The 57,671-nt window shown below is 40.0% G+C and carries 39 protein-coding genes (2 of these 39 only partly in view); 24 read left to right on the top strand and 15 right to left on the bottom strand.

Features of this window, described 5'->3' with window-relative positions:
* Positions 1-1,566, top strand: the 3' portion of a protein-coding gene (locus UABAM_RS11475) for a DUF3352 domain-containing protein (protein WP_151968145.1). 1,254 nt of this gene lie to the left of the window's left edge; only the last 1,566 of its 2,820 coding nucleotides appear in the window; the start codon falls outside the window, past its left edge; it ends in the stop codon at positions 1,564-1,566.
* A 308-nt stretch (positions 1,567-1,874) separates the two neighbouring features.
* On the top strand, positions 1,875-2,219 hold the full coding sequence (locus tag UABAM_RS11470; RefSeq protein WP_151968144.1) for a hypothetical protein: 345 nt from the start codon (positions 1,875-1,877) through the stop codon (positions 2,217-2,219).
* On the opposite strand, the gene UABAM_RS11465 is transcribed toward UABAM_RS11470, so the two are convergent.
* The 5 genes from UABAM_RS11465 to UABAM_RS11445 form a co-directional block, all read right to left on the bottom strand.
* Positions 2,212-2,871, bottom strand: coding sequence for a transmembrane-type terpene cyclase (locus UABAM_RS11465; protein WP_151968143.1), 660 nt, complete (start codon positions 2,869-2,871; stop codon positions 2,212-2,214). The genes UABAM_RS11470 and UABAM_RS11465 overlap by 8 nt on opposite strands.
* Positions 2,872-2,903: 32 nt before the next feature.
* On the bottom strand, positions 2,904-4,073 hold the full coding sequence (locus tag UABAM_RS11460) for an oxygenase MpaB family protein (RefSeq protein ID WP_173013256.1): 1,170 nt from the start codon (positions 4,071-4,073) through the stop codon (positions 2,904-2,906).
* Positions 4,054-8,580 carry an AAA family ATPase gene (locus UABAM_RS11455; protein WP_151968141.1) on the bottom strand — a complete coding sequence of 1,509 codons (4,527 nt, stop codon included), beginning with the start codon at positions 8,578-8,580 and terminating at the stop codon, positions 4,054-4,056. The genes UABAM_RS11460 and UABAM_RS11455 overlap by 20 nt, the downstream gene beginning before the upstream one ends.
* 79 nt (positions 8,581-8,659) lie before the next feature.
* Positions 8,660-9,196 carry an RNA polymerase sigma factor gene (locus tag UABAM_RS11450; protein WP_151968140.1) on the bottom strand — a complete coding sequence of 179 codons (537 nt, stop codon included), beginning with the start codon at positions 9,194-9,196 and terminating at the stop codon, positions 8,660-8,662.
* Positions 9,197-9,273: 77 nt separating this feature from the next.
* Complete coding sequence (locus UABAM_RS11445) at positions 9,274-10,050, bottom strand: hypothetical protein (protein ID WP_151968139.1); 777 nt, start codon at positions 10,048-10,050, stop codon at positions 9,274-9,276.
* 149 nt (positions 10,051-10,199) lie between these two features.
* Here UABAM_RS11445 and UABAM_RS11440 point away from each other — a divergent pair, with 149 nt between their 5' ends.
* Both UABAM_RS11440 and UABAM_RS11435 read left to right on the top strand, forming a co-directional pair.
* Complete coding sequence (locus UABAM_RS11440) at positions 10,200-10,592, top strand: response regulator (protein ID WP_173013255.1); 393 nt, start codon at positions 10,200-10,202, stop codon at positions 10,590-10,592.
* A gap of 268 nt (positions 10,593-10,860) precedes the next feature.
* Complete coding sequence (locus UABAM_RS11435) at positions 10,861-12,366, top strand: serine/threonine protein kinase (RefSeq protein WP_151968137.1); 1,506 nt, start codon at positions 10,861-10,863, stop codon at positions 12,364-12,366.
* 1 nt (position 12,367) lies between these two features.
* Here the strand turns inward: UABAM_RS11435 and UABAM_RS11430 are convergent, their stop codons facing one another.
* Complete coding sequence (locus UABAM_RS11430) at positions 12,368-14,626, bottom strand: serine/threonine protein kinase (RefSeq protein ID WP_151968136.1); 2,259 nt, start codon at positions 14,624-14,626, stop codon at positions 12,368-12,370.
* A 54-nt stretch (positions 14,627-14,680) separates the two neighbouring features.
* The gene (locus tag UABAM_RS11425) at positions 14,681-16,756 is read right to left on the bottom strand and encodes a TIGR03790 family protein (protein ID WP_151968135.1); all 2,076 of its coding nucleotides are present in this window, start codon (positions 16,754-16,756) and stop codon (positions 14,681-14,683) included.
* A 177-nt stretch (positions 16,757-16,933) separates the two neighbouring features.
* On the opposite strand from UABAM_RS11425, the gene UABAM_RS11420 reads away from it, so the two are divergent.
* Both UABAM_RS11420 and UABAM_RS11415 read left to right on the top strand, forming a co-directional pair.
* The gene (locus UABAM_RS11420) at positions 16,934-18,640 is read left to right on the top strand and encodes a hypothetical protein (RefSeq protein ID WP_151968134.1); all 1,707 of its coding nucleotides are present in this window, start codon (positions 16,934-16,936) and stop codon (positions 18,638-18,640) included.
* 10 nt (positions 18,641-18,650) lie between these two features.
* Positions 18,651-24,704, top strand: coding sequence for a C2 domain-containing protein (locus tag UABAM_RS11415; protein WP_151968133.1), 6,054 nt, complete (start codon positions 18,651-18,653; stop codon positions 24,702-24,704).
* Positions 24,705-24,907: 203 nt separating this feature from the next.
* Here the strand turns inward: UABAM_RS11415 and UABAM_RS11410 are convergent, their stop codons facing one another.
* Entirely contained in the window at positions 24,908-26,140 is a 1,233-nt protein-coding gene (locus UABAM_RS11410) for a hypothetical protein (RefSeq protein WP_151968132.1), read from the bottom strand.
* Positions 26,141-26,280: 140 nt separating this feature from the next.
* Here UABAM_RS11410 and UABAM_RS11405 point away from each other — a divergent pair, with 140 nt between their 5' ends.
* From UABAM_RS11405 to UABAM_RS11340, 15 genes are all read left to right on the top strand, one after another.
* Complete coding sequence (locus UABAM_RS11405; RefSeq protein WP_151968131.1) at positions 26,281-26,766, top strand: prepilin-type N-terminal cleavage/methylation domain-containing protein; 486 nt, start codon at positions 26,281-26,283, stop codon at positions 26,764-26,766.
* Positions 26,767-26,776: 10 nt separating this feature from the next.
* Entirely contained in the window at positions 26,777-27,625 is an 849-nt protein-coding gene (locus UABAM_RS11400) for a PulJ/GspJ family protein (protein ID WP_151968130.1), read from the top strand.
* A 21-nt stretch (positions 27,626-27,646) separates the two neighbouring features.
* Positions 27,647-29,791 carry a type IV pilus modification PilV family protein gene (locus tag UABAM_RS11395; protein ID WP_151968129.1) on the top strand — a complete coding sequence of 715 codons (2,145 nt, stop codon included), beginning with the start codon at positions 27,647-27,649 and terminating at the stop codon, positions 29,789-29,791.
* Between the two features lie 263 nt (positions 29,792-30,054).
* Complete coding sequence (locus UABAM_RS11390; protein WP_151968128.1) at positions 30,055-30,492, top strand: hypothetical protein; 438 nt, start codon at positions 30,055-30,057, stop codon at positions 30,490-30,492.
* Between the two features lie 90 nt (positions 30,493-30,582).
* The gene (locus tag UABAM_RS11385) at positions 30,583-30,870 is read left to right on the top strand and encodes a hypothetical protein (protein WP_151968127.1); all 288 of its coding nucleotides are present in this window, start codon (positions 30,583-30,585) and stop codon (positions 30,868-30,870) included.
* Between the two features lie 102 nt (positions 30,871-30,972).
* Complete coding sequence (locus tag UABAM_RS11380; protein WP_173013254.1) at positions 30,973-34,944, top strand: DEAD/DEAH box helicase; 3,972 nt, start codon at positions 30,973-30,975, stop codon at positions 34,942-34,944.
* A 20-nt stretch (positions 34,945-34,964) separates the two neighbouring features.
* Entirely contained in the window at positions 34,965-35,096 is a 132-nt protein-coding gene (locus UABAM_RS33940; RefSeq protein ID WP_261343983.1) for a hypothetical protein, read from the top strand.
* Between the two features lie 111 nt (positions 35,097-35,207).
* Positions 35,208-35,381 carry a lysine biosynthesis protein LysW gene (gene lysW, locus UABAM_RS11375; RefSeq protein ID WP_151968125.1) on the top strand — a complete coding sequence of 58 codons (174 nt, stop codon included), beginning with the start codon at positions 35,208-35,210 and terminating at the stop codon, positions 35,379-35,381.
* Positions 35,382-35,383: 2 nt separating this feature from the next.
* The gene (gene lysX, locus UABAM_RS11370) at positions 35,384-36,238 is read left to right on the top strand and encodes a lysine biosynthesis protein LysX (protein ID WP_151968124.1); all 855 of its coding nucleotides are present in this window, start codon (positions 35,384-35,386) and stop codon (positions 36,236-36,238) included.
* 13 nt (positions 36,239-36,251) lie between these two features.
* Positions 36,252-37,280, top strand: a complete 1,029-nt coding sequence (argC, locus tag UABAM_RS11365) for an N-acetyl-gamma-glutamyl-phosphate reductase (RefSeq protein ID WP_151968123.1) — start codon at positions 36,252-36,254, stop codon at positions 37,278-37,280.
* 12 nt (positions 37,281-37,292) lie between these two features.
* Positions 37,293-38,099, top strand: a complete 807-nt coding sequence (locus UABAM_RS11360) for a [LysW]-aminoadipate kinase (protein ID WP_151968122.1) — start codon at positions 37,293-37,295, stop codon at positions 38,097-38,099.
* Between the two features lie 390 nt (positions 38,100-38,489).
* Positions 38,490-39,674, top strand: a complete 1,185-nt coding sequence (locus tag UABAM_RS11355) for an aspartate aminotransferase family protein (protein ID WP_151968121.1) — start codon at positions 38,490-38,492, stop codon at positions 39,672-39,674.
* On the top strand, positions 39,664-40,734 hold the full coding sequence (trpS, locus tag UABAM_RS11350; RefSeq protein ID WP_151968120.1) for a tryptophan--tRNA ligase: 1,071 nt from the start codon (positions 39,664-39,666) through the stop codon (positions 40,732-40,734). The genes UABAM_RS11355 and trpS overlap by 11 nt, the downstream gene beginning before the upstream one ends.
* A gap of 4 nt (positions 40,735-40,738) precedes the next feature.
* On the top strand, positions 40,739-41,818 hold the full coding sequence (locus UABAM_RS11345; RefSeq protein ID WP_151968119.1) for a [LysW]-lysine hydrolase: 1,080 nt from the start codon (positions 40,739-40,741) through the stop codon (positions 41,816-41,818).
* 1 nt (position 41,819) lies between these two features.
* Positions 41,820-45,689: a protein kinase domain-containing protein gene (locus UABAM_RS11340; RefSeq protein ID WP_151968118.1), complete on the top strand. Its 3,870-nt coding sequence runs from the start codon at positions 41,820-41,822 to the stop codon at positions 45,687-45,689.
* Positions 45,690-45,773: 84 nt separating this feature from the next.
* Here the strand turns inward: UABAM_RS11340 and UABAM_RS11335 are convergent, their stop codons facing one another.
* Positions 45,774-46,424, bottom strand: a complete 651-nt coding sequence (locus UABAM_RS11335) for a hypothetical protein (protein ID WP_151968117.1) — start codon at positions 46,422-46,424, stop codon at positions 45,774-45,776.
* A gap of 165 nt (positions 46,425-46,589) precedes the next feature.
* Here UABAM_RS11335 and UABAM_RS11330 point away from each other — a divergent pair, with 165 nt between their 5' ends.
* Positions 46,590-47,288: an NTP transferase domain-containing protein gene (locus UABAM_RS11330; RefSeq protein WP_151968116.1), complete on the top strand. Its 699-nt coding sequence runs from the start codon at positions 46,590-46,592 to the stop codon at positions 47,286-47,288.
* Positions 47,289-47,335: 47 nt separating this feature from the next.
* Here UABAM_RS11330 and UABAM_RS11325 read toward each other — a convergent pair whose 3' ends face one another.
* Genes UABAM_RS11325 through UABAM_RS11310 form a run of 4 tightly spaced genes read right to left on the bottom strand, consistent with a single transcriptional unit; the run spans position 47,336 to position 51,988 of the window.
* Entirely contained in the window at positions 47,336-47,719 is a 384-nt protein-coding gene (locus UABAM_RS11325) for a RidA family protein (protein ID WP_151968115.1), read from the bottom strand.
* Between the two features lie 8 nt (positions 47,720-47,727).
* Positions 47,728-50,265: a serine/threonine-protein kinase gene (locus UABAM_RS11320; protein ID WP_151968114.1), complete on the bottom strand. Its 2,538-nt coding sequence runs from the start codon at positions 50,263-50,265 to the stop codon at positions 47,728-47,730.
* Complete coding sequence (locus tag UABAM_RS11315; protein WP_151968113.1) at positions 50,249-51,043, bottom strand: ceramidase domain-containing protein; 795 nt, start codon at positions 51,041-51,043, stop codon at positions 50,249-50,251. The genes UABAM_RS11320 and UABAM_RS11315 overlap by 17 nt, the downstream gene beginning before the upstream one ends.
* Before the next feature lie 12 nt (positions 51,044-51,055).
* Positions 51,056-51,988 carry a TIR domain-containing protein gene (locus tag UABAM_RS11310; RefSeq protein WP_151968112.1) on the bottom strand — a complete coding sequence of 311 codons (933 nt, stop codon included), beginning with the start codon at positions 51,986-51,988 and terminating at the stop codon, positions 51,056-51,058.
* Positions 51,989-52,176: 188 nt separating this feature from the next.
* On the opposite strand from UABAM_RS11310, the gene UABAM_RS11305 reads away from it, so the two are divergent.
* Positions 52,177-53,787 (top strand): leucine-rich repeat domain-containing protein, encoded by a 1,611-nt coding sequence (locus UABAM_RS11305; RefSeq protein ID WP_173013252.1) that lies wholly within the window; start codon positions 52,177-52,179, stop codon positions 53,785-53,787.
* Positions 53,787-54,554, top strand: coding sequence for a leucine-rich repeat domain-containing protein (locus tag UABAM_RS11300; protein WP_151968110.1), 768 nt, complete (start codon positions 53,787-53,789; stop codon positions 54,552-54,554). The genes UABAM_RS11305 and UABAM_RS11300 overlap by 1 nt, the downstream gene beginning before the upstream one ends.
* 183 nt (positions 54,555-54,737) lie before the next feature.
* On the opposite strand, the gene UABAM_RS11295 is transcribed toward UABAM_RS11300, so the two are convergent.
* Complete coding sequence (locus UABAM_RS11295) at positions 54,738-56,750, bottom strand: M3 family metallopeptidase (RefSeq protein ID WP_151968109.1); 2,013 nt, start codon at positions 56,748-56,750, stop codon at positions 54,738-54,740.
* Positions 56,747-57,671 carry the 3' portion of an aromatic ring-hydroxylating oxygenase subunit alpha gene (locus UABAM_RS11290; protein ID WP_151968108.1) on the bottom strand. Its footprint extends 191 nt past the window's final position, so the window shows 925 of its 1,116 coding nt (coding positions 192-1,116); its start codon lies beyond the right edge, outside the window — the gene reads right to left on this strand; the stop codon is at positions 56,747-56,749. The genes UABAM_RS11295 and UABAM_RS11290 overlap by 4 nt, the downstream gene beginning before the upstream one ends.

The raw sequence follows: 57,671 nt of genomic DNA, 5'->3' as shown, positions 1-57,671 counted from the left end.
CGCAATAAGAAAAAAATACTAGACTGTATTGAACGGCTCTTACGTTCATATGGCTATAAATTAGCATCCAAGAAATACGAAGAACGCCTTATTTTCTATATGGAGAAACAGGATTCTCCTTATTTTCATGATGGAATAAATAAGATTTTTCGTACCGTATTTGGCAATTTTGCATTTTTTATCGATGGGAAGTACTTGGTTTGTAGTCGCTTTCCACAAAATCTAATGGATGTTATTGACCATGTGCAAAACAAACGTCCTAGTTTTGATTTTGCATCGATTTGCAAATTGCCGTGTAGTTTTGTGTATCATGTTGACTGGAAACAAGTGATCCCTCCTGTATACAGCACCTTGCTATCTGTGCCGCATTTTTGGGAAAAATCACTGCGGGTACAAACGTCTGAGTTACCGCGTGCGAGTACTTTTTTGAAATACTGCGACAGCGATGTCATTTCCATGCACAATCAACACGGTGTCATCCACGGAAAAATACACAGTAATTTTGGTATGGAGACATATTTATTTGCCGCAGGTTTTTTATTTTTGATCGATGAAATGTGGTCATCGGGTTTAAATAAACTCGCTGATGAGTCTATGTACTATTTGAGGAACAACAAGAAGACGCATGAGTTGTTAAACCGCAAGCGTTATTACGAAGCACTGCAATTGTGGAAAAGGTCTTTTCGTTTTGAATATTTTTCACGCATCGCAAAAAAACAACGCGACGAAATCAATGCTTTGTACAATAAAGCGCAGTCCCAACTTTACACGAAGTTACGAAATCATTTCCACAATCCATATTTGCAATCATGGCAAAGTGCAGGTGATTGGCAATTTGTAGATGGTGTACTGCAAACACATAATGAAAATGCCTACGCTCCGACTAGTTTGTACACAGGACAGAGCGACATGAGCGACTATGTTCTCTCTTTTGAAGTAAAAGGAATCAGTGAACGTATGGATGTCGGATTTCATTGCGGTAGTAATACGAGTGTTTTCAGCAGTAATATCGGACATACAGTGAGTATTCCCGAAATCAAGGCCTTCAATAACAGGTGGGTTCCGTGGAAATTCAAAGTACACAAAAATCGCATTACCTATTGGCAGGGAATTAAGCATCATGTGGTTTCTACTTCGCGGTCCTTTGGGAAAATTCGCTTTTCTTTACCACAAGATGGCAAAGTACAAATACGCAACATCAAATTACACGTTGCAGAAAAACCGCTGAAAAAAGAGGTAAAGAAGCCAGTTGTGGTTGTAGAATGCTACGATACTGTCGATCCGTTAGCGAAAGGGCAAATAGGTATGTACGGAATTACACTTACCAATAAAGGTTCAGGAGCGGCGGAAAACCTAACGATTACCACCAATATGTCTTCTCATGTTCGTTTAGCAAAAGATGCGCTGTCAAATATCGCCGCGTTTACTTTGCAGAAAGGTGAATCTGTAACATACAAATTTCCGGTAATCGCAGTGAAGGCAGGAAGTGGTGTTTTTGAGGCGTTTGTCCACTACAAGGGGCAACCGACGAAAATACTTTTGAAGGAGTATACTTACGTTCGGTGATTTTCGCTGGTATGCGATGCCCTCACCATCGAATAAGTAGTTACAGCTGCGCTGTAAGCTAATATTCTTATACCTCTCCCACAGGGAGAGGTGTAATGCTTCTCTTTTGTAAAAAACAAAATTCGCTTGAGTTGCGAGACAAGAGTATAGCGTTACTATTTTTATACAGCTATAGTCGTGTATGCGACAGCACAAAAGAAAACAAATGGAGCAACTTAAGACGCGTTACGCCTCTCCCTGTGGGAGAGGCATGAGAATTAAGGTTTTAGCTTCGCTAAAACCTTAAATTCGATGGTGAGGGCACCAATGTGAAAACGAATCTATTTAGCGAAGCTAAAACCAAAATCCACAATGGTGAGGGCACCAATGTGAAAACGAATCTATTTAGCGAAGCTAAAACCAAAATCCATAATGGTGAGGGCACCAATGTGAAAACGAATCTATTTAGCGAAGCTAAAACCAAAATCCACAATGGTGAGGGCACCAATGTGAAAACGAATCTATTTAGCGAAGCTAAAACCAAAATCCACAATGGTGAGGGCACCAATGTGAAAACGAATCTATTTAGCGAAGCTAAAACCTTAAATTCGATGGTGAGGGCACCCATACAAAAACGAATCTATTTAGCGAAGAAAACCGAAATCCCTAGCTAGTAGGAAGTTCCTTACGCTTTTTTATAAACAAATAAATATAGATAATATCTAAGATAAATACCAGTATTCCCATGAAATGTAAGTAGGAGTTTGTCGGGAAATGTATGATCATAAAAATGGTATTTAGTCCGGTACCGATCATTTTGAGCCACGCGACGGCTAAAGAAAAACCTTTGAGGCTATCAATACGCAAGATAAGCGAAATATAGCACCCGGAGATAAATACATTGACAGTATATGCCGAAATCGCTCCGATAACAAGCTCATAGCCTGTTTGTTTTATTGTGTATGTGGCGATCGCCCATGCCAGTGTAAGAAAAATACACATTGGCTTAAACCACTGTTTCATCTCTGGTGAAGAAACTTGTTTATCGCCATAGCGTAGTAAGTTAGAGAAAATATATATGTCTAGGAAGAACCACGCACGGTAAGCATAAACACATACAAGTCCCATGTTGGTGCGAAAAATAAACGACCACACAAATTCCCAACCAAAATTTCCACACCCGGCGAGAAATGGCATTTCTACTACTTTGTGACGTCTGATGTTTTTGATAATAATGGCATAGGCAATTACCCATAAAAAACAACCGGTAATAAACAATGTTAGTTCTAAATATGTGTAGTCTACTGTGTTAAACCACATGTCCATATTGAAATCCTTTCTATGACACTGTTGGGGCATTACCCCATATCAATCCAAGCTTTAAGATCTTCGGGAACGGTAAATGTAACACTGTGTCCAAACTCGACGTTGATCATTCTTTGGAACAGCATCATTCCCAGTGAATGCTGGTTACCAAATAAAATATGGCGTGTAAAGCGTAGAGGTGAAAAAACAATATGCAATACCGATGGTAAACGCACTAGAACGTTTTCGATGATCTTGCCTCCTGCAAAAAGTGGTAATGCGAGGTTTTTACAAGCTTTTTGTCCCATGAGTTTTTCCATGTAAATACGCGGGAGAGATTTTACTCCGAAAATGTTTAGGTACCACGGAACGAGATCCTCCAACATGGCTAAGTTTGCGGCTGCCAGAGAGACTCCATGAGGATTTTGTTCTGCATCTACGTAGTGACGTTCCTGGTACATGGCATAAAACTGTGCTGCATCTTCTACGCTGTCGGGTACATACTCAAAGCTGTGTGGTTTGTCGGGGGGATGAATGCCCATCATTACCGCAAACACTCTCCATGTATAGAAGTAGTCTTCTTCTTTTTCTTTGCCGATCTTGTACCCCATTTTACGCAAGCCCATAAGCAGTAAATATGAGAAAGCGATAATCGTTCCTAACATATCTTCGTGATTGATAAATTCGCCATATTTTTCGCGATAATCGGGAAGATACTGTGGGCAAATATGGCGTATGCCTGCATGTAGTAAACGCAATTTCTGTGCATCGATAATGGCTTTTCCCCCCGGTTCAAAACCTGAAGACGAATTGACGTTCACTAACATCTGCAAAACGGCAAGTAGACGGTGGTATGGATGGCGCTCTAAATTTCCTGAAAGATGTAGTATGTTGGCAAGATTGGGGGCCTGATAACCTTCCGGTAAACTTTTGGTTAAAAGTGCAAGTGCTCCAGCAAAAGCATAGTCAATAAAAACCGCTTCTCCACGCTTGATTCTCTCATGGTCGACATTTTCGGGAAGTTGATTCGTCACCTCAAAAAAAGCCTCTAGCTGTGGATAAATGTCTTTTGGGGGAATATCGTTGTTTTGGTCTAGTTCTTTAAATATTTCGGTTACATGTTTGATTTCACCATCTTGTAACATTTTCGCGACACTCTCATCCGCCAAGGAGTCTCCTTGAGAACGCAGATGATCTAGGAATTCATTTGTCCAGCGTGACATTTGTTTCTCCTTTTTGTTGTAGTAGTGTTTGTAATTGTCGTGCTTTTTTTGTTGCGCCCCACTTGGTGTAGCAAGTGATCGCTTGCTGTGTATAAACTTTAGCGACATCATCGATTTGAAGTTGAAAGTACATATTTGCTGCTAATTCGTTGGCAAGAGCTTGTTGATGCACAAAACCAATTTTTTTTGTTTCCGCAATTGCGCGTTGATACGACTTCATCGCTTTGAGGAACTTGTTTTCTACGCGTAGTATTTCGCTTTGTACAATGAGGTACTTGTGAGCAAAATTTTCGGGACAATTATTTTGCCATTTTCGTAGTTTTCGCAAATGGTGGTGTACCTTTTTACTCACGCGACTTTTTCTAGAACGCGGATAAAGCGCTAGTAAAATAAGGGCACAGTAATAGTGATATTCCGGTTCCATAATTTGGCCAAAAGCTCCTTCGGTGTAGTTCTGAGCTTCTTTTGCATTGTGTAGGGCTTTACGATAGTCATTGTTTAGATAGAGATACTTCATTTCGAGAATACGTAGCCATATGATACCTGTCGTATTTTTGATTTTTTTCTCTTGTTGTGTGTAGTCTGCTACATCGAGATGTTTTTTCATTTTTTGCGATGGTATATCGCCGATATGTGTAATAAATTTTTGCAAGCCCAAAGGAAAGAATTCTTGGGATTCAAATTGAACTTCTTCTAAAAAACTCTGTGCTTGTTCCGCCTGATGAAAAAGTTGCGTAAGATTACTACCTGAAAAAAAATATATGGGAAGAGGATGTACCGTTGCGTAGCTGGCAAAAAGAAGGTCTCCCGCTTGTAAACTATATCTTTTGGCTTTTTGTAAATATTCGAGGTTCTTATCTATACTTTGTGTCCAGTGGTTGACAACTGAGCCAAAACCAAAATAGACACGACCTTTGTGTAGCGGGTTATCATGCACTTCACTAAGTTGAACAGCCCACTCTATGAAGTTTCGTCCTAACGTGTAACTTCCGAGAAGTTTGATGTGTCCTAACAACATTGCGAAATAACTATAACCATGTGTCGAATCAATGGAGAAGCCGTCTTTGACAGTAATGTTGACCATTTTTATTGCGGTGAGTAGCGCGTATATTTTTCCGCCGTAGTATGTGGTATTCATAAATATGGCAAGGAGTTGCAAGGCCATCTTTTGCTTTTGGTCCTTGAGTTCTGGTAAATTTACAAAGCAATCGGGAGTCGATTTTAGTTTGCGTAAATTGGCCTTTACCGTCATGAGTTCTTTGACAAAAATGGATAGCGCGTTTTTAGATAGCCAATCTATGCCAAGGTGATTTAGCCCTTCTTTACCTACAATAAATGAGCGATCCCAGTCTCCAATGTGGGTGTAGAGCATGACAAGATGAATATGAGCTTGGGCAGTTTCTAATCTGTTGTTAGACGTTTTTGTGATATCAAGAAGTAATTTTTCCGCTTTGCTAAAGTCTCCGCTGAGGTAAGTGAGTAGTGCTTCTTGTTGGCGAACCTGAGATAGTAAGTTCGCGGGTAATTCAATTTCTGTGGTGAGTTGTTTTAGGTAATGTATGTATGCGAGAGCATGGCTGTATGCCGCCAGATTTTTCGCAGTGGTCATCGCCTGAAAATTGAATTGCGCAAGTTGCTGCTTTTGTTCACGATCAAGTAGAGGACGACATAAATTCCACTGGTCCGCGATGTTCGAAGCAGTGTAGTCGTGTTCGCGATAGTAGAGGCCTATTTTGTAATGAAGCTGCTTTTTTAATTGTTCGTCAATGGCATCGTAGATACTTTGATGAACTAAGTCGTGGGCGAAGCAGTACTTTTGTTCTGTAGAAGACAGAATCCATTGTGGTTGCAGAGGTCTAATATAGTTGCGCTGTAGGGCTGTTTGCATAAAACTTTCAAGGTAACTGTTGTATTGTGGAGCGATACTCCTCAGCATTTCTAGTGTGAAGTTTTCCATACATGCGCATATCTTCAAGATTTCTTGGTGCTGTGTTAATAATTGTGAAGTCTTGCTGTAGATAGAAGTTAGAATATCGTGGCTAAAGTCCAGTTTTTCTATTTTGTCGATTTGCCAACTCCAACAGTGGTTTTCATGAGAAAAATGCAGCAATTTATTTTGCCAGATTACCTGTAAAAATTGTTTGGTAAATAGTGGGTTACCGATTGTTTTTTGGTAAATCACTTCGCTGAAAACTTCTGTGTCGTCTGCTGTTGGTGAAAATAAATGACAAACAATATTTTTTATCGCTTTTTGGGGAAGAGAATTTAGAAATAATTCGTTGATTTGTAATCCCTTAGTGGTGACGATATCCTTCACTTTGTCTATATTACCGCTATCTCGCGCGGCAAGAATAACAAAAAGTTTCTTCGGGAATTTTCCTAAAATTCTGCCTAGCAAGTGCAAAGCTGCTTCGTCAATCCACTGCACATCATCCAAAAATAAAACGCTTTTTTCGTTATGGATGATCACCGTTTGCATTAATTTTTCGATAGAAAGGTAAAAACGGTTGCGCGACTCTTCAGGTGGTAATGGTGAAGGAGGTGGTTGTTCTCCTACGAGTTTATCAAAACCGGGTATTGCGTCTACGACAACGCGTATATTTGTGTCGAGGGCGTCTAAAATTTTTTGACGCCACTCCGCTATAATTTCGGGGGAACTCGTCAAAACTTGTGCGCAAAACTTTTGCGCCGTTTGTATGAGAGCGTTTTGCGAGCTAGAAGTAATGTTTTGTTGATATTTACCCGATAAGAACATTGCGTTTTCTTGTAGCATTCGCGGCAAAAAGCTATTTACCAAAGTTGTTTTTCCGATACCAGGCATACCATGTACCATGACAATTTGATTGTGGCCTTGTAAAAAATTTTCCCAACTTTTTTCTAACTGTCGATATTCTTCGTCGCGGCCGTAGAGTTTTTTCGGTAGGACTAAAGTTTCATATACATCGGGCTTATCATTTCTAATGTGTTTTTGACAGCAAGACAAATCGTTTATGATACTGGTGATACTTTTGTAACGATCATCAGGATTTTTTTTTAGCATTTTCAAAATGATGTCAGAAATTGGTAGGGGAATTTGTGGAATGACATCGTGTGGTGGAATGATTTTTTGCGAAATATGTGCGATGATAAACTCTCGAATGCTATTGGCATTGAAAGGGAGTTTTGTGGTGAGCATTTGGTAAAAAATGACTCCCAATGAATAGAAATCGGCACGATAATCTAGATTTAGTTCCAAGTAATTACTTTGCTCGGGAGAGATATACGCCACTGTCGACTGTGGATCCCTTAATGCTAGGGATGCAGCTTCTGTAGGATCTAAAAGCTTTATTTGCTCTATCGAGGATGTGATGCAGTCAATGGTTAAATACTTGTAAATTTTGTTTTGTTGATGAATATAAGACAGTTGTTTGGTGAGTTCTAATGCTTGTTGGATGAAATTCTTGACATCAACGCGTGTTGTGGCATCTTTACTTACTTGTTGACTTACGATAGACCAATCGCGGAAAAAATGCGTAATTAAATCATCTAAATTTTCGATGGGAACAACAGTAACATTGGGATCTTGAACTTGGATATCAAAATAGTTATCTTTGGGAATCAAAAAAAAGTTCAATGTTTCATGTATGGAGTTGGCTTGAGATATAATATCCAATTTTGTTTGTACACCTGCCACTCTTTGAGTTGCAATCGGTTTGTAATTTTTAGGCGTTAGAGATTCATCAGGAATTTGGTCACGTAAAAAAGCTCCGCTAGCAATGGTATTGTGCGGTAGTACTAACTCGTGGGGTTCTAGTCTTTTTCCGCTCTTGTAATCATAAACTTCTATAAGATTTTTCCGCGATAGAATGCGTAACGAAGAGATAAAAAATAGTATCGTGAAAGCGAAAGTAAAACTTTGGCCGGTAATGGGTTTATTTTCAAATTGTTCAAAGAGAGAACTTCCCCATTCGATAGCCCAATCGTGCAAACTTTCATCGACGTCAATCGTGGGTAACTTGTATTTTGCTTGCCAATAATATTTTACAATTTTACGTGCGTCATCAAGGCTACGAGCGATAGAAGTGTCGTAACAATCCCCTTGAATTCTCTGGTGTGGCAGCGGGTTGTAAGATGACATGCGTAGCGAACCGAGAAGACCCGTTTGGCTAAATGCAATCACTAGATATAAGCGCAATTGTCCTTGTTGTATGTTATCTTGCCAATTCAAATACGTTTTTTTTAGACGCTCTATACATTGTGTTTGCCATTTTTCTAAGTTTTCGGGTACCCCTTGTAAACAAGGTTCTTCACTCTCCAGAAGAGCAATTAAGCTATCATTTCTATTACTGGCCACGATATCTATGTACGTTTTGGTATAGGGCGTTTCCATTTCTGATGAAAGCGTGTGTAGTAGACTAAAGCTCTTATCTAGCTCATCGACAAGACGATCTTTAATCTTGGGATCTTGTGTCTCTATGTATCGCAATGCATCTATGACTATGCTTAGAAATGTTTCGCTAAGTTTCACGTTCACCTATTTCTAGTAATTCGTTCTTATATACAAAAAGTTTCCTTATCTTCAAAGCAAAGAGCTATTTGTACATAGTTTATTCGTTTTGTAGCTTATTTTCAATACAAGTTTTTAGTTGGTCTTTTGCTTTGGCGCGCCAGAGTCTTTGTGTTCTTTCTGAAACACCTGAAAGCAATAATATTTCGTTTGCACTTTTCCCTTCTACATCTTTCCAAATTAGGACTTCACACCAGTTCTCATTTATTTTTTCCATGCATCCATACAATATATAGTTGAGTTCTTTTTCCAGAATAACACCTTCCGGAGTTTCTACATAGACTTCTTCAATTTCCGCAGCTTTAATAGACCTTTTTTGTTTTTGGAGATGATCAAAAAGAATGTTTTTTGCTAATTTGTAAATGTAATTTTTTAAATGGTGGACACTCTGGCACTTATTTAGGATATTTTCTAAATTTTGCATGACCCGAACACAAACATCTTGTGCCAAATCCTCTGCATCTTCGCGCGCGATTTTTTTGTTATAAAAATTGTGTACGATTTTTTTGTGAAGAAACGTAAAGCACTGCGATTTTTTTGCGGCTGTTTCCAGTTCAAAAAATATTTCCCACGACATATTTTGTCTTTCTAGCACATAAAATGAAACCAACGTTAACGTTTATGACCTGTTTGTATATGTAGACAATTGCATTGCTAGGCATGTAGTTTTAGGGTGCAGTGCAATTTTTTGTTATTTAAAAATTCTTTGATTACATTCATCTGGTTGAAATCGTTTGAGACAAAAAATTTGCCGTAGGCATTGACGATTAAGTTTTTCTCAATGCTTTGCGAATAGTTTAAGTCCACGCGAAATAATGTGAGAAAGTGTTTTTGAGTTTTGGAAAGAATTTTTTCACTGTTTACGCGAATATTGATTTCTCCCCACATTTTTTCATCTGTCCAACGGAAAGCAATGGATAATCTGAGGGGAACATTGATTTCAATCTCGCCCTCTGAAACAGGTATGGGAAGTAGTAGTTCGGCATAATTACTACCCATTTGATACAACCCTGCCGCAGCACCTTGTTTTACCGGGTACATTGGGATAATTCCATTGGAATATGTTTGGAAAAAGCCTTTGGTGATTTGGTTATCTTGTTGCATTAACCATCTCCAGCTAGGGTCTTTATCCAGCTCTAGCTTGATTTGAGGTCTGTAGTAGCGATTGAGATAATAAATTGCTTTTTGCTTTACTTCTTCCAAATAAAAAATTTCTTCCTCTTGGAGCATACTGATGGCGCAATCAAACCAGTCAATATGTAAACGAAGCCATAAAATTTCCTCATGCTCCATTTGCGATTGTATCGCTAAATATTTTTGAACATAAGGGGCGTCTTGAAGAATTTCAATTGCTCGTTGATAGTTCTTAATGACGTTTTGATAGTAAGGACTATCATCAATGTTTGCTGTGTTAAATTTTTGAGTAGTCATAGTACCCCTTCTAAATCTATTTAGAATCGTGTTTATGTTTTGATACTGGTTTTGAAAAAAAAACGGCAAAAATTTTTGCCGTTTTTTTTCTTTGTTTGCGTATGTAAATCAAAAACAGCTTTCACTACTTTTATAATGAGGAGGAAAAAGTGAGTAAAACCTACAAATCCAACGCAGAATCGGTGTTGGTGGTTGATGATAATCGTTGTGTGCGCGTACTACTTAAAGAAGTCCTGCTCGACGCTGGTTTTAAAGTCTACGTTGCTGGAAATGGTCAAGAGGCGGTGGAAAAAGTAGCCATTTGTCGTCCTGCCGTTGTTGTGATGGACTTTGATATGCCGATCATGAATGGTGTAGAAGCTACAAGGTTTATTTGTAAAAGCAATCCTTTGCTTCCTATCGTTATGTTAACGGCAAATCGTACGCCAGAACTAGCTGTAAACGCTAAAATTGCAGGTGTCGCTACTATAATTTATAAGCCCATTAATAATGATTGTTTTGTTAGCAATGTACGGCAAATTTTGCACACAAAAATAGCATAAAGTTTAGATGATTGGCATTTTGATTCATTCAACATAAAAATTTTCGCTGTTATCTTCAAACTCTATGGCCTAAATTTTGCTAGCTATTTCGGTGATTAACAAGCTTGCTCGTAAATATTTCAAATATATATTAATTTAATATTATAAAATTTTATTAAAAATTTTAATATAGTATTTTATGTTGTAGAATATTTACATCTCCAAAAAGGCACGGCAAGTATTTTTGGACAAAAGGCAAATAAACAACTTAGGCCAAAGGAGAATCAATATGCCTGATTTTATGCCATATCTCGCATTAGAGAATTTCGAGGTTTTAAAACCTATAGGCGCGGGAGGAGCAGGTCGCGTATATCTGGCGAAGCAAACGAATTTAGATCGCCTAGTTGCGATAAAAGTGATTAAGAAGTCGCGTCAGTATAACGACGACTTATTCAAAAGAGGGCTTATCGAAGCGAAGATATTAGCAAAGTTGGATCACCCTAACATTGTTTCTATATACGATGTGGGAGAAAAACCCCTTTTCTTCTATATGGTTATAGAGTATGTAAATGGTGGTTCTTTGCACGATCAAATTTTACGAAGTAAAAAAATAAATGAGCTTGAAATTTGGCAAATCATATCTCAGGTATGCCGTGGTTTACAGTCCGCTCTTGCCGAAGGAGTAATTCACCGCGATGTAAAACCAGCGAATATCCTATTGTCAGGGAAGCGATATGCAAAAATAGGGGATTTTGGTATTTCCAAAGTGATTGAGGATGAATCAAAAATCACAAAAGAAGGCTCTATACTCGGAACGCCTAATTTTATTAGCCCCGAAACAGCACAGCTAGGCGTTAATGACTTTCGCTCCGATTTATACTCTTTAGGCGTTACTATCTATTTTTGTTTAACAAAAAAAATGGCTTTTGATGGTGACAATGTGATGCAGATATTGTTTCAACATGCAAATGAATTGATCGACGCACCAATGATGCATAACCCATTTTTAAGCCCAGATGCCAATCTAATTGTGGGCAAATTGTTACAGAAAAAACCTGAAAATCGCTATCACAGTTATGGTGATTTGCTCGTAGACATTGAGAATATACTACATAAAAAAAAGCTGACCTATGCATCGGTTAGGGATGCGCAACTGATATACAAACCAAACCAAATACAATTGTTTGCGACGAAAACGAGGCGGCACACTGTCACACAGCGCATTGTCGATGTCATGTATAATGCGAAAATTGCGTTTGACAATGCCATCATTGTTGGTACATGGGACATAAACACACGCAGTAACTACATCACTAAACAAGCGCAACTTGTACACTATATGAATAGTTTCACTGAAGTAAAAATGTTTTTAGAGCAATATCACGAGCAGAAAAATATCGTAGTTATTGATGTGGATCACCGACAAGAACTGTCTGTTGATATCTTTACTTTACTACGTTCTGAGTTTCCCGAAACAAACGTTCTATTTGTTACAGCAGATGAAATAGAGGCTAGTGAGGAGCAAAAACAATACTTGTGTACTTACGAGGAAACAATGTCGCGTTTGAGCCAAAACTTAGCTAAGGTAAAAGACATTAATTTTGATTTTATTGCTAGATTGGCGAAAGAAAAGTCATGGAGTTTTGATTTGGAAATCGAAGACGATGGAACCATAAACGAAGTAAATATAAAACATGGCGATATTTGTAATATGAGAGAAACAAGAGAGATCGTATCCAAAAAAAATACAACATGGCGTTTATTGAGGGTGACACCTCCAGAACTAAGTGAATAAATTAGTTCCACAAAGACCAAAAATTTTGATCGACACCTTTTTGATTATTGGCCATCTCTCCCTCCATATTTTTCACTTTGTTGTTGTCATTTACAAAAGCTGCTTGTGGCTGCGGAATTTTAAAACGCGTATAGTTGTGCTGTGCTGTTGCATACACCATGTTGTTTGCATCAATAACAAATACGTGTTGCCCGAGCTGTGGAGTTTGTGGCCATGCATAAATTAAAAAACGCTGTTCTTGCATATTAATTTGCTGTGGGGTTTGTTCTATCGGAATAGAATCGTTTTCTCCCACCGCATACTTATTTCCAGGAAGATAACAGTAATAGTAGTAGCCATTTGTACTGTAAAAGCCATCTTTTTTCTTAAATTTTTCCATGCGGAAAATTTCTCGTTCTACCAATTCACGCATAAATCCGTACTCTCCCTCACTATCCATATCTTGATCGATAAAATTATTTTTGCGAAACAATATTTGACTTTGGTAAATATTGTGAAGATTATCAACTGTAAGGCGTTCATTGCGCTCAATTTCTGTTTCAAGTAGTGGTTTGATGTAGCTCGTGTATGTTGTTATTAGCACCCAGTAAAAAATAATTACCATCACCACCTTACTCAAGCTGAGAACCATGGCATCACTTTTTTGCTCTATTTTGGCTTGATGTAGTTGCCTGTAGACTTTTTGAAATTTTGGATCCTTGTCGTCGTTTTTGTCTAGATACATTTCGGCAAGGCCAACGTCCTGGTTGTGGATCGCTACTTGTGCTAACATTAAATTTGCATGTTGTTTGTCTTCTAGGGCGTTATTGTTTTCGGGCCATAACTCGATAGCGCGGTCATACAATGTTATGGCGCGAATTAAATTAGAATAGACGAGGTTGCGTTGCAAAGAATTTAAATTGTACTGGTGGCGTTTTCCTATTTGTTTACGAAGAACAAAGTATTGCCAGAATTGGCGCGCGATATAAAGTAAGTTGAAGGAAAGCAAACCAATGAGCGCAATAAGTGTAAACCCAGCAATATCCTTTGCCAAAAAAAGAAACGGTAGAAGTAGTATAGTATATATACATTTTTCTTTTACGGTAGAACTGTACCACCAGTATGGGAAAATGATTTTTCCTGGAATGTCAAATAACAGATGCGTAAAGTTAGCAAAAAACGCGCGCAGAGAGAAACTCTTAAAGGAACTCTTCACTTCCGTGTATATGTCACGGGCTTTTTCTGTGAGCTCTAAACTTTCGCGGTGACGTAAGAATACCTCAATATCTGTTTTAAATTCCTGTACGCTTTGGTAGCGATCTTGTGGGTGTAACTGCATGGCTTTTTTGACAATATTTTGCAGGCCATCAGGGGTGTTGAGAGTAAATGTCAATTCCTTGCCCAGAACGCTGGACATGATGGCTTCTAGAGGGGAACCCTGATGCGGAGGCTTTTTCATTAAAATTTCATACAAGGTACTACCTAAAAGGTATACATCTGTCCAAGGTCCAATTTGTTCGCCTTTTCCTTCGGCGAGTTCTCGAGGAATATAGCAAGGAGTACCCATAGGGGTACAGATCATTGATTTGTGAAAAATTTTGCTATCGTCTTCTCGTTCTGCGGTAATATGAACGGCAATTCCCCAATCCATCACTAAAACTTCGCCGAACTCTCCCACCATGATATTGGAAGGTTTTATATCGTTGTGTACAATTTCTTTGCTATGAGCAAAAGAGACGGCGTTACACACATCGAGAAGAATTTGTAGATGTTTTTCCAATGTGTACTGTTCCGCTATTTTCGATTCTTCAGGCGTTTGTGGATATAAAATTCTTTTCCACGAAACACCACGAACCATTTTCATCGATAAAAATAGTTCACCGTTGGTATTTTGTACAAGATCATAAACCGGAACAATATTGGGGTGGTCTAGAAATGCCGTGACCAAAGATTCGGCAATAAATTTTCCCACCATGTCTTTTTTGGTGGTAGAGAGAAGTTTCTTTATGGCCACTTCACGTTGTAGGCTATGTTGTTTTCCTTGGAAAACGACACCCATACCACCATGGGCTATTTCGGTAATGATTTCATAACGTTCTGGTTTGTATTCTATGGTAGATGAATCTTCTTTATCTATGTTTGTTTGAGTGATGGGTTCGTCAAAAAATGTTGCGTCCATATCCTCGGGGAGTGTGGCCGTTTTGTATGTGTGTTGAGGATCGCCATGATCAAGTATGTTATCATCAACTACTTTATTCCATATTTTACGTATACGATCCATATTTTATACCTGTCATTATTTTTTGTAAAACCGATCCCGATTAATTACCTGTCATTATTTTTTGTAAACATAGCAGTTTTTTGCCGAAAGGTAGCGAGCACCCTTTTGTCCTAAACGGATATCTAGTTTTTGTCCTGTTGCATGTCCTTGCAATTCGAATTGATATACGCCTTTTTGTAAGTGCAAGGGCATGTTATTCCATATTTCCGTTCGCGTTGTCATTATTTGTTTTTCGTTTATTTTTAGTGTGAACTTTCCTGGAGAAAGTAGTTGCAGTTGATAAACTCCAGGAGTATCTATCTCTATAAACGTTTCTATTCGTAGTGGTCTGTCCTTCGCGAGTCCAAATGTCAGACGGCCACGTTTTACGATAGCCTTTACTATTTTTGCTGTTTTATCATTGCTAATGCGGATGCCGCGTTGTTTTTTTGCCAGTAAAAATTTTCGCAATTTTGGGATAACTTGTGGAGGATCAATGGTTAGTTTTAGTGGTTTACTAAATACTGCGATGCCTTTTGGGGAAAGGCTAGCGGCTTGAAGTTGTACTTTTCCTGTACCTAGTATACGTGAATCAATGATGATTTTTTGGTCTTTTTTGCCGTTTGCTATTTGGCGACTACCATGAAAAATGACAATGTCATCGGTGTAGTTTGATCCAACAGTGACCAAAATTTCTTGTCCCCATGTAAAATGTTTATCACGTAGTTTTTTAAAGCGCGTCCAATGTTTTTTATTGGCAATATAAAATGGCAGTATAATCGCTGTTTGTTGTTCTATGGGCGTATCGGCGGTAATCACAACGCGGATTTGATGAAAACCATCGCTGATATTTTCGGTGTGAATTTTTATTGTGGGAGATGTTGTGCGCAACAACAAAAGCCCGTCGATTAGGATACTGTAATATTTCGCGGGTGCACTTTCGATTTCTAGTGAGAGTTCTCCTGATACTTTCTGATATTTTTTGATACCTTTTACCTTGGCTTCTATAGGCTTCGCCCATGGTTGGCATAATGGATCGCCGAGAATAAGCAGTTGATATGGACCTTGTACCGATTGATAAAATGCTTCTCCGAGTGAACATCCACTTGCATAGTAGTAATGTATCCATGGTGTAGGAAATTTGCTTTGTATGGCGAATGGTTCCATGACCGTACCACTACTGCCCGTAGCGCCATGACGCAAAAGTTCCGAAATAGGAGTTTGTCCGGCAAACTCTTCCATACGACCACCAAAACTAGTAAGGTGTTCACAAATTGCTCCAGGAATAATGCGATTATTCGCTTTTCCCCAATTGAATTTTGCGGTACCGATGACTACTCCAAGGATGTCGTTTTTGTTTTGGGGGATGGTGCCGTCTACAATTTGTGTTTTTTGCTGAATACTCTGTAGTGCTTTGCACACCGCGGGAAAAACATTGTGCCTCGTTGTCGAACGTACATTGTTATTTTTATAAAAATAAAAAGTCCCTTGTGGGTTTGTGGCATCAATTTTTGCCGCGTTGCGCAGTAGGTCGACAATTTCTGTGACCGAGTTGCCCCTTCCTGTGGTCACTCCTAACATCGTAGAGATCACATAACGAAGACCTTGTTGAGGATTTTTTACTATCGCGCCATTTTGGGCCCATACTTTGGCACTCTTAAATCCTTGGGGAGAATGCGCTATTTGTTGGTGGTTTGTACGAAAATACCAATTGCTTCCCAAACCATAATAGGGAATTTTACCACGTGCCATGACGAATTGGTAAAGGTAAGTCAGACCTGTTATGGAACCTTGTTTACCGTACGTTTGTGGAGTTTTTGCGAAGTCTTTGCTGAAATTAATGCGCCATGGGAAATCACTGGAGTATACGATGTAGTCAATATGTGTGGCTATGCGTCTTTTTTGTAAAGCTTGTAATATAGGAGAGAGAATTGCATTGCGAAACTCATCTATCGAGATTTCTTCGATACTACCGGTGTAATCCAAATATATCACATTGTTGCGCGGAATATTGCGTTCGTGGATAAATTCATTGGCAATGGTTAAGGACGACCAACTGTTTTTATTCACCACCAACGCCACATTATGTGCACCACCACCGCAGTAGACAAAGTGACAAAGCCACAGTACAACCCACAAAGCTCTCTTCATTTTTACACCAATCTTTTTTTTACTAATGCTGTATTTTGTTACGAATCAACGTGACAAAATTTAACAATTTTTCTCGACTCTTAACTCGATTTTACCTATCTTATATTATACACAACTTAGGCGAGGCATCAATGAAAGTTTATTTATCACGGAAAATGATTGAGAAAAGGGTCCGTTATGCGAAAAATTGTGCTGTATTCGTCTTTATGGTGTATTTTGTGTTGGACTATTGCTGCGGAGGAACCGCGATATGCGGCGACTCTTGTTTCTGTTGTTCCACAAAATACGACGACAACGGATTCGTGGTTGCAGCAGCAAGATCGACGTGTCGCATATGCCGTTGCGATGCGTTATTTGAAAAAGTACTGTCGCTTCTTTGATGAAGAGCTACACAGCAGCCGCGTAGACGAAATGTATCGGCAAAATCCCGATTTAGATCCCACAGATATTCAAAATAAACTGGCGGCTCTTACGCTCCCCAGTAAATTAGTTATTGTCGTTTCCACCACCGTGCATACGTTAAAAGATCCCCCCTTTGCGAAAATCCACCGTCATCAAGCGCATATTAACATGAAAGTTGTGGATAAAAATGGCTGGAGCGAAATTTATGCGCAAGCCAGTGGCAAAACTCCGTCGTTGGTACTACTACCTCCTATTCAAGGAAACAATACCGCGCATTCGTGGCGTGTCAATAGGCGTTCACGGGATAAGGCAATTGAGGACGCTGTACGCCTTGTTGTTCCACAACTCATAGAGCAGTTAACGACGAAGCGCAACTTGATAAATGCCTTTGATTTTCTTGCAGTGCGTTTATCTCCACAACACAAACAGGGAATATGGCGTGTTCTCAACGAAATAAAAGGACAGGCACAGGTTCGCGATATAAAAGACACTACGGATCGCGGAGTGGCCGCGAAGATAAATTATCCGCAGGGAATTTATCCCTTTATGCAACTGTTGATGGAACGATTACGCCAAGATCCTGTACTACAAGGAATGTTATGTGATATTGATGGCAATACTGTAAAAGTTTATCCTCAGCGACAAGTGGTTGTATTAGATGCACAACAAAAGTTTACCGGAACAGTTGCATTGAGTCCTGACGTTGTAAAAATAAAAGAATATCAGTTGCAGAAAGATACTCATCATGAATTGCATCAACAAGTTCTTCACCAGCAATTGTTGGAAAGTATGCAGGTAAATTTTCAAATTTTTGACGCGAAAGATTTATGGAAAAATTTGCAACGCGAAAGTTTGCGGTTGCAAACTTACGCGGCGGCCCATCCTACTGATTTTATCGCTAAGAAGAATAATACGGCGACTCACACGTTGTATTATTGGGCGAAAAGTAACATGGTGACTCATGGAGACCGTAAATACTGTTTTGCCGAAATCGAGGCACGTTTAGTGCGTATGGTCACCGCAGAAACCGTTGCTTTTTATCATCTAACTTCACAGGATGAATTTCAGAGAGGTGTTATGGTAACGCGCGACGATGACAGTGCTAGGCGCAAGGCAATCGAAGAACTCGCACAGCGTGCGGTGCATAAAATTATCGCTCGTCTCGTTGTAGAAAAAAACTTTACGGTTTTTCAACCGCGTATCGCTGTTGTTGCGGATAATTTTTCTCCGCAACAAGTGGAAAAATTAAAGAATATTCTTTTGGATATTGCGCGTGAGGGAAAAATTGCAATTGCCCAAGCTATGCAAAGTGGCGAAAGTTTTGTGCGAGCGAATATTTCTTTTCCACAGCAACAAGATAAGCTTTCGCAGCCCGCTTTTCGCCAAATTCTCGTTGAGTATTGTGAAGCGGAAGGGCTAATGATTTTTGTGCAGTCGGAGATCGGAAAACTCTACGTAACACCTCAAATGGAAAGTGAGTAAAGGGGCATTTATGTATAGGAAATTATTTTTATGGTTTGCTGTTGCCATATGTGTGCACAGTCAACCTAAGTTAGAGATAAGTGTTGTCGAAGTAGGGACGGCAAATACGAATTTTAAGGCCTTTGAGGAACAGATTACCGCCACAGGGAAGCAAGAAATTGCGGGGCAACTTTCTCGTGACCTACAGCACGCTAAAGTCGGATATAACTTGAACGCAAGTCATATAGTTGCCGCGAGTGTAACGAATATTAAATTGTGGTCCGTAGAGTTTCATAGTCCACAAAATAAACGTGTTGTTCTTGGGGAATGTCATCTACATTTAATGTTGTTTGACTGTGATGAACAGCGCGAGATCGTGCGCGATACATTTATTGGTTACGAAACACTTGCCTTTTCTTCCTCTCCCACTTTGACACTAGATTTACTTATGAAAGCTTTTCAAAAAAGTGTCGCATTGGCAAGTGAACGAATTGCAAATAAACTACATATCAGTGGCAAAATTGTCTCGGCGTCCCCTTTAGGAAAAATCACTGTGAATCTTGGTTTGGAGCATAATATAGCGCTGAATGATATTTTGCAGGTAATAAACGATAAGGGAACAGTTATCGAGGAATATTCTTTACAACGCACTAAATTAACCGCACGTCAATGTGTTGGTATTCCGGAAAACGATGTGAATCTGTATCAGAGAAATTGGCAAGACATGCGCGTTGTGGTCAAATCAGGTGCAGGTAGTTCGTCGAAAATAGAAAATAACCCCATAAATCTCTACGCAAAAACTTTAGGGGTTTTTGCGGGGCATATTCATTCTCCACGCAAGAAAAAGATGCCGGCAAATCCACCGCAAAAATTGGTAATTACGCATCCGCAAAATGGTACAGAAATTTACATGGGGAGTGGTGAAACTCCGGGGTCAAGTCAACTCAAAGCCGTAGGGATTGACGCTTGGGGACACCAAGTATCTATTCCCGATATTGAGTGGTTTGGCGAAGGCGGTAGTGAAGATATGATTAGCGGTTCGCAGTTTGTGCATAAGAGAGCGGGAAATAATTTTCGTATCTATGCACGCTATGGTAATTTGACTTCAAAATTAGTGAATATTTCCGTTATTCGCATTAAAAAAATATACATGGACTACGCCAAGGTGACGCTGTTGCCAAACCAGGCGATAAAGATGCGCATTCGCGGAGTGAATACACAAAACAGAGAAGTGGATACAGCGAGTTTGCAACATCAGGTACAATGGACATTTTCTGCACCACAATTGGGCGAAGTCACCGGCGGAGAATTTATCGCACATAGTAAAGCCGGAACGGGTATTTTAACGGTGTCTATGAAAAATGATTCTTTGGTATATGCACGCTGTAAAGTATTAATTCTTCCTCCTGTCGATATTGATGTCACCGATCTCGATAACAACGCAATTTCGCGCCAGGTGAATTTGTCTCTCAAACAAACTTTAAAGTTGCAGTATAAAGTGACTACGTCGCAAGTGAAAGAGTCATTGATACCTATTAAGTGGTTAGTGCGACCTGACGGCTATGGGCATGGAGAAGTCATTGGTAGTAGAGAATGGAGTTTTACCGCCGGTAACAAGCCGATACGCGGTCTTACTGTTCAGCCGATGATTGATCACGTTCCCCCTGGAACAGATCGCCACGATAACATAAAGACTATATATGTAAGTATTGCAGCAAAGAAGTCCGATAAGATTAACATTACGTTTGTTGCGAAACCGGAGTTCTTTTATGTGAATGAGCCTTTGCAAATCAAGGTTCAAGGGTTTTACCAGCAACAAGTGCTCAAAAATTTAAATTTAGATGTGCGTGCAATACCCTCGCAAAATGCGGAAAAACCGGTTGCGGAAGGTTATGGATTTTATACCATTACGCCGAAGAAACCAGGGGCAATGACTATTTTAGCTCGCGATATTGATTCACAAGCGGAAGCGACAATTCCCATTATCATTAAAGAGCAAGAAAGTCGCGTTGTGATTCGCAGTGAAGGACATAAACGCGAAATTCGCCCAGGGGGAACATTGCTATTTAGTGCTCAGGCATTTCGCGGGGAAAAAGAACTCGAACGTGCTAAATTTTATTGGAAGATAACACCTCCCGATGCGCGTTATTCGATCGATCAAGGGGGACTAGTCACTGTTGATTCGCAAGCAAAAAGTGCAAAATGTCAGATTGTGGTTACCGAACAAGTTTCGCAAAAATCGGCAACTTTTGAGGTAAATATTGTTCCTGAGCCGGTGGCGAAGATTGTCGTTCAAGCGCCTGCTGAGCTAGTGGTTGGAGAAAAATATCCACTGAGTGCCAAGGTAATTGGTAAGGATGGTAATAAGCTACCGTATACAGTTTCGTGGCGTGTTGTCGGTGAGGGAAGTATAGATGAAAATGGTTTTGTAAGTGGTGAAAATCCCGGCTATCTGCGTGTATTTCCTTCCGCGAACAATTTCGAAGGTGAATCGGTGGTGGTGAAGATAAAAAATAGCCCTTTTCATCTTGTGAAGCAAAAAGTCAAGAAAATACAACAAATCAATGTGGTGAATAGCGATAACCTAACGACGATTTATCCTGGACAGAAAACGCGCTTTTCCGCAAAAGTGATGAGCGTTGATGGTAATGTTCTTACGGATATCGCCATTCATTGGCAAGTGGATTCTACGGCGCATAAGATCGGTCCCGATGGTTACTTTGTCGCTGGTAACTCTACCGGAGAAGTAGAAGTCATGGCCACGGCCAAGGGCTCTCAAGTTGTGGGGAGTTATAAAATTCGCGTGCGTTGGCCATCCATTAGTGACATCAAAATTAGCGTTCCATACACAACACTATCTCCAGGCAAGACTATCCCCATTTATTATGAAGTCTTGGATTACAAGGGAAAGAAAATCGAAAACTATGAAGTTTCTTTTGATGTGGATGAAGGCAAAGTAATCAACGACAACGGACAGTACAAGTATCAAGCACCCAACACCGCGGGAAGATACAAAATATTGTGTTTTGGTAAAAGTAGCGACGTGATGAGTAATCCGATCACCATACGCGTTAAAGCACAAGAAGTGGTGAAGAACGAGTATTTTGATAGTTTGAAAATATACCCCGACGACAAAGAACTTGAAGTGGGAGAAGTGTGCCAGTTTACTGCAAAAGGTTTCAATCGCCGTACGCAGAGTTACTACTCCAATATTCGTTTACAGTGGAGTGTGTCGAGTACAAACTGTCGCATAGATAATAGTGGCTTATTTCACGCAGGTTCACGTGCGGAATACGTTTATGTTGAAGCGCGATACAAAAATCTTCGTGCACGTGTGGGCGTCAAGGTAAAGCAATCTCCACGACAAATTAAAATAACTCCTTATTCTGTAAAATTACAAGCCAATGGCAAAAGGCGTTTTACGGCACAAGTATACGACGCTTTGGAAAAACCTATGTCACGTAAAGTGACTTGGCAATGCACGGGAAGCAATATTATAAACACCAACGGCGAGTTTACTGCGGGAAGTACACCAGGAACATATGAGGTAAAAGCCAAGGTGGATAATATTGTGGCAGTTTCACAAGTGGAAATTGTGTCGAACAGTCGCAATGATTTCGTTTATGAAACCATTGGCGCAGCAAAGTATCTGGTGAATAAAAATTGGCGAAAGCAATCTTTTACGGAAGATTTAAATATTTACTTCACTACCCAAAGAAGTGGAATTTACACTCAGGTAATGTCAAATAGTGGAACAAGTGGTTTTCGTTTGGACATTATGCAGGAGATTGAAATTGTCGAGCAAGTATTTTTTGCAATGATTGGCCAATGTCAACGTCAAAAAGTGCAAGATTTTTCTACAGGTAAACTCAGTGGTAAATTGGCGAATTATGTGGGCAAAGACCAGCAAGGCAAAAGTTTCATGATGCGAGCCTTTTATACACGGACAGATACTGATTTCTATGTGTTCTATTTTATCTCACCAGATGAAGAGTGGCAGGACCAGTGGCCTACTTTTAAATATGTTCTCTACACTATTGAAATAGAAGAGGCGAAAACATCAGGTCAAATGGTGGACATTGTAGAGAAAACCTATGGCGCCTCGTATCAAGTTGCGGCGAACTGGCGTAAACAAACAGTTCCGACAACAGCCGCAGAGATTGCTGTTAAATACATGCGTGACAATTACTCTTTTATTCAATTCGACTTTTTTCCTGCGTATGGCTACTCTCTAGATAATGTTATTACTCTAGCAGAAAACACGACGTTGCGACAGTGGTTTGCTTCTTGTAAGCGCAACAATAGCAAAGAACATACTGTAAATGGACTGCGCGGTAAACTATTGACCTACGATTTTATTCATGCGAACGGCGAAGGTTATTCTGGCAAAGCTTTTTTTGCGATACATAACAATAATGTCTATGCCGTATTGTTTGTTCATGGTCGCAAACAGTCTCCAGGAAAATTTACCGATGCCCTAAACTCTCTTAAAGTAAGCACAAAGGTTGTTGATACCAAAAAGAGTGTAACAAAATCTGGCGAGAGTAAAAACTTACGAGATAGTTGGCCCGTGGTACGTCACCGCGAATACGATGTGTCGTACCAAGTGAATTCTCAGTGGCGCAAAGAAAAAATAGCAGATACGGCGAATGAAGTAGCATATCGCTATTGGCAAAATCAGTTTACGGCGGTATTTTTCGATTTTTTCCCAGCGCAAACCACGGATTTAGGTTTACTCATTCCACAAATTGAAATGACTCTTTTTTCGAGTTGGTGCGCATACAATCCGTTGCAAAAACAAAATTGTACGATACAAAAATTACGTGGAAAGCGCGTCACTTATCGTTTACAGCAGTATGATGCTGCACAAACAACTTACCATGCGGAGATTTTTTATTTTTTACACAATGGTAACCTATATTTGGCGTACTATGCGTGTTTGGCAAATGAAGTGGACAAATATCGCGACGATTTGTTGTACGCGGTGAATTCGTTGCGCATTGGCTCTAGAGAATCTAACGTATCCAAGGCAAATACAAAGGAGCCAGAGTACACAAAGGAGCCAGAGTACACAAAGGAGCCAGAGTACACAAAGGAACCAGAGTACACAGAAGATCCAGATTTTACTGAGGACATGGATTTCACGGAAGACATGGATAATTTAGACGATCTCGAAGAGAAAATCAAAGAGATGGAAAAGCAACTCGATACCTCTGTCGATTTATCCACCGCAGATTGGAAAGATATGCAAGATAAATATTTTCCCGTGGAATACCAAGTGAAGAAAAAATGGCGGCAACAAAAAATATCAGATAGTAAAAGCGAGAGTGCGTATATCTATTGGCAGAGTAACTTTGCCTTTATTCAATTTGATTTCTTCCCCAACCAGGGATATCAATTGCAAAGTGTCATTCCATTTGTGGCGAAAAATCTATTTTCCACATGGTGTAGTAGCTATAATGAACAACAAAACGTTACGCATACTATAAATGGCATTAAGGGGCGTAAGGTAACTTATAAACTCATTGAGAAAAGCGCACAGCAGCCTTACGATTGCGAAGCTTTTTTTGGTGTGCATGGTGGAAATGTTTATTTGGTCGTGTATGCACATCGCCCTACGGAAATTTCGTCTATCAAGGGGGACTTACGCAAAGCAATGAATTCGTTGCAGCTAAAAAATCGTCGCAAAAACACACAAAAAACAACAACCGCAGCGGAATATTTGGTTGTCGTTCAAAGTGCCAAAATTCGTTCGCGCAAAGCAAATGGCAGTAAATGGGATTTTGGTTGGGGAAATACAGCTTCTCCAGATGTATTTGTGGTTATTCAAGCACAAAACGGCGGTTCTTTTACTACGCAAACGAGTAAAAACAACCTTTCTCCTGTGTGGGATCAAGTAACATCTTTGGTGATAAAAGAAAATGCATCATTACAGCTAAGTGTACTTGATAAAGATTCTTCTAACTCGGACAAAATAGGCGCATACACTTTGAAGCTAAATGCATTTGATCTGAAGCAAGGTAGAAAAAAATTGCAATTTGGTCAGGTGGAAGAACTGATATTGAATTTTGTCCCAAAGAAATAGTGAAGTACGAAAGTTCGATATTTTTATGGGATTACAAAAAAAACTACCCGGAAATAAAATTTTGTAGATTATTTTTCTGTGTTGTGGCGCCCGTCTTTACAGGATGGGCGCCTTTTTTTTGAGGTGGGTGGAAATAATTTATATATTTTTTTGAACTTTTTTTTGAACTTTTCTTCAGTTCGTTACATTTACTAGGTACAGACTTAGTAATTGTGGAGATATTTATCTAAGACTTTTTGATAATCACTATCTGCATGAAGAGATTCAAAACCTCCATCTGGAGCAACAACTTCATCAAAGCGGGCAAAGCCTTCTTTAAAACATTTTTCCAGATGCTTTAATGCCTTAGCCTTGTCTCTTTTCACATAAAACTTTGCCAGATAGTATTCTCCTTCGGATAAATCTTGTTTGCGTATTGTTTGAATCCACTGCAAGGCTTTATCCTCTTTGTTGTGGCGCGCATAAGTAAAGGCAATGTCCTTGTAGTTGGTGATGCGCGGGTAAACTTTTGCGGCAATATCCAAAGCATTTTCGTCTAGTTGTTTTTGTGACATGGATAAGTATAATTTTGCGCATGATTTGCGTGCGGCATCCCACTCATAAACTAAGTTTCTGTAATAAAAACCTAACTGTTGGTTTACGATGAGATTATCCGTCTCGTGATACAATTTCACGGTTGTCGCGATTAAATTGGCGACTTTTTGTAGAAAATGGGAAAAATCTTTCGCGTTCAAAGTATGCGCTTCTTTGCTTTGTTTGCGAACATCTTTTAGAAAATGATAAAAGTTTTGTTTTTCACTATACTGTTTAACAGAGAGAGGTTTTAAAATTTTGTCACTGGCATAGGCAAGTTCAAAAAAAGTTTTTTTGTAAATGATCGATAGCCATGACGATTCGCGGTTGACTTTTTGATGACGCCATAGACCTCTAAGCTTTTTGATTTCTAACCAGTAGCGATTTTCTACATGGATCACATAGTGTTGTTGTGGCTTTAAGACTTTTATTTCTTGAATGGATGAATTTTTTTGTAAGCTACCGAGTAACTTTTGATGTTCTCTGTGCACCTCAACGTTTTTGAGTATTTCACTGGCAATTTGCGTGTCTTTTGCCAAAACACTGTAGTACACTTGGGCATCTGGTTTTATTTTTAGCGCTGCAATGGAATATTGTTCCAGGAAAGAAGACACATCATCTGTCGATTCCAGTTTGTCTAACTTGGGAAACGAAAAATAGTACACGCTTTTTGATTTTTTCGTGGTCTTCTTTTTTCTCTGTGGCTCATTAAAAGGCGAGTTTTTTGTCCATTGAATTCGCTTACGAGAATTGTTTTTATTTTGTGGAATAGGTTGGTTGTTGCCGTCGTCATTGCTGGCATAACGAAAGTAGATGGCACCAGCAAAAAGAATGCATATCAATATTAAAATTTTATTTTGCATTTTATACCTCGATTAAATATGTACAATTAGAGCTTTCCCGAGTATGCGGGTCTTGTTGTTCGCATTTATATTTTATAACATGCGATCATCATATAACAAGACAAAATGTTGTGTGAAAATAAAAGGAGATAAGAATTATCATGTTACGCAATAAAACACAAAGTGGACTTTCCCTAATAGAGGTAATGATTTCTGTGGGAATACTCGCCATTGCTGCGACTGCTGCGATCGCAATGTATACAAGCGGAAAATCGATGAATATGATGAACAACGATCGCCAGACGGTTTATAAAGCGTTGCAGGAGGCGATTAGCCAGGCCCGACGAAATATAAGTACCAGTGGAGAACCAGGTAGCCAACCGTTTGTACAAAGAAGTTCTTTTACCATTTTTGGTATCCGTGGGGCAACAGACGGCAACTTTTTCTTTGACGATGATGGCGAGGATGTCGGTGCAGGCAACGGAACACAGCTAGCACGTGTATCCTTAGAATCAGTAAACTCTGAAGGAACTGTCGTCAATTTAGATGATATGGAAATGATAAAAATTACCGCCGAAGCACGTGCAGACTTTCGCACGGGAGGACAGTACCTCAACGAGCGACTTGTATTAATGCTGAAGCAATAGGAGATAGAACATGATGATGAAAAAAAGACACAGTGGGGTGACACTCCTTGAGATCGTGATTGCGGCGGCCATTTTCAGTTTTATGATGGGAGTGGTACTTAGCCTTACCCTAAACATTCAAGATGCTACAAAGACAGAACTCGACCGCTCGCACTTGCAGTCGGTGATGCAAGGTACTGTGGATAGCATCGTTTCTGATATTCGCGAGAGTAAGTGGCGTTGGACATACGTGTGCAATGCTTCGAATGGTGCACCAGCTCCCAATACTTTTTTCTTGTACCCCACAGGGCGTGATTTTAATGGCTTTTTTCGCTTTGGTAACACCGCCAACGGTGGTCTTACACAGTGGCAAGGTATGACTTTGATTGCCGCCATTCCCGACGCCGGAGCGAATATTAACAATAGTGGTGAAATACGCTATAACTTGTGGAAATTTACCGATTATCGTTTTCGTTTAGACAACAATCAACTTCCGCTCGTCGATGATCAGATAGCTGCAGGAGATGATTCCATTACTGAAACACAACATTCCAATGTTTTCATACAGGAAAACGATACACAAATTTTTGTTTTAGATAATCTCAACAATGTCTTGGTTACTTTTAACAAAGACGGTTCTCCTACAGGAGGACAAAATAACGCCAATTTCTTTTCTAAAATTATTATGAAAAATGTGACCAGATTTTGGATCAACGCCGTGGTTGATAATAATGGAGTTCTACAACTCCCTGGAGACGCCGACAATGAAGAAAAGTATCGTTTCCCGTTTAGTTTAGATATGGAAGCATTGTATGTTACAACAGGTGTTCGTGTGCAGTTAAGTACAGCGGTACTTGCCGAAAATAAAAACAATTTGTAGTCACCTTGCAAGGAGATTTGTATGTTATTTAAAAAAAATAATAAAGGATCTACCCTGATCATCGTTTTGATTATGGTGATTTTAACAACAGCATTACTTTATGGTTTAATTACACTCGCGGTATTCAACAACCGCAAAAGTAATATATCTATTGAAAACCAAGCACTATTCTATCATGCTCAATCGGGCTTAGAACGTTTAAAGGCGATTATTGAAGCGCAACAACAAGGTAGCAACCAAGCGCAAAGTTTCGATTTTATTGAAGATTGGGCCAATGAATTAGAGAACGACAGTGAACCGTTTTTGACTTTCCGTGGTACCGGAAACAATCGTTTTGAATTTGTCGATCTACAAAATGGTAACAAGCAAAGTGGTGGTGGTATCCAAAATTTCTACGTCCAAGGTGATGTGGCGGAAGAAAAGCCAGCGCGTATTTACTTGTCGATAAAAAAATTAAACGGAAGCCCAAACTTCTTTATCCTAGAAGCACGTGCATGGCGTAACAATCGCGAGACAAAAGTGGCGACGGTAACTTCTGTACAAGGTTTACCATTGACACAATTTGCACGTTTCCTTTCCGAAGGAAGTTTGAATCCTAACTCTTCAAAGGCGAGTTATGATGGACAGCTTTTTGTAGGGGGAACACTATCGCACACCACAAGTGGTGGAAAAAACCACAATCGTTATTTTGATAGAGTTTTCTTCGGAGACAATTGGATTTCCCCAGAACAAAGTGGTATTAACGTTGACGTTGCAGGTGGTCCTTACTTTTTCAATGGAGAGCCGGAACAATCTCCTCAGGATAACCCTGTAGAAGACTTAACAAACTCGATCGCTGGTATTGGTGCTGGTTTGCCAAACAATGATCAAAACTTCAAGTTTGATTATGTTGCCGATGACACTTTGAATAATTCGGAAAAAGGTACACAAAGTAGCTTGTGGAATTTTTACAACGACGTTTCTTCTGGCGATGTAGAGATGTTTCGCGTGACAGGAGACACAAAACAAGACGGCGGAGCACCTATTGACTTTAATAGTTTGACTCCTGCACAACAAGACTTACTACGTCCTACAAACAACTTCACTGAGCAAAATGCCAGTGGTGAGACTCAACTACCATTGAGTAGTCAAATTGATACAAAAATGAAGTTTTATCTCGATCAAAGTCAATCTGCAGAGCAAAGACTACGTGTAGACATCGAAGTAACATATCGTTCACGTGCTGGTGGTAGTTTTAGTCGTATAAAACTACGCAAGACCAATGTAGAGGTAAAAAATGATTCTACCTTCTTCACGCGTGGTAATAGCAACGTGCGCGGTTTTTATGACAGACGTTTGTCGGTAGTGAGCACCAATGTGGCGAATGTGACCGGACCGATCATTGCGATGAACTCTGACGGTGATAAGCGTTTTGCGGTAACCCAGGTAGAAGCGGAAAGTAATTCTCCAACAGCAGCGTTACTTCCACTACGTGATAATAACAACAAAATCAATTTTATTGACCCTGTTCCTGATGTGGACAACAGTCAAGCGCAAAATATACGCGGAAAAGACTGGGTAGGTTTTCCAGACGGGCAAGGTAAACGCTTCATGTATATGGACAAACTCAGTAAAAATGACGATGACCACACTTACTGGACACCTTCACAAATCGGTGGCGAGAGTGTAGTGCCTTCGTTTGGTGTGATCGCGCAAGAGCAAGTGTTACTGCGTCAGCCAGAAGATTTTACTACAGATGTACCTAACCACTTCAAATATGCACAAAATCCAGAGTATCACGTAGTATTTGTTGTGGCCGATGGTGAAGTTCACTCTCATGAAGGTCAAAATCTAAGTGTTACTAGTTCCAGCAATAACCCAACACCTGGATTCGGAAGTTTCAGTGGTATTGACTTGTGGCCAAACACTGTAAGAAGTAGTAACGGTAGCAACCAAGGAAATCGTAATAACTTCTTACTATATGGAACACTTGTAACCAGAGGCGGTTGCCTATTCCACAGCAAGAAAAAATCATCACTGATTGCTTACGATGATAGATTGCGCCAAATTGGTCCACCAAACGTTCCGGTACTTAGTGGAACAGATATTGCTTTTGGATCTTGGGCAGTATTGACAAACTTCCGTGCAAATGAAAACCCAGAAGCGGATTTTTCACCAATTCAATAGTGAAAAAAGGAAGTTTATGTATTAAAATGAAATTACAGTGTCGTTTGGCACTGTAATTTCATTGTAAAATCTTCATTCTCTGGAACTAGATAATCAAGCTCGAGTAGTCTGTAAACGAATGTCATCCCTGCGAAAGCAGTGGCTAGACGCTTATAAGTCAATTTTATGATGTGGATTCCTGATCAAGTCAGGAATGACAACTCGGACGTGTCAATCAAATTGAAGACTTCCAGAGGAAGTCATTCTTAAAAGGGATTATTAAGATGGCAAAAAATTATATTTTAATGTTTTTGTGTTTTGTTTTGGCACTTATTGGAAAAAATCACTTTTGGCCAAACACTACAGAAACAGCAAGTACAAATACAAAACCTGTAAAACAAAATAACTCGGAAATGAAGGAAGAAGTTGCGGCAGAATATAGCGATGGTTTACAGGAAGTGCATGTTTACAATAAAAATACAGGAGACGGTGTTGTTGTATATCGCAAAAAACACCAGATAGAACGGCGCACGCGTAACATTAAGTTTGTACAAAAGAGCAATACACGTGACTTTGACTCTCCTAAAGAGTACGACAACTTCGCGCAGCGAGAAGCGCAGCAGAAAAAGCGCATAGAGGATGTAATAAAAGCGGATGTTCGCAAAGAACAACGAGAGCGTCAAAAGCAAAAAAACCTCAAATATAAAAATCGCAAGAAATAATGGCGTAACGAGGTGCGACTAGCCTCGTTATTTTTTACATGTTGATTATGATAAAAATTTGTTATAGTTGCGGTGTATAGAAAGGCTCATATGGATATTGATAATTTGACTCTCAAGGAAATCGAAGAGTTAAAGCAAAAATTACAGCAATGCGAAGTTCAGAAATTTGCCGAATACAAAGGCCAAAAAGTTTTGGGATTTAAATTGTCTTTGGTCAAAAGTCGTAGTTCGAAGAATAACAAAGTATATCCGGCATGGAAAGCATATCGCTGTTATAAAGGTAAACGCCACGTGGTTCACATTGGTAAAGATCCACGCAACGCACGTGATAAGATTGTGAAATATGTTGACCGACATGAAGAACTACGCGAGCAGTGATTTTGATACATTTCAAGACTTATTACCTTTGAATGAATTACATCGTTATTTAGCTGATAGTACACTAGATTAGTGCACCAAGGAATGTTTACGGGATTTTTTATGGAAAATTTTCAGCATCTTGCAATAGAAGAACAAAATATTTTGTGTGTGTTGGCGATTCTTTTGACAGAATGCGAGCAGACGACGTTATATCAACTGATTAGCGAATCGCGACTAGTGAACCGCAAAAAACAACCCATGTCGTACCGCGATATCTCGAATGCTTTGAGTTCTCTGAAACGCCAAAAACTTATTTCACATAACAATGCCTGTCGTGACGATGTGTGCAATGTTGTAATGTCCTATGCCTCGAAACGCACAGAGTTTAATAGTATGATCGGCATCATAAAGCAAGTGAACACAAATTACAATATACACTACTGGGCAGAAAAAACGGCGCTGTCCAATATACGCATAGCTATTTTTAGTAACGATGAAAGTTTATTGACGCACTCGGTGAAAGAAATTCGCGATCTCTCGCCTTACAGACAATCTTTTGTGGAAATATACCACTTGTGTGGCGCGCTTGATTGGTGCCGGCAGTTGTCTCCTGTGGTGCGTACTTTTGTATTGCAACAACTCATCGCTCATAATTTGTACAATTTTGTTGCCATTGAAAAAGATGTATTAAATGTATTTTCTGGGAAAGTGAACGACCCTGAAGCCAAGAAGTATTTGTATAACGAGTTAGTGATCGTATATTTATTTCAGGGAAAATTTACCGCATTAGAGGCGCTTCTACCAAAATTAGAAGAGCAAGAGATGCATATTTGCGTGGCGAGTTATTATTACGTCTGCGGTAAAGTAAAAAACGCCAAAAAGCATTTTACCGCAGCATTAAAAGAAATACGCAAAAATAAGATGTTTTTGCCGGATTACTATGGCATATTTTTAATTTTGCATCTACTGGAAGATCTCTCGCCACGAAATACAAAAACACTAGAAAAGATATTTGCGGCACCTAAAAAACATGCCTTGTATGAAAAATCATATGTGATTTTTCGTAAATTTTACGCGTGGTTACAAAATGAGCGCGATGAAGTACAATTGAATACCACAGATAAATTACAAAATCTTGACGATTTCTTTGAAGCGTTTGTTCTTACGTGGATGGACAGTAGTAAAGTAAGTAAAGAGAAGGTGGCTACATGCGTAAAACAACTGCACGAAAACGACTATAAATGGCTTGGACAACAGCTACAAAAAATTTGTGGTATTTCCGGAGAGTTGAGCGGTGACGATTTCCGGCAATATGATATAAGCAAGCGTTTTTGTCAAGATGCGCCGTGGAAAAATATCCTGAATCAACTCGAAGAAGCGATTGAAAAAAATAGCGATGTCAAAAAGCGCCTTGCGTGGTTTGTCGAACCGAGCAACAACTTTTGTACCATCACTGCGCGCGAGCAAAAACAACGCAGTGACGGGACATGGAGTGAAGGACGTGAATTGCAGATTACACCCGAATGGGAAGAAGAGTATTTTTCTTTCCAAGATAAACGCATTATTTTGGCGTATCTGGAAAATCAACATCATTACGAATATGGTCATTGGAAAAAAGTTCTTCTGGCCATGGCGGATCATCCTTATGTTTTTCACAAAGATCACTTACGCAAAGTGTCCATTGAAAAAGCCTCCCCACAGCTACTGATCACTAAAAAAAGAAACTCTATCCACATGGCTTTTATGGGGGAGAATAACGGTGATGCTATTTTATATCGTAAGGAAAGTGACAGTAAGATTTCGCTGACGAAGTTTGAAAAAATTCACCGTGAAGTCATCCAAATTATTGGACATGGGGGGGCCTCTTTTCCCATTGAAGCAGAAGAGCATTTTGCTCCTGTTGTCGAAAATATTTGTCGACAAATGACCGTTCATACCTATTCGAATGAACATGTTCGCGCACAACACAAAGAGAGTGATGATCGGATTTATGTACGTCTAGTTCCTTGGGAGCATGGCTTTCGCATCACTATTGTTGTAAAGCCACTGGGAAAAAAAGGTCCTATTATAGAGCCAGGAGAAGGCGGAGAAATAGTTGTTAGTAGCATTGACAGTCAAGAGTATCAAACTAAGCGCAACTTGAAGCGCGAAAAAAAGTATCTAAAGGAAATATTGGATAAGTGCCCTATATTAGAAGAAGAAACTCACTATAATTGCGAATGGGCGATTAACGACGTCGAAAAATGTTTGAGTATACTACTCAAACTGCGACAAATGAACCATGTCGTTATTGAATGGCCTCAAGGAAAAAAAATAAAAGTACACGAACAAATAGGTTGGGATAATCTCCAGGTGAGCGTTCGCAAGAAAAAAGATTGGTTTGAGATTTCTGGGTGTGTAGAACTTGACGATGCCAAAGTGCTTGAAATGGAGAATTTATTGATCCATATTGAAAATTCTCAAGATAATTTTATTGCTCTTAGTGACAACGAGTTTGTACTACTTACTTCAGAGATGCGCAAAAGGCTACAAGATTTATATAATATTACTGATCAGTCACAACAACAATTGCGCGTTCATCCATTGGCCGCAAATATTCTAAACTCCTCTTTGTTGGGAACCAAAGATTTTGATGCGAATAACGACTGGGTTTCACAGATAAAGAGAATCAAACGCATACAGCAAAAAAAACGCCGTGTTCCACAGAACCTAAATGCCACTTTACGTAATTATCAAGAACAGGGATTCGCATGGCTTGCGAGACTTTGTGAATGGGGGGTCGGAGGATGTTTGGCCGACGACATGGGTTTAGGGAAAACCGTACAGGCTTTGGCCATTATTTTACAAGAAGCGCAAAAAGGACCATCATTAGTCATCGCTCCCACTTCCGTGGCGATGAACTGGCAAGAAGAAGCGCAAAAGTTTACACCAGATCTTGAGGTGATCTTATTTGCCTCAAGTTCTAAAAACGAGGAATTGCGGGAATTAGGTCCAAAAAATTTAGTGGTCACAAGTTATGGAATGTTGCAAAATCGCGCCGAGGTTTTCGGGGCAGTTCTTTGGCAAACCGTAGTTTTGGATGAAGCGCAAGCGATTAAAAATAGCTATACAAAGCGCTCTCAAGCGGCGATGCAGCTACAAGCAAATTTTAAGCTAATTACCACTGGGACGCCTATTGAAAATCACCTGGGAGAATTGTGGAATTTATTTCATTTTATTAATCCAGGCTTTTTAGGTTCTCAAGAAGCCTTTCGCAAGAAATACATTACACCCATCGAAAAAGACAATAGTGTCGAAAAACGCCAAGCACTGCGTAATTTAATCGGTCCTTTTATATTGCGTCGTTTAAAAAAAGATGTACTAAAAGAGCTTCCACCACGGATCGAAAATACTTTGTATGTCGAGATGAGTGAAGATGAAAAGGGTTTTTACGAAGCTTTACGACAAAGAGCAGTCGAAAAAATAGATATGCTGAACGACAACAAAGAAAAGCAACACTTTAAAATTTTAGCAGAGATTATGAAGTTGCGTCGTGTGTGCTGCCATCCACTTTTAGTAGATAAAAACACTGAACTGAGTAGTTCTAAAATTGAAGTATTTCGCGATTTACTTTGGGAGATTTTAGAGAACGACCATCGCGTACTTGTTTTTAGTCAATTCGTTCAATTTTTGCATATTATTCGCGATTTTTTAGATACGCAAAATATCAGCTATCAATACCTGGATGGTTCTACGCCACAAAAAGAGCGCCAAAAAAACGTTCGCGAATTTCAAAATGGTGTAGGACGTGTCTTTTTAATTAGCCTTAAGGCCGGAGGGATGGGACTAAATTTAACCGCCGCAGACTATGTAATTCACATGGACCCATGGTGGAATCCCGCGGTAGAAGATCAAGCCGCAGACCGGGCGCATCGTTTGGGGCAAACAAAACCGGTGAACATATACCGTTTAGTGACAAAAGACACCATCGAACAAAAAATACTACAACTCCACGGCGAAAAACGCGAGCTAGCCGAAAGTGTACTAGAAGGTCGCGAGAGTCCTGGAAAAATTAATTTGGACGAAATTTTACATTTGTTACGCAGTGCGTAGTAGTGATCGTCACTGTGACCATGCCCCTGACCGTAATCGTCACCGTCACCGTCACCGTAGCCGTGATCGTAATCGTAGCCGTAACCGTGATCGTAACCAAAAGCAACGGTGACGACTGCGATGGCGAGATCGATATACATACCATACACTGACATTCCACAATAACCCGCAGCACCTCATTTTTTATATTGCAAAAACAATTATTTTTGCTACACTACCGACTCTTTTTATCAAAATCAAAATTCTCATGAAAGGAAACAAAAATGGCAAAAGTTGTTGAGTGCCCAGAGTGCGGTGCAGAAATCACATTAGATGATGATGCGATGGTGGGAGAAATTGTCACTTGTCCAGATTGTGGAGCGGAGCTTGAAGTTACAAGTCTTGATCCTGCTCAAGTAGAGTTAGCACCTCAAGAAGAGGAAGACTGGGGAGAGTAATTATGCGCGTTGGTGTTTTGTATGCGAGAATTCGCGTAGAAGAAAAATTGCTACTAAAAGAACTAGACAATAGCGGAGTCGAATACGATCTCATTGATGTTCGCAAGATCAAACTCGATTTACACCACAAAGAAGAGTGGGAAAAGTACAACGTAATTCTTGAGCGTTGTATCAGTCACTCACGTGCGGACGCAACACTTCGCGTTCTTGATTCTTGGGGCATTCCTTGTGTAAATAATGTTCATGTGGCCGATATTTGTGGAGATAAACTTACCACTTCTTTGGCTTTGATCCGGCACAATGTGGCTACTCCTGATGTGAAGGTCGCTTTTACACCAGAGTCTGCTCTGGAAGCCATAGAAGAAATGGGGTATCCTGTTGTTTTGAAACCTGCAGTGGGATCCTGGGGACGGCTTTTGACAAAAGTAAATGACCGCGAAGCTGCTGAAGCGGTTCTTGAGCACAAGGCCATTTTAGGAACGTATCACCATTCGATATATTATATTCAAAAATTTATCGATAAGCCTGATAGAGATATTCGCAGTTTTGTTGTGGATGGAAAGACTATTTGTGCCATTGCCCGTAATTCCAAACACTGGTTAACAAACACCGCTCGTGGAAGTACCGCAGAGAATTTTCCGATGACAGAGGAAGTCGACCAACTTTCCATTGCAGCGGCAAAGGCTGTAGGCGGCGGAGTGGTGGCGATTGATTTACTGGAGACTCCTGAAGGAAAAGTGATGGTCAACGAAGTAAACTATACGATGGAGTTCCGTAATAGTATTGCTCCGACAGGTGTTAACATTCCGCAAAAAGTTATTGAATATGTCATCAATGTAGGTGAAGGAAAAGTCTAAGAAAGGCGAGGAAATGACTAAAAAAGTCAGTATTATTGGTGGGTCTGGTTACACGGGCGGAGAACTCATTCGTTTGTTGCTTTCGCATCCTAATGTGGAAATTGGACAGGTAACCTCTCAGCGGTACTTGGGTAAATTTGTACATAATGCTCATCCTAACTTACGCGGGCAAAAATTGATAAAATTTACCAGCCCCGATCAGATTCAGCCTTGTGATATACTATTTCTCGCTTTACCACACAAAACGGCCGCTCAAGACATTGAACGTTATGCCGAGATCGCAGAGCATATTATCGACTTGTCTGCTGATTTTCGTTTACGCGATGCTGCGGTTTATAAAAAATGGTATGGAGAAGATCATGCCGCTTCTTCGTGGTTAGAACGTTTTGTGTATGGTCTTCCCGAATTACATCGCGAAGAGCTAGCCAACGCAAAATATGTCAGTGGAGTTGGTTGTAATGCTACAGCAGTGAATCTTGCTTTATATCCACTTGCGGCACACAACCTCATTGACCATGTTGTTGCCGAAGTGAAAGTTGGTTCATCGGAAGGGGGAAATTCCCACAGTTTGGCAAGTCACCATCCAGAGCGCAGTGGAGCAGTGCGTTCTTTTGCACCGACAACACATCGCCACCAAGCGGAAATGCAACAAGAATTAGGTATTTCGCAAATTTATTTTTCAGCAACTGCTATTGAAATGGTACGCGGAGTTATGTGTACAGCGCACTGTTTTCTCAAAGACGACATAGAGGAAAAAGAAGTGTGGAAATTATATCGCAAAGAATACAAAGGGGAACCTTTTATTCGTTTGGTGAAAGACAATACGGGCATTTATCGTTTTCCCGAACCAAAGATTCTCCAAGGAACCAACTACTGCGATATTGGATTTGCCAAAGAAAAAAATAGCAAGCGCCTTGTCGTAATGAGTGCCATTGACAATTTGATGAAAGGCGCAGCGGGAAGTGCAGTGCAATCAATGAATGTCATGATGGGCTGGGATGAAAAAACTGCCTTGGATTTTCCAGGACTTCATCCTATATAGGAAGGTAATAAATTGATAGTTGTAAAAGTTGGAGGTAGTGAGGGAATTGATCTCGATGCTTTGTGTGCTGATTTCGCCTCCCTTGTTGCCGAAGGAAAAAAAATAATCTTAGTCCACGGTGGATCGCACCAAACAAATGTCGTTGCGGAAAAATTGGGGTATCCTCCCAAATTCATCACGTCGCCGTCTGGATATACCAGCCGTTTAACTGATCGCAAAACACTTGAGATTTTCGAAATGGTATATTGTGGAGAAATCAACAAAGGAATAGTTGAACGCCTACAAAAACACGGAGTCAATGCTGTCGGTCTTTCCGGTATCGATGGTCGATTGTGGGAAGGACCACGCAAGAAAGCTGTACGTGCTGTGGAAAATGGTAAAGTACGTGTCGTGCGCAATAACTTGACGGGGATCGTGGAAAAAGTCAATACCACATTATTGGATAACTTGCTAAACAGTGGTTTTATGCCAGTATTGTGCCCTCCCGCAATTAGTTATGAAGGCGAAGCGATCAACGTTGACGGAGACCGTGCTGCAGGGCAAACCGCGATTGCTCTACAAGCGGAAGTTTTATTGCTATTGTCAAATGTTCCTGGTTTACTCAAAGAGTTTCCCGACGAATCTTCTTTGATCTCCGAAGTAAAATCTAGCGAAATCTCCACGGTAGAAAAATACGCAGAAGGACGTATGCGTATGAAAGTTCTCGGAGCAAAAGAAGCGTTAGAAGGCGGAGTTGGCAAAGTAATTATGGGAGATGCTCGCGTAGAAAATTCTATTCGCAAAGCCCTAGAAGGCAACGGGACAACCTTCCGCAAATAATGACAAAACACAATGCGCAGTAATATTTGTTTTATATTTTCGCCTTTGTATTGATGCCCTCACCATCGAATAAGCAGTTACAGCTACGCTGTAAACTACTATTCTCATACCTCTCCCACAGGGAGAGGTGTAATGCTTCTCTTTCGATAAAAACAAAATTCGCTTGATTTGCGGACAATAGTATAGCGTTACTATCTTTGTACAATTATGGTTGTTTATGCGGCGGCACAAAATAAAACAGCAAGATCAATTCGGACGTGTTACGCCTCTCCCTGTGGGAGAGGCATGAGGCTTGTTGCTTTCAGCGTAGCTGAAATCTACAAGCCGATGGTGAGGGCATCCATCTGAAAATGAAACTCTTATAAACACCAAATAATTCAGGAATTAATCATGAGCGATATTTTTGATCCTATACCGATTGAAAACAAATACACAAGTGGTGTATACTACAAAAGAGATGTGGCTATTGTTCGTGGAAAAGGCACAAAAGTTTGGGATTCTCACGGAAAAGAATACATTGATTGCGTGGCCGGACAAGGAGTGGCAAATCTTGGACACTGTCACCCAAGAGTCGTTTCCGCTATTAACGAACAAAGTCAGAAGCTATTGACGTGTACCGAAATTTTTTTCAACGATACAAGGGCGCGACTTCTCGAAAAACTCGCTGGTGTTTTGCCGTCGGGTCTAAATAAAGTATATTTGTGTAACTCCGGAGCCGAATCCGTAGAGGCGGCCATCAAATTTGCACGGCTTGCCACCGGAAAAAAAGAAATCATTGCAACAATGCGCGGTTTTCACGGACGCACCATGGGGGCATTATCTGCCACTTGGGAGAAAAGATATCGCCAGCCATTTTTTCCGCTTATTCCCGAAGTGCAGCATGTTCCTTACGATAAAATAGAAAAGATAACCACTGCCATAAGCGAAAATACGGCTGCGGTACTCGTGGAGGTTGTACAAGGAGAAGGTGGAGTAAGGCCAGGAAGTCGCGAATACTTAAGCCATTTACGACAACTATGCGACGAAAAGGGTTGCCTTCTTATCTTTGATGAAGTACAAACTGGTTTTGGACGTACAGGACAATGGTTCGCATGTCAGCATCACGGTATCTCACCTGATATTTTGACGATGGGCAAAGCAATCGCCGGTGGCGTACCTATGGGGGCTGTTGCTATGGGGGAACGCGTGGTGAATTTAAAGCCGGGTACCCACGGATCTACTTTTGGTGGAAATCCCCTGGCATGCGCGGCATCATTAGCTGCTCTTGGGGCTTATGAAGACGAGAATCTTATCCGTCGTTCTCTTGAACTAGGTGAATATGCACGCGAGAAGATAAAAAATATAAACCATCGTTTTATTCGCGAAGTGCGCGGTTTAGGTCTTATGATTGGAATAGAGCTAAAAACGAAGGCCACACCCTATTTACGTGCTCTTATGCAGCATGGCGTCCTCGCTTTACCAGCGGGCCCAACCGTATTGAGGTTATTACCACCACTGATTATTAGTAAAGAGGAATTAGATCAAGTCGTATCAGTAATAGAAAAAGTTCTTAACGAGGAAAAAAATGGCGGATAGAAAAAAAAGATTGTTAACCGGAGATCGTCCTACAGGAAAGTTGCATTTAGGGCACTATGTGGGAACACTTGCCAATCGCGTAAAGCTCCAACAGCAGTATGAATGTTATTTTATCATTGCGGACTTACATATGCTGACAACAAAAAATACTCCCGATGACATCAAGGCGTCTTGCGAAAATGCTTGCCATGTGGTTCTCGATGCTATTGCTGCGGGTATTGACCCTTACAAGGCGACATTTTATTTACAATCGGCAATTCCCGAAGTATGTGAAATGAATACTTTGTTTCAAAATCTCATTACCGTACCGCGCTTGGAGAGAATACCTAGTCTAAAAGAAATGGCAGCAAGTGCTGGGCGCGCTGAGATGCCATATGGTCTTTTAGGTTACCCTGTTTTACAAGCGGCAGATGTTCTTTGTGTAAAGTCCGAATGTGTTCCTGTGGGCAAAGATAATTTAGCACACTTAGAACTAACACGCGAAATAGCACGCAAATTTAACAGTCTATACGGTGAAGTATTTCCCATTCCCGAATCTTTAGAGGGAGAAGTGGGAACTCTTGTCGGAACCGACGGTAAGGCAAAAATGAGCAAAAGTCTTAACAATGCGATCTATTTGAGTGACGACGCGCAGACGGTAGCGAAAAAAGTGAAGGGTATGTTTACCGATGAAAAACGCGTTCACGCCGATATCCCGGGTACAGTAGAGGGGAATCCCGTGTTCATTTATCACGATGCCTTCAATCCGAACAAAGAAGAAATTGCGGATTTACAAGAGCGCTATCGCAAAGGAACCGTGGGAGATGTTGAGGTAAAAGAGAAGCTTACTATAGCTCTAAATAACTTCTTAGACCCTATGCGTGAAAGACGCGCGAAATTTGAGAGTGAAAAGGGACTTTTGGAAGAATTTATTGTCGAAGGTTCGGCGAAAGTTCGCGAAGAGGTGAAGCAAACGGTTTTTGAAATGCGCAAAGCAATGGGACTCGCAAGTGTATGGAATCGCATGCGCCGCAAAGTAGAGAAACGTCAGAAAAAACAACAAAAACAAAATCAGGAATAATATCATGGATGCCGTCCAGTTACTAACGCGTATGGTCGAAATCAAAAGTGTGTCGGAAAATGAACGCGAGGTCGCGGAATACTTAGTGGAGTATATGAGCGAAAATGGTCTCGAAGCACATATCGACGATGCAGGAAATGCCGTTGGCATAAAGAGTGGAAAGATTACTGCGGAAGAACAAGTGGAAGACCTTGTTCTCCTTGGACATATGGATACCGTTCCCGGAGATATCCCCGTGCGTCAGGAGGGAGATTTGCTTTTCGGGCGTGGTAGTGTCGACGCCAAAGGCCCTTTAGCGACGTTTGTCGCCGCTACTATTCAGGCGCAAATTGCCGAAAACAGACGTGTAATTGTTGTGGGAGCTGTAGAAGAGGAGATATCTACTTCGAAGGGGGCTCATTACGCAAAAGATCAATATTCACCTGTCGCATGTGTGATTGGTGAACCGAGCAATTGGGATGCCATTACTTTGGGTTACAAAGGACAATTTCTTGTCAAATATCGTTTAGAACAGGAAGTGGGACACACAGCCGGAGCAAACAGTGCTGTTGGTGAAAAAGCGGTTATTTGGTGGCAAAAGATCCAGGAACATTGTGAGTCTTTTAATGAAGAGCGCAACAAGTTATTTGATCAGCTACTTCCGACTTTAAGACATATTCAAACAAGCAGTGATGGCCTTACGGAAGTTGCCGAAGTGATTGTGGGTATTCGTTTGCCTTTAGACGTGGACATCCCGCAGCTGAAAAATACAGTTTGCAACTTTGATGAACATGCTGAAATAGATTGCTATTCGCACGAAGAAGCCTACAAAAGTGATAAGAATAACGGTCTCGTTCGTGCTTTCTTAAAATCTATTCGCCAACAAAATGCACGACCGCGTTTTAAAACAAAAACCGGAACATCCGATATGAACTCGGTCGGACCAAAGTGGCAGTGCCCGATTGTTGCTTATGGGCCAGGGGATAGCACTCTTGACCACACACCAAACGAGCACATTTCCATAAGTGAATATCTGCGCGCTATCGAAGTACTCAAAAGTGTATTGGAAGACAGTGGTACTTTACAACAAAAAAAATGTAAATAACATGAAAGAGTTTTACATAAATCACTACAAAGTGATTCGAAAAATAGGCGAGGGAGGCATGGCGGAAGTCTATCTTGCCTATGATTCAAAAGTTGGTCGCCAAGTGGCGATTAAGGCACAAGATGTCCCCTGCAAGCGCTTTATGCGCGAAGCTCAGTATTTGTCTTCTCTGAGTCATCCACATATCCTCAAGGTCTACGATTTTTTTGTCGAAAAAAACAAGCCGTTTATGGTGATGGAATACTGTGAAGGTGTAACGCTCGGTATTTATTTACAAAAAAATAAACTGTCGGTGCAGGAAAAATTAAAATTATTTGCACATGTCGTATCTGCCGTGGACTACGCACACAAAAACAAAATCATTCATCGCGATTTAAAACCAAGCAATATTATTGTTGATAACAAAGGTATTCCCTACCTTATGGACTTTGGTATTGCCAAGCAACTCAATAGCGGGTTGAAAAGCTTGACGAAGGGGGATAAAGTGGTGGGAACACTATTTTATATGGCACCTGAGCAAGCCAAAGGAGAAAAACGCAATATTGACTATTTGAGCGATGTTTATTCTCTAGGGGCAATCTTGTACGAAATTCTTACTGGTGAAAGGTATGTTGGTGGTGACTCTGAGATCCAGGTTTTCTATCGTGTTGTCAACGACAATCCCGTACCGTTGCGCAAGAAAAATCCCCAGATTCCCCGTGTGCTAGAAGATGTTTGTTTAAAGGCTCTACAAAAGGAAAAAAAACATCGTTATCAGAGTGCAAAAGCCTTTTACGATGACATATGTGCCGTTTTAGACAATAAGCCTGTTTCTGCAAGTGGAATAGGTAATTTTTGGGGATATTACTACAAAAAGATCTGCATAGGTGTTGTGGCAATAGTGTCATTGGTGGTGTTTATTGTTCTTTATAGCGACATATTCTCTTCGGACAAACAAATACACATCGAAAAAAAGTCCAGTGCGACATCGGTGATCGATGACTGGATTGACCAAGGTTTTTATGACAAAGCTCATGAAGAATTGCAGTCTGCACAACAAAAGCTTACGACGCGTAAATATTACGAATATTTACTGGTGATATATGCCAAAAAACAAGAGGACTCTCTTTTTACGGAGATACGGAAAAAACTGCAAAAACCTTTCAGTGCAACAATGGATTTAGCGATAGGTGAGAGATATTTTCACCAACAACAGAATATAAAAGCGCGTGAATTTTTTTCAAGAGTTCTCGTCTCTGATTCCCTGCATCTCAAAAAATATGCGTATTATTACCTTGGACGTTTACACTACAACGCAAAAGAGTATCATCTTGCCCTTGAATCTTTTGTGCAATCGGAGGATATCACTAGCAATCGCAATTTTTTTGACCGCGCAATGTTACATTTTTTTATGGGAAAATGCTATTTTTATTTAGCAAAATATTCTCGCGCCATTGAGCATCTGTTAACCGCTCAAAAAGAGTTGCAGCAGTTCGCTGAAGTTTATTACTACTTGGGGAAGGCACACTTCTTCACCGAAAATTATGATGAAGCCTTGAGATATTTACAAAAGAGTATTGAGTTTGACCGTGAAAATAGCGACTATCATGTATGGTTAGGCAAACTACTCGTGCGACAGAAAAAATACGCTAAGGCAGGACGTATTTTTCAACAAGCGCGTTTGCTCGATCCTCTAAATAGTGAAGCATTGCAAGAATTTACGGCAATTGCTACTCAAGATTTGAACCTGCTGGAAATTCGCTATTTGAAACTTGTTGCGGATTTAGAATACTGGCGTTATAAACCCGAAAATGTATTAAATATACCCATAGGCGGCATTTGCGATAAGTATCGTTACCATTACTTGCAATATGTGAAATTGAAAGACATTTCCGCGAACCGCGAATCGATTGTAAATTTGGTGCAAAAATTAAAAAATCCCGACCCTAAAATTCAGCAGTCGGCGCGTTCGGGTTTACTATTGATGCGCTACAGCAAAACGATTGTCGATATCTTGAAAAAAGTAGGGCAGCTACAAATCGCCATAGATATTTTGAAAATACGCCAGAAAGAAGAACTGTACGCACTTTATTATATTATGGCCCAAGCCTCTTTACATCCACGCTCTCATCTTGTGGAGTCGTTAAATATTGAGAAAATGCAGCAAGTGCTCATTGATCAAAACGAAAATGTATTACATCGTTATATCGCAGCAAAATCGATGTTACTAAAGTGTGAATTTGAAAAAATCGAGTGGTTGCGGAAATATTCGGAAGATGTTGTTTTGCAAATTGTTTGCGCACGTGCTCTACAGGATATGGATATGTTTACGACGCGAAAAACCACGCCAATGCCTATATCAGAATTCACCGAGCTCAAGATGGCAAGAATTTGCGCGGGGATACATCGCTTTTACCACTACGATACAAAACAAAATACTAGCTTATTACAAGGTGATGCGATAAGTGCTATGTTATTAGGACAGAGTCTTATGTATGTTGATAATAAGTTGGCCGCAAAAATTTTTGCGGCGTATACAAAGAAAAAGTATCATGTGAAAATTCGTTGTGCGGCATACCATTATTTGGGAATTTTGATGCAGTACAATGAGAAGCTAATGCTGAAACATGGCACAACGTGGCAAAAAGCATGTGCAAAATTATTACAGCAACCCACCACCATACAAATTATTCTTTTACAACAATCGAAGCTGATGCAGGTTCCCATACCTCCCAAAATTGTACGCAAATTAGTGTTGTCGAATACCACTACCTATGCAAAGATCGCTGCCATTGACTATATGCACAAAATGCGCGAGCATTTTACAGATGAAATAGAAAGATATTACAAAGAGGGAGATCCTTTAGTTCGTCTTTACGCCTTTATGAAAATATTTAGGCAAAAATTGGGGAGATCGATTGAATTTATGGATCCACTACCGCTCATCAATAGCGATAGTGATTTTTTACGCAGTTATGGTTACTCTATATATGCCGCTACGGGAAAAGAAGTTTTAGATTTCTTGGAGAAAGAAAAAAATCCACGTTTACAAGCGGTTATTTTAAAGAACGTAGGGATGATACCGTTTCTTATATCGAAAAATGAAATAAAGTCGCGCAGTGAAAGACAAAAAATTGCCCAGAAGTATTTCACTGCCAAAGATAACACCTTGCGTACATATGCGTATGGTGCATACGCGTATTTATCAGAGGACAAAGATATTGAGCGTTTGGTAGAAGAAATGAAAGACAGCGATGATTTCTACGCGCGCAAGGGAATTTCTCTGGCGATGAACCGCCGCATATTACAAGGGCTAATGATGACGAATGGTTCATTGGTGTTTTTGAATGTATTTGTGAGTACACATCTGGAAAGTGAAGTGCCTTACCTCGACAAATTCGCGATGCGTATTCAAGAACCAAAGTGGGTGGAGTATTACCAAAAACTGTTTAAACAGATGCGCATACTAAAATTTGTCGATGCAAACGATTACTTCCGCGAAGGGATCATCGCCAAAAAAAATGAAGATTATCAAAAAGCATGTGCGTTATTTTCTAAAGCAATCGAACTTGACGAGAAGATTGTGTACTATTTGGAGTTACTCAACGCTACCTGGAAACACTCGCGAAAAGTACCCGTTTCTGTTGCGAAAAGATTGCAAACTCTTACTAGAGAAAGAGCGATGCATCCTAAGTATTACAAAATACTCTTGGAGATTCCTTACCATCCTGCCATCGAAGATATTCTCAAGCAGAATAGTTTGTCGCTTGCGGCAAATCACAATGAAAAAGTATACAATCTTGCGTGGTACAATTTAGTAACGTATAACAGAAGCAACTCACGACGCCAACAATCTAGAATGTATGGATCAATATTGCGCAATTCAAAATAAAAACCATAGAGAGTACACTATTTGTATCCTCTATGGTTTATTAGGACGGGCCTAAAAAAACGTTTCTTTGTTCAATTCAGAATTTTACTTCACAAAGGTAAACTCGTTTTTGATAACGAAATTGAAAGCTTTTAAACCAAGCTCTTTTTTCGAGAAACTGATTTCAACGACATGCGGTACCATTTCGCAGTAATCAGGAGTCGTACGGTATAAAGTAATCGCTGGTACTTTCCCATCGCCAACTTGGCATTCAAAATGCTCTTTTTTGGTGCACCCACCGCTTAGAACAGAAAAAATGACATTTCCATCTTTGACCTTAACGCCATAAATAGCTTCTTTGACGCGTTTTTTCGGAGGTGTTGCTTTTTTCGCTCCTAGTTTTTTTTCCACTCTACGCGCGCGTCCAATAATCGTAACGCTTTTTGTTACGTCGGAGAACGTATGCTCAAGAGAAACAGTGTAAGGCTTTAATACCTGAATCATCATCCCGCCACCTTTTGGTGGATCAGCAAGAACGACAATTTCCCAACTTTCAGGGGCGACCATGTAAGTATGAGGTACTAAGCGAACGTTTGTATACCCAGGGTTGGGCGCGTTACCACTGACTGTAATTTTGTATGTGTGTCCTTTTACGTGCTCTACTGTTACGCTATCAACAAATACCGGCTCTTCCTCCGCAGCAACAAACATGCAACACAAGCTAAGAAGCATCACTAAAATCAAAGAGAATTTCATATTTTTTCTCCTAGGAAAAAAATTAAAATGTACGGTAATAGTATGTAAACATATATAATATCTAGAAGTGAATATGCCTACCACAATCATAACACGAAAGTGTTACTTATATTGTGGAGTAAATATAACAAAAAAAAATAAAAAAATCTCGCTGAAAGAAAAAATATGAATGCCATACTTCTCGCCGCCGGAATGGGAACGCGGTTGCGCCCCATTACAAATACAACCCCAAAGTCACTTATTGTTGTAAATGAGGAACCTCTTTTGGAAAGGCAAATTAAATTTTTGCGTGCGGTGGGGGTGGAAGATATTTTTGTCGTTACCGGATACTTGGCCGAAAAATTTGCCTATCTAAAAGAGAGAGGCATTACTTTAATTCACAACGACAAATACGACAAATACAACAATATTTACACAATGTATTTGGTCAAAGATCTTCTCGGAGACAGTTACGTTATCGATGCCGACGTTTATCTACACCGTAATGTTCTTCTTGAGAAGCCAGCGACATCTCTATATTTTACGGGTTGTAAAAAAAACGTGCAGCAAGAGTGGAAGCTTCACTTTTCTGATGACCATAAGGTATTTGACATTAGTGTAGCAGATGGCGAACATTACATTATGTCAGGTGTTTCATACTGGACACAACAAGATGCGGATATCATTGTGGATAAGTTGCAAAGTGTTGTAGATCGCGGCTCTTTTGGTGAGTTGTATTGGGACAATATTGTGAAGGATAACTTGCCGTATTTAAACGTCTACGCGCAGAAAATTGGCGAAAATGATTGGTTTGAAATTGACTCTGTTGATGAATTGCGGCAAGTGCAGAATTTTATTCAACAACACAATGATATACAGAGTTAGTTTTTAGAACCTGACAGGGGCAGGTACAAAACCCGCCCCTATAGATCTTATTCGACCAACGCCTCGACTTCAATCTCGATGAGCATTTGCGGATCGATCAGTGACTGTACCTCTACCATTGTTGTGACGGGAGGGTTGTCTTTAAATACCGCGTGATGTGCACGACTGTACTCCTCCCAGCGCTTAATGTCTGTGACGAACATTCGTGTGCGCACGATGCAATGTACATCGGTACCAAATTCTTGTAAGGATTCACGGATAATTTCAAAACAGCGTTTTGCTTGCTCGTAACCATCATCAGGAGCATACACTTTACCATCTTTTAGCGAAGTGGTTCCCGACACATAAATATGCTTACCCACCTTAATTGCGCGACAGTAGGCAACCTTTTCTTCCCAAGGGCTATCCGAAAATACTCGTTTAAAATGCATATAGCCTCCTATTTTCCTTTCATTTTATCTACTAGTATTTGTAGTTCTGTTTTTAATTTTGCATCCAAATGCATCGCTTTTTCCCAGTCGCGAATGGCATGTTCTATACGGTTTAATTTTGCATGACAATGGCCACGCTCTTTGTATATGAGTGATATATTCGGGTTTAATAGCGCTGCTGTATTATAATCAGCCAACGCTTTGTTGTACTCTCCGGTGCTGAAGTAACAAACACCTCGTTGGTAATACGCTGCAGAGTAATTGCGATTTAGTTGAATTACATTTGAAAAATCCTGTATGGCTTTCATATGTAATTTTTGTTTTTGATAGGCGATACCGCGGTTTTGATATGCGATGATTAAACTGGGGTTAAAACGTATGGCCGCAGAATAATCGGCAAGAGCACGGTTGTATTGACCTAGTTTTTCGTAATTGGCTCCACGGTTACAATATGCAATAGCATGTTGCGGATTTAATTGCAAGGCCTTATCAAAGCAATCAATGGCTTTCCCATATTCTGCGATTGCTCCATAACTGACACCACATTCCATATACGCTAATAAAAATGACGTATTGATGTATGAAGCCTTGGTGTAATTTTCTATCGCTTGGTGATGATCTCCCTGACGGCGCAACGCATTGCCTAAGTTATAATACGCGATATGCATATTGGGGTCAATGCTTACTGTTTTTTGATAAAAATAAATGGCTCGATCTTGCTGATTTTGTGCTTCACAACACAAAGCCAATGTGTGGTATGCAACAGCGATGGGTTTTATTTTTATTGCAGTTTGGCTATCGCGGATGGCTTCTGCGTATTTTTGTAATGAGTAATAGCTCGTACCACGATTGCAGTATGCTTCTGCATATTGAGGTTGCAATGCAATGGCTGTGTTATAATCTTTGATTGCCTCAAGGTGTCTTCCCAAGGTAGTTTTCATTGTGCCTCTTTTGCTGTAGTAAAAGGCAGTTTGCGGATGTAACGCAATTAATTTGCTATAGTCGTTCATTGCTTTTTGATATTGTCCCAATGCATTGTGTAGATCAGCGCGGACCTCATAAGCATTTGCCGCATCGGGCTTTTGTGAAATCACTTGGGCGATGTCTTTGAAAGCCATTGTGTAGTTTTTGATGAGGATGTAAACCCTCGCACGCATGAGGAGAGCGAGATGGGCTTTGTTGTTGATTTGAATAGCAATGGTATAGTTTGATATGGCTTTAGGGTAGTCTTTCCGTTCAAGGTAAACGTTTGCCAAATTTGTGTATGCCTTAAAATCGTTTGGAGCAAGCGTAATGCACTTTTGGTAACACTCCATGGCCTTTGTGTATTTTTTCAACTTTGCGTAGTTGACACCGCAATCGCGATATGCGTTAGTATCTTTTTTATCTATACGCAAAATTTTAAGGTGGTACTCTAAGGCTTTTTCGATTTTTTGCAATTTTTCGTAGTTGTATGCCAAAAAACGGTGGGCTTCTATATTGCGTGGTTCTAATACGAGTATACGTTTACACATATTGATCGACTTTTGGTGCTCTTCAATACCAAGGCAGTGTATAGCTTCTTGTATATAATTTGCGATGTTTTTCTTATGGCGCACATCGCTTCTGACAATATAAACGTATGTTGCGACAATACACATGATGACCATGACAAAAATCAGTATTTTATTGGCGGCAAGCCATCGTTGCTGTTTCTGTAGTTGAATGGCCCATTTACCTTTACCAATATTTTCGAGTTGTTGTAATAATATTTGTACTGATGGCGTACGCAGCGCGCTGTTTTTTTGTGTGGCTTGATAGACAATCGCTGTAATTTCGTCAATAAGAGGAGATGATTTTTGTAAGGTATCGGCAACGCGAGGCATCTTCATGTCAGTGATGTTAAACAACGTGGTCATAATAGAGTCGTCGTGAAAAGGCGAATTTAATTTCCAGGTGAACAGTTGATATATAATAATACCCAAACTAAAAACATCTGAGTTGTCACATATTTTTCCCTTGATTTGTTCGGGACTCATATAGGCAGGAGTCCCCAGTACCTCGTTATCACGGGTGAGGGTGGTAAGTTCTTTGTTTGTTTTTTTGGCGATGCCTAGGTCTAATAGTTTGGGTTCATAACTTTCTCCTGTGAGTATGATATTCCCTGGTTTCAAATCGCGATGAATTATTTCATGTTTATTGACCTGTGCAACAGCAAGACATATTTTTTTGGCAATATCGATTTGCTTACGAAAGGAGACACCTGTTGGCTTTTCCGCAATAAATTCTCGTAAATTCATTCCGGTGATATACTCCATGACAATATAATGTTTGCCATCACATTGAAAAAAATCTAGCCCGCGAACTATATTGGGGTGGTTGATGGTTTTTAGAAAATAATATTCGCGTTTTATGCGTCGTAATTCCCGAGGAGAGACATTTTCAGCGTAAAATTCCTTAACTGCGACCACAATATCTTTCTTGGTGTCTTTTGCAAGGTAGACAAAGCCCATACCTCCACTTCCAATACCTTTTTGTATAAGATAACGTTTATTCAGCAGCCTCATGGCTTTCCTCTCTGTAGTGCATGTACAAGCTTCCTGCTGACATTGCCGTTAAAATATGCCACAAAGCATGTCCTTGCCAAAAACTATAAGGCGAACATATAATCTTTGTAATATCCAGAATCCAAATGATAAATGCGACGATTAAGAGTCCTACAGCTAAAAATAGTAGGCGGTTGTTCGTTTTTTTCTTGCGATAGATCCAGTACTCTGGTATCAAAGCGACAATAACCAACACCGCGAATATATAACGTCGCGTTTGCGGAAGTGTTAGGAGAATACACAGCAATATGGTGTTGATGATTAGGTAGCTTATGATAAAAATACTCGCTTTGTATGGCCGGAGGCGTTCTACATTGTACAATATGACAAAAGTAGTGAGTAGATACATTCCCATTAAATCAAATACTTGGCCTAAAAATGTCATTGAAGCATGATAAAAGAAACTGCCAAAGCCCAAAAATACAATGAGAATACCATATGTAAAGGAATAAACGCGTTTTGTAGACATTGAATTGGAAAAAGACTGGGCGATAAAGTCTTTTTTCCCCTGACGTAGAACGAGTAAACCTATTAGAATGAAGGCTAAATTGGACCAAGTATTTACCGGCTGAACAATGGTTCCTGGGCGTAATGCTTCGCAAAAACAATGCTTAGGGAAACACGAGGCACGACGCCAATCATCCCATGAATATTCAATCATGCTCAACAAAATCAATGCGATTGTAATACCTAAGAATAGCAAAGATACGTTCGCATATGGCTTTATTCTCCGCAACATTTTGTTTCTCCGTTATTGGTAGCGTGGATTTTGTTCTTCGAGCATTTCTTTTTCTTCGAGAAATTTATCATATAACGGCTGCAAGGTTTCGATATAGGTGCGCAGTCTCAGTGCAATTTGTAGCGCAGACGCGGTACCAAAGCACTGTTCGTCAAGTGTGAAATCCTCTTGGATAAACTCATATTCCCGTTCCAAAGAGCGTTGCATGTTACTTGGGTCGTAATAAATCGATACATCATAACCTAAAGGGCCGCGAATTTGTGCGTCATAGCTTCTTAGCCAATTGCGTAGTTCGTCGCGCCGTGGATCTCTCTGGGCAATATAACCTAGCCATGCAAATAGCTGGGTGGATTTTTCATTATCTCCCATGATAAATCCATGACTTGCAAGATATTTGTCTTCGTAGAAGTAAAAGCTGCACATAATGTTGGACTCGACAAATCCAATGTTTACCTCAAACATTCTGTAGCGAAAAGGCAACACGATACGTAAACACCTTTGAACTTCCTTGGCGAAAACTTTCACTTTGGCTGTGGATTCTTCATATAGTTTTTTCTTCATCAAGGCAATTTCACCTGCCAATGCCTCATCGAGTTTTAACATATCTCCGTTGTAAACACATGTTCTCTGTTGTTTTAGGTCAAAGGGTAACATGGCGACATCTTCTACGATGAGAATGGTTTCTTTTCCGAGACCTTGAGCATAACCCACTTCGTAAGCAACATTGGGGTTGCAAATATTTTTTTGGGTATCACCTGTTAGAACCGCTATCATAAAATCGCAACTTTGAATTTCTTGTTGGATGGCCAAGTCAATGTGGCGTTCATAAGATAAATTTGCATCAACGCGATATGTTTGGACGTGAAGTTGTTGGCATACTTTTTTTATTGTTTGCCAATGAGAATTAAATTGTTCGGCAAAAGGCATTGCTATAAATGCGCGCATTGTCTATTCCTTAATAATAGCATAAAAAGAGTAAAGGTATATTTCGTATCGATGGCACGGTCGGTGAAAATTTCGCATTAAATATCCTGTATTTCTGGTTCACATCTTTATTTTTTATCAAAAGAATGCGATAATTACAAGTTCTATCGATTTGTAAATGGAGCAAAAAATACATAGTGGAGATGGTCGTGCATCAACAAAAAGTAAAAGCGAAAGTTTTGAAATCTATTGAGAGCAACACTACATATTTAGGTTGTACCTTCTACCTAGAAGATGAAACCTGGTATCGTGTTCAGAATTCTACACTGGACAATTGTAGTTTTCGCAGCAACGTAAAATTCGAAGATTTACGTAACTGTACATTCGACAATTGCGGTTTTTCAGGTGAATTTGTTCTTGATTTGTCCAAAAATTCAAATTGTTGCGTACAAGATGCTTTTGATTTTACTTTTCTGACAAAGTTAATTATTTCTAAAAAAAATCTCCATGAATTACCTGAGGAAATTTGCCGACTTACTTTTTTGAAAAAGTTAGATCTTAGTTACAATAATCTACGAGAACTTCCCAAGGACTTTACGAAATTGACCTCTTTGCGCTGGTTGAATCTCTCAAATAACCATTTTTCTGAAATTCCCGAAGAGTTGTATTCGTTGCCTTCTTTGGAGTGGTTGAGTTTCGCCAATAACTATTTGCCGGAGGTTCCCGAAGAAATTAGCAAAATAACCACGTTGAAAAAACTTTTCTTGTCGAATAATCGACTGACAAGTGTATCTCCTCGTGTAGGAGAATTGACTTTATTACAAGAGTTACATTTGTCACGGAATCAACTTTCTCAAGTCCCTTGTGAAATAGGACGACTCACGAATCTAGATTGTTTGTATTTATCTCACAATCAACTTGATTCCGTCCCGAGAGAACTTGGAAATTTAAAGTCTTTGCGCTGGTTATATTTATCGCGCAACTACTTACAAGACGTACCTCAGGAGTTTAGCGATCTTGTTGACTTACGTTGGTTATATTTAAATGAAAATGTTTTAGAAGAAGTTCCGTTTGATGTGAGTCAAATGAGTTCTCTTACGGTGTTGTCTTTGTCGACCAATAAACTTACATTTTTGCCGAAAGAAATTGGTAATCTCAAGTCGTTACGCGAATTAAAGGTGGCCGAAAATCAAATCGCAGAAATTCCTCGCGAAGTATGTGATTTACAAAATTTGCGAGAATTGGATGTGGAAAGCAATGTCATACGTCACTTGCCAGATGAAATATATCGCTTAAAAAAATTGACGTGCCTAAGCGCCAGTAACAACGAACTTTCCGTGCTACCCAAGCGCATTGTTGAGCTAGTATCTCTCCATCAATTGTCTATTGGTGGCAATCATTTTGCGAGTTTTCCATCGCAAATTTGTTCGTTCCGTGCGCTAAAACATTTAGATTTGTCTTTTGGCACTTATGTGGATATACCTCCGCAAATAGGACAACTGCAAAAGCTTCAGACGCTAAATCTTTCGCACAATCTTATTAATGAGCTACCGTCGCAAATAGGTAATCTATCTTTATTAAAAGATCTCATTTTAAGCTCGAACCATTTACAATCGCTACCATCACAAATCAGTAAACTTAAGCGTCTAAGAAACTTAGCCCTTAACAATAACGCGCTAGATTCTATACCGCAAGAAATAGCCCAACTACAGTTTTTATCATTCTTAGCTTTGGAGGGAAACGCTTTGACAGAGGCACAGTTACAGTTTTTAGAAGAGTCGCTTCCTCATTGCGAAGTATTTTTGGGAGTAACGTTGTAATGAGAAGTATTAGGGGAAAATCGTTACGACACGTGGAAAGCAATGTCGAATACTATGGATGTACGTTTTATTTAGATGAAAAAAGGTTTTATAGTATCGACAACTCCTATTTCGATAATTGTAGTTTTCGCAGCAATGTTAAGTTTTGCGGTTTAGAAGATTGCCAATTTACGAGTTGCGGGTTTTCTGGAAAATTTTCCCTCGAAGTAATTCGTCCGTTAGAAAGAATACCCGAGTATATGTTAAATCTCACGTCGCTAACCGATTTATCTTTATTAGGTAAAAAGCTATTGAGTGTACCACCACAAATTGGCAATTTGACATCGTTGCAAAAACTCATTTTGCGCGAAAACGAATTGTCCGAACTACCTACGACAATTGGGGAGTTGCAGTCTTTGACATGGCTGGATGTTTCGGGAAATTACCTACAAAGTTTGCCTGTGGAAATTGGTAAACTTTCTTCGCTGATTTATTTGGATGTATCGGATAATTTTTTGCGCGATTTACCGAGCTCAATTGGCCATCTAATTTCACTAGAAGTATTGAATTTAGACAATAATCGCCTGACAAATTTATCGGAGACCATTGGCCGTTTGCAATCGATCAAAGAGTTGAATCTACGCAGCAATGAGTTAACGCATTTGCCTCTAAGTGAAATTTTACAGCTGACAACGCTAAGGCGTCTAAGCCTTTCCAGTAACCGTATACAGCGTCGTGAATTGGAATGGTTGCGACAGCAATTACCACACTGCGATAGCTGGTTTTAGTCGCAGACCATATAACTGCGATTGATTTTCGAACTATATTGTTTTGACGGTATCATGCAAAACAATAAAATAAATTGAGACGTGTTACGCCTCTCCCGTGGGAGAGGCATGAGCCTTGTTGCTTTCAGCGTAGCTGAAATCTACACAGGCGATGGTGAGGGCACCAATATGAAAACGAATATCTTACTTTAAACCAAGCTTTTCCAAGAAAGCCTTATTGTTCGACTTTCTTTCCAAAAATTCCTCTATAAGTTGTTGTGGATCTTGTAAATTACCACGTTCGAGAATAATTTGGCGATAGCGCATTCCGGTATTGGAATCGAGAATTCCATTTTTCGCAAATTTGGTGAACATGTCTTGGGCATAAACTTCCGACCACATGTAGCCGTAGTAACCCGCATCATAACCGCCCATCAAGTGTCCAAAACCAGCCAACCACTTTGTTCCTTCTGCAGAATCTAAGCCTACGATTCCTTTGAATAGTTTGTGGTACAATGCGTTGACATCAACATCTTTGCCCGAAGTGTGCAATTTGAAATCGATGGTGGCAAAAAATACTTGTCTAGTGTAGTTAATTCCCGAATTGTAGTGCTTTATTTTGAGAAGTTTTTGTTTTAGATCTTCGGGAAGTTTTTTGCTTTCGTCCTGGTAGTGACCAGAGATAATCGCCAGCATTTCGTTATTCCATACCCAGTTCTCCAACATTTGTGAGGGAGCTTCTACGAAGTCACGGCTTACGGAAGTTCCCGATAAGGAAGCATAGGCAACTTTTGTTAGTGTTTGGTGCATAATATGCCCAAATTCATGGAAAAAAGTCTCGACATTACCATGAGAGAGTAGTGATGGTTTATCTTTGGTGGGAGGTTCCATGTTCGCGACAATCGCGGAGATGGGTTTGACATATTCACCGTCCATCATGCGTCCAGGACGTAAAGTGAATGCTGCGGCATGTCCATATTTTCCTTCACGCGGATATAAATCGGCATAAAAATACGAGACAACCTCTTTGGTTTTGGCATCAATAACCTTGAATAGTTTGACGCTTTCGTGCCAAACATCTGCACCTTTTACTTCTTCGAAATTTACTCCCAATAACTTCGAGTAGATGTGAAATGTACCTTCAATGACACGGTGCGCGGGAAAATATTGACGAACTAACTCGTCGTCTATTTTGTATTTTTCGCGTTTTAGTTTGGTTGAGCAATAGCCCACATCCCATAGGTCTAGCTTTTCTGCCTTAGGATCGTACTGTTTTTTGACCATGAACAAGTTTAAAAGGTCTTGTTCGTTGATTTTTGCGAGTTTACCTTGCAATCCTTCCAAGAACGTGCGGACATTTTCACTGTTTTTTGCCATGCGACCGTCGGTGCGGTAATCCGCCCATGTTTTATAACCCAACAATTCTGCTATTTGATGACGTAAGGCAATGGCATCTTGCAGTAGTTTGCTATTTTTGTCTCCGGCACGATTATAGTATAAATAAAGCATCCGTTTGCGTACGTTGGCGTCGTCGGCATAGCGCATTACTGCGGCGTAGTCTGGGTACTTTGAGGTAACGATGAATTTACCTTCTTCGTCTTTTTTGAGTCGCGATCGGAAAGACTCTGGTGTACCAGTTAACTCTGCTTCCGTTAGTTTCAATACTTCTTTATTTTCCACTAAATTTTTGGAAAACTGTGTTTCTAAAGAAGATAGCTTTTTTTGCATTTCCTTAAGTTTATCGCGATCTTCTTTCGAAAGTGTGAAGCCACTTTTGCGATACTCTGTTTGCATTACCTCTAACAAACGTGCATCTACCGCAGATAGTTTTGCAATTTCTTCTTTGTTGTTTGCCACATATTCATTGAAGGCATCATATAGATCTTTGCGTAGCGATGTTTCTACGGAAAAGGCCGAAAGCATCTGTTCGCATTTGGAAGATTCTCCGCGTAGTTCTTTGTTGGTCGACACATAGGCAACAAATTGTGCGGGAGTAGATTTTACATCTAAATCGACCAAGGTGTTTTCGATGGCCGCTACTGTGTTGGCAAATGTTCGTTCCTCTTTTTTTATCGCAACAACATCATCTAATTTCTTTTTGGCTTGTGCAATAAGTTCTTCACACTGCTTTGTCATCTCCCCAGCTTTAAAATCATAAGGAATGAGTGTTTCAGCATAAAGAACACTACAAAAAATTAGCAATATACAAAATCTCATTGTGTGTTTTTCCTTAACAAAATATTCGCAAAATCTTTGTACAATAAGTGGTGAAAATGGAGTGCTGCTTTTTCAAAGAGTGGAGCGTAGCGCCCTTGGTTGTATGCACGTGAGTTTAGACCGCGTTGTACAGCGTCGCAAATATCCATGTCTTCTTGCTGTACAATGTCGCTTGCGGCGATGCTTTTCTCGATGAATTCGTCCTCCACATTTTCTGCGAAATAAAAATCAAATATTACTTTTGTTTTATCATGCCCTACGGGAATCGTCCAGTTAATGTCCATAATGGGACCATAACGATTGATCATGAAGTTTGGGTAGAGCCAAGCGTAGAGCGCTCCACCTGAAACCCGTTCATTAAAATCTCCGCGTTGTGGTGTTGCGTCATCACGAGCGTCACAAATCTGTAATGAGTAACGATCAAAAATTTCCGTAGTGTAGTTTTTTAAGTCTAACTGTGAAGCAAGGCCTTTATGTAAATACGGAACGTGGTATCCACCATCGAGATAGTTATCGACAAACACCTTCCAATTACAATTAATGTCATAAGTAATGCGTTTTGCAAAGCGCAATTTTTCATAATTCGTTTCTTGGAGTTTTGTCTTTAGTACCGAGAATTCATGGTGGAAGTCCCAGGGATTCTCTCCAAAAAATAAAAACACGAATGGTCCTAAAACTTCGCAAGGAATAGGAATTAGACCATACTCCTCTTTGGAAAAATTTTGAATACCATCGAGGCGTGGCGCGTGGATGAGCTTGCCATCGAGGTCGTATGTCCAACTATGGTAAGGACACACAAATTTTTGCGTCTTGCCCGACTTCTTCGCAACACACGAAGCGTGGTGACGACACACATTGTAAAACGCTTTGATTTCGCCTTCGTCGTTGCGCACCACCACATATGGCTGACCGGAAAATTCA

This window comes from Candidatus Uabimicrobium amorphum, from assembly GCF_009002475.1.
Taxonomy (GTDB): Bacteria; Planctomycetota; Uabimicrobiia; order Uabimicrobiales; family Uabimicrobiaceae; genus Uabimicrobium; species Uabimicrobium amorphum.
This window is presented reverse-complemented; position numbering and strand designations above follow the sequence as displayed.

Coding starts and splice junctions, on each gene's coding strand:
- UABAM_RS11380 (WP_173013254.1), top strand. CDS start 30,973: ATGGAAAATTTTCAGCATCTTGCAATAGAAGAACAAAATATTTTGTGT.
- UABAM_RS11410 (WP_151968132.1), bottom strand. CDS start 26,140: ATGCAAAATAAAATTTTAATATTGATATGCATTCTTTTTGCTGGTGCC.
- UABAM_RS11295 (WP_151968109.1), bottom strand. CDS start 56,750: ATGAGATTTTGTATATTGCTAATTTTTTGTAGTGTTCTTTATGCTGAA.
- UABAM_RS11345 (WP_151968119.1), top strand. CDS start 40,739: ATGGATGCCGTCCAGTTACTAACGCGTATGGTCGAAATCAAAAGTGTG.
- lysX (WP_151968124.1), top strand. CDS start 35,384: ATGCGCGTTGGTGTTTTGTATGCGAGAATTCGCGTAGAAGAAAAATTG.
- UABAM_RS11420 (WP_151968134.1), top strand. CDS start 16,934: ATGCGAAAAATTGTGCTGTATTCGTCTTTATGGTGTATTTTGTGTTGG.
- UABAM_RS11445 (WP_151968139.1), bottom strand. CDS start 10,050: ATGACTACTCAAAAATTTAACACAGCAAACATTGATGATAGTCCTTAC.
- UABAM_RS11405 (WP_151968131.1), top strand. CDS start 26,281: ATGTTACGCAATAAAACACAAAGTGGACTTTCCCTAATAGAGGTAATG.
- UABAM_RS11435 (WP_151968137.1), top strand. CDS start 10,861: ATGCCTGATTTTATGCCATATCTCGCATTAGAGAATTTCGAGGTTTTA.
- UABAM_RS11310 (WP_151968112.1), bottom strand. CDS start 51,988: ATGCGCGCATTTATAGCAATGCCTTTTGCCGAACAATTTAATTCTCAT.
- UABAM_RS11320 (WP_151968114.1), bottom strand. CDS start 50,265: ATGAGGCTGCTGAATAAACGTTATCTTATACAAAAAGGTATTGGAAGT.
- UABAM_RS11430 (WP_151968136.1), bottom strand. CDS start 14,626: ATGGATCGTATACGTAAAATATGGAATAAAGTAGTTGATGATAACATA.
- lysW (WP_151968125.1), top strand. CDS start 35,208: ATGGCAAAAGTTGTTGAGTGCCCAGAGTGCGGTGCAGAAATCACATTA.
- UABAM_RS11450 (WP_151968140.1), bottom strand. CDS start 9,196: ATGTCGTGGGAAATATTTTTTGAACTGGAAACAGCCGCAAAAAAATCG.
- UABAM_RS11385 (WP_151968127.1), top strand. CDS start 30,583: ATGGATATTGATAATTTGACTCTCAAGGAAATCGAAGAGTTAAAGCAA.
- UABAM_RS11300 (WP_151968110.1), top strand. CDS start 53,787: ATGAGAAGTATTAGGGGAAAATCGTTACGACACGTGGAAAGCAATGTC.
- UABAM_RS11425 (WP_151968135.1), bottom strand. CDS start 16,756: ATGAAGAGAGCTTTGTGGGTTGTACTGTGGCTTTGTCACTTTGTCTAC.
- UABAM_RS11465 (WP_151968143.1), bottom strand. CDS start 2,871: ATGGACATGTGGTTTAACACAGTAGACTACACATATTTAGAACTAACA.
- UABAM_RS11325 (WP_151968115.1), bottom strand. CDS start 47,719: ATGCATTTTAAACGAGTATTTTCGGATAGCCCTTGGGAAGAAAAGGTT.
- UABAM_RS11395 (WP_151968129.1), top strand. CDS start 27,647: ATGTTATTTAAAAAAAATAATAAAGGATCTACCCTGATCATCGTTTTG.
- UABAM_RS11400 (WP_151968130.1), top strand. CDS start 26,777: ATGATGATGAAAAAAAGACACAGTGGGGTGACACTCCTTGAGATCGTG.
- argC (WP_151968123.1), top strand. CDS start 36,252: ATGACTAAAAAAGTCAGTATTATTGGTGGGTCTGGTTACACGGGCGGA.
- UABAM_RS33940 (WP_261343983.1), top strand. CDS start 34,965: ATGCCCCTGACCGTAATCGTCACCGTCACCGTCACCGTAGCCGTGATC.
- UABAM_RS11415 (WP_151968133.1), top strand. CDS start 18,651: ATGTATAGGAAATTATTTTTATGGTTTGCTGTTGCCATATGTGTGCAC.
- UABAM_RS11340 (WP_151968118.1), top strand. CDS start 41,820: ATGAAAGAGTTTTACATAAATCACTACAAAGTGATTCGAAAAATAGGC.
- UABAM_RS11460 (WP_173013256.1), bottom strand. CDS start 4,073: ATGTCACGCTGGACAAATGAATTCCTAGATCATCTGCGTTCTCAAGGA.
- UABAM_RS11335 (WP_151968117.1), bottom strand. CDS start 46,424: ATGAAATTCTCTTTGATTTTAGTGATGCTTCTTAGCTTGTGTTGCATG.
- UABAM_RS11330 (WP_151968116.1), top strand. CDS start 46,590: ATGAATGCCATACTTCTCGCCGCCGGAATGGGAACGCGGTTGCGCCCC.
- UABAM_RS11355 (WP_151968121.1), top strand. CDS start 38,490: ATGAGCGATATTTTTGATCCTATACCGATTGAAAACAAATACACAAGT.
- UABAM_RS11315 (WP_151968113.1), bottom strand. CDS start 51,043: ATGTTGCGGAGAATAAAGCCATATGCGAACGTATCTTTGCTATTCTTA.
- UABAM_RS11390 (WP_151968128.1), top strand. CDS start 30,055: ATGGCAAAAAATTATATTTTAATGTTTTTGTGTTTTGTTTTGGCACTT.
- trpS (WP_151968120.1), top strand. CDS start 39,664: ATGGCGGATAGAAAAAAAAGATTGTTAACCGGAGATCGTCCTACAGGA.